At 60.7% G+C, this 57671-nt stretch carries 40 protein-coding genes, 4 pseudogenes and 1 other annotated feature (1 of these 45 running past the window's edge); of the genes and pseudogenes, 31 read left to right on the top strand and 13 right to left on the bottom strand.

The window, feature by feature from the left end:
• The 3 genes and pseudogenes from CIC12_RS28895 to CIC12_RS33710 all read left to right on the top strand — a co-directional run.
• Window positions 1–449 (top strand): annotated as a pseudogene (locus CIC12_RS28895) (transposase) (its annotated part extends 70 nt beyond the left edge of the window); the annotation flags it as partial.
• Window positions 210–326: a sequence feature (AL1L pseudoknot), on the top strand. Its footprint overlaps the pseudogene before it by 117 nt.
• 274 nt (window positions 450–723) lie before the next feature.
• A complete protein-coding gene (locus CIC12_RS33800; protein WP_168669335.1) occupies window positions 724–1146 on the top strand; it encodes a LysR substrate-binding domain-containing protein in 423 nt (140 codons plus the stop codon).
• Complete coding sequence (locus CIC12_RS33710) at window positions 1116–1457, top strand: LysR substrate-binding domain-containing protein (RefSeq protein ID WP_168669333.1); 342 nt, start codon at window positions 1116–1118, stop codon at window positions 1455–1457. The genes CIC12_RS33800 and CIC12_RS33710 overlap by 31 nt, the downstream gene beginning before the upstream one ends.
• A 117-nt stretch (window positions 1458–1574) precedes the next feature.
• Here the strand turns inward: CIC12_RS33710 and CIC12_RS33945 are convergent, their stop codons facing one another.
• On the bottom strand, window positions 1575–1874 hold the full coding sequence (locus CIC12_RS33945) for a helix-turn-helix domain-containing protein (protein WP_168669331.1): 300 nt from the start codon (window positions 1872–1874) through the stop codon (window positions 1575–1577).
• A gap of 170 nt (window positions 1875–2044) precedes the next feature.
• Entirely contained in the window at window positions 2045–2500 is a 456-nt protein-coding gene (locus CIC12_RS33940; RefSeq protein WP_446728049.1) for an AraC-like ligand-binding domain-containing protein, read from the bottom strand.
• Window positions 2501–3151: 651 nt separating this feature from the next.
• On the opposite strand from CIC12_RS33940, the gene CIC12_RS28870 reads away from it, so the two are divergent.
• The 12 genes and pseudogenes from CIC12_RS28870 (at window position 3152) to CIC12_RS28815 (ending at window position 18248) form a co-directional block, all read left to right on the top strand.
• Window positions 3152–4456, top strand: a complete 1305-nt coding sequence (locus CIC12_RS28870; protein ID WP_168669327.1) for an MFS transporter — start codon at window positions 3152–3154, stop codon at window positions 4454–4456.
• Between the two features lie 30 nt (window positions 4457–4486).
• Complete coding sequence (locus CIC12_RS28865; RefSeq protein WP_168669325.1) at window positions 4487–5383, top strand: LysR substrate-binding domain-containing protein; 897 nt, start codon at window positions 4487–4489, stop codon at window positions 5381–5383.
• Between the two features lie 64 nt (window positions 5384–5447).
• Complete coding sequence (locus tag CIC12_RS28860) at window positions 5448–6617, top strand: porin (RefSeq protein WP_168669323.1); 1170 nt, start codon at window positions 5448–5450, stop codon at window positions 6615–6617.
• A gap of 35 nt (window positions 6618–6652) precedes the next feature.
• Complete coding sequence (locus CIC12_RS28855) at window positions 6653–8086, top strand: M20 family metallopeptidase (protein ID WP_168669321.1); 1434 nt, start codon at window positions 6653–6655, stop codon at window positions 8084–8086.
• A 231-nt stretch (window positions 8087–8317) separates the two neighbouring features.
• A complete protein-coding gene (gene alaC / locus CIC12_RS28850; protein WP_168669319.1) occupies window positions 8318–9547 on the top strand; it encodes an alanine transaminase in 1230 nt (409 codons plus the stop codon).
• 587 nt (window positions 9548–10134) lie between these two features.
• Window positions 10135–10554, top strand: a pseudogene (locus CIC12_RS28845) (MerR family transcriptional regulator); the annotation flags it as partial.
• Window positions 10555–10731: 177 nt separating this feature from the next.
• On the top strand, window positions 10732–11631 hold the full coding sequence (locus tag CIC12_RS28840; RefSeq protein WP_168669317.1) for an acetoacetate decarboxylase family protein: 900 nt from the start codon (window positions 10732–10734) through the stop codon (window positions 11629–11631).
• Between the two features lie 86 nt (window positions 11632–11717).
• On the top strand, window positions 11718–12185 hold the full coding sequence (locus CIC12_RS28835) for a MerR family transcriptional regulator (RefSeq protein WP_168669315.1): 468 nt from the start codon (window positions 11718–11720) through the stop codon (window positions 12183–12185).
• Window positions 12186–12409: 224 nt separating this feature from the next.
• Window positions 12410–13099 carry a type 1 glutamine amidotransferase domain-containing protein gene (locus CIC12_RS28830; protein WP_168669313.1) on the top strand — a complete coding sequence of 230 codons (690 nt, stop codon included), beginning with the start codon at window positions 12410–12412 and terminating at the stop codon, window positions 13097–13099.
• A gap of 22 nt (window positions 13100–13121) precedes the next feature.
• Window positions 13122–14627 (top strand): coniferyl aldehyde dehydrogenase, encoded by a 1506-nt coding sequence (locus tag CIC12_RS28825; RefSeq protein WP_342030581.1) that lies wholly within the window; start codon window positions 13122–13124, stop codon window positions 14625–14627.
• A 1018-nt stretch (window positions 14628–15645) separates the two neighbouring features.
• Complete coding sequence (locus CIC12_RS33440; RefSeq protein WP_238812941.1) at window positions 15646–15858, top strand: phage integrase central domain-containing protein; 213 nt, start codon at window positions 15646–15648, stop codon at window positions 15856–15858.
• A gap of 245 nt (window positions 15859–16103) precedes the next feature.
• Window positions 16104–18248 (top strand): FAD-dependent oxidoreductase, encoded by a 2145-nt coding sequence (locus CIC12_RS28815; protein WP_168669311.1) that lies wholly within the window; start codon window positions 16104–16106, stop codon window positions 18246–18248.
• A gap of 213 nt (window positions 18249–18461) precedes the next feature.
• Here CIC12_RS28815 and CIC12_RS28810 read toward each other — a convergent pair.
• A pseudogene (locus CIC12_RS28810) lies at window positions 18462–19166 on the bottom strand (IS6 family transposase); the annotation flags it as partial.
• Window positions 19167–19847: 681 nt separating this feature from the next.
• Here CIC12_RS28810 and CIC12_RS33935 point away from each other — a divergent pair.
• Both CIC12_RS33935 and CIC12_RS28800 read left to right on the top strand, forming a co-directional pair.
• Window positions 19848–20154 (top strand): annotated as a pseudogene (locus CIC12_RS33935) (aldo/keto reductase); the annotation flags it as partial.
• 396 nt (window positions 20155–20550) lie between these two features.
• The gene (locus CIC12_RS28800; RefSeq protein WP_168669309.1) at window positions 20551–22968 is read left to right on the top strand and encodes a two-partner secretion domain-containing protein; all 2418 of its coding nucleotides are present in this window, start codon (window positions 20551–20553) and stop codon (window positions 22966–22968) included.
• Between the two features lie 109 nt (window positions 22969–23077).
• Here CIC12_RS28800 and CIC12_RS28795 read toward each other — a convergent pair whose 3' ends face one another.
• Window positions 23078–23974 (bottom strand): oxidoreductase, encoded by an 897-nt coding sequence (locus CIC12_RS28795; protein ID WP_168669461.1) that lies wholly within the window; start codon window positions 23972–23974, stop codon window positions 23078–23080.
• Window positions 23975–24519: 545 nt separating this feature from the next.
• On the opposite strand from CIC12_RS28795, the gene CIC12_RS28790 reads away from it, so the two are divergent.
• Complete coding sequence (locus CIC12_RS28790) at window positions 24520–25146, top strand: hypothetical protein (RefSeq protein ID WP_168669307.1); 627 nt, start codon at window positions 24520–24522, stop codon at window positions 25144–25146.
• An 857-nt stretch (window positions 25147–26003) separates the two neighbouring features.
• On the opposite strand, the gene CIC12_RS28785 is transcribed toward CIC12_RS28790, so the two are convergent.
• Together CIC12_RS28785 and CIC12_RS28780 are read right to left on the bottom strand one after the other, a co-directional pair.
• Window positions 26004–26348, bottom strand: a complete 345-nt coding sequence (locus CIC12_RS28785) for an NAD(P)-dependent oxidoreductase (protein WP_342030580.1) — start codon at window positions 26346–26348, stop codon at window positions 26004–26006.
• A gap of 89 nt (window positions 26349–26437) precedes the next feature.
• Window positions 26438–27355, bottom strand: a complete 918-nt coding sequence (locus CIC12_RS28780; RefSeq protein ID WP_168669305.1) for a LysR family transcriptional regulator — start codon at window positions 27353–27355, stop codon at window positions 26438–26440.
• Between the two features lie 116 nt (window positions 27356–27471).
• On the opposite strand from CIC12_RS28780, the gene CIC12_RS28775 reads away from it, so the two are divergent.
• Together CIC12_RS28775 and CIC12_RS28770 are read left to right on the top strand one after the other, a co-directional pair.
• The gene (locus tag CIC12_RS28775; RefSeq protein ID WP_168669303.1) at window positions 27472–28755 is read left to right on the top strand and encodes an MFS transporter; all 1284 of its coding nucleotides are present in this window, start codon (window positions 27472–27474) and stop codon (window positions 28753–28755) included.
• A gap of 51 nt (window positions 28756–28806) precedes the next feature.
• Entirely contained in the window at window positions 28807–30297 is a 1491-nt protein-coding gene (locus tag CIC12_RS28770) for a M81 family metallopeptidase (RefSeq protein WP_238812938.1), read from the top strand.
• Between the two features lie 127 nt (window positions 30298–30424).
• On the opposite strand, the gene CIC12_RS28765 is transcribed toward CIC12_RS28770, so the two are convergent.
• Window positions 30425–31333 (bottom strand): LysR substrate-binding domain-containing protein, encoded by a 909-nt coding sequence (locus tag CIC12_RS28765; protein WP_168669299.1) that lies wholly within the window; start codon window positions 31331–31333, stop codon window positions 30425–30427.
• Between the two features lie 113 nt (window positions 31334–31446).
• On the opposite strand from CIC12_RS28765, the gene CIC12_RS28760 reads away from it, so the two are divergent.
• From CIC12_RS28760 to CIC12_RS28745, 4 genes are all read left to right on the top strand, one after another.
• Window positions 31447–32580 (top strand): NAD(P)/FAD-dependent oxidoreductase, encoded by a 1134-nt coding sequence (locus CIC12_RS28760; protein WP_168669457.1) that lies wholly within the window; start codon window positions 31447–31449, stop codon window positions 32578–32580.
• Window positions 32573–32935, top strand: a complete 363-nt coding sequence (locus CIC12_RS28755; RefSeq protein ID WP_168669297.1) for a (2Fe-2S)-binding protein — start codon at window positions 32573–32575, stop codon at window positions 32933–32935. Before CIC12_RS28760 ends, CIC12_RS28755 begins: the two co-directional genes overlap by 8 nt.
• Window positions 32868–34352, top strand: a complete 1485-nt coding sequence (locus CIC12_RS28750; protein ID WP_168669295.1) for an FAD-dependent oxidoreductase — start codon at window positions 32868–32870, stop codon at window positions 34350–34352. The genes CIC12_RS28755 and CIC12_RS28750 overlap by 68 nt, the downstream gene beginning before the upstream one ends.
• Window positions 34353–34430: 78 nt before the next feature.
• On the top strand, window positions 34431–35213 hold the full coding sequence (locus CIC12_RS28745; RefSeq protein WP_168669293.1) for an ABC transporter substrate-binding protein: 783 nt from the start codon (window positions 34431–34433) through the stop codon (window positions 35211–35213).
• A 317-nt stretch (window positions 35214–35530) separates the two neighbouring features.
• On the opposite strand, the gene CIC12_RS33430 is transcribed toward CIC12_RS28745, so the two are convergent.
• On the bottom strand, window positions 35531–35902 hold the full coding sequence (locus tag CIC12_RS33430; RefSeq protein ID WP_238812937.1) for an HlyD family secretion protein: 372 nt from the start codon (window positions 35900–35902) through the stop codon (window positions 35531–35533).
• A gap of 833 nt (window positions 35903–36735) precedes the next feature.
• Here CIC12_RS33430 and CIC12_RS28735 point away from each other — a divergent pair.
• Window positions 36736–40359 carry an AAA family ATPase gene (locus CIC12_RS28735; protein WP_168669292.1) on the top strand — a complete coding sequence of 1208 codons (3624 nt, stop codon included), beginning with the start codon at window positions 36736–36738 and terminating at the stop codon, window positions 40357–40359.
• 29 nt (window positions 40360–40388) lie between these two features.
• On the top strand, window positions 40389–40673 hold the full coding sequence (locus tag CIC12_RS28730; RefSeq protein ID WP_238812936.1) for a DUF4242 domain-containing protein: 285 nt from the start codon (window positions 40389–40391) through the stop codon (window positions 40671–40673).
• A 259-nt stretch (window positions 40674–40932) separates the two neighbouring features.
• Here the strand turns inward: CIC12_RS28730 and CIC12_RS28725 are convergent, their stop codons facing one another.
• Window positions 40933–44214 (bottom strand): adenylate/guanylate cyclase domain-containing protein, encoded by a 3282-nt coding sequence (locus CIC12_RS28725; RefSeq protein WP_168669290.1) that lies wholly within the window; start codon window positions 44212–44214, stop codon window positions 40933–40935.
• Between the two features lie 476 nt (window positions 44215–44690).
• Between CIC12_RS28725 and CIC12_RS28720 the strand changes: the two genes are divergently transcribed.
• Window positions 44691–46925 carry a SulP family inorganic anion transporter gene (locus CIC12_RS28720; RefSeq protein ID WP_168669288.1) on the top strand — a complete coding sequence of 745 codons (2235 nt, stop codon included), beginning with the start codon at window positions 44691–44693 and terminating at the stop codon, window positions 46923–46925.
• 226 nt (window positions 46926–47151) lie between these two features.
• On the opposite strand, the gene CIC12_RS28715 is transcribed toward CIC12_RS28720, so the two are convergent.
• Complete coding sequence (locus CIC12_RS28715) at window positions 47152–48945, bottom strand: phospholipase D-like domain-containing protein (RefSeq protein WP_168669286.1); 1794 nt, start codon at window positions 48943–48945, stop codon at window positions 47152–47154.
• 202 nt (window positions 48946–49147) lie between these two features.
• Here CIC12_RS28715 and CIC12_RS28710 point away from each other — a divergent pair, with 202 nt between their 5' ends.
• Window positions 49148–49402 (top strand): hypothetical protein, encoded by a 255-nt coding sequence (locus CIC12_RS28710; RefSeq protein WP_168669453.1) that lies wholly within the window; start codon window positions 49148–49150, stop codon window positions 49400–49402.
• 28 nt (window positions 49403–49430) lie between these two features.
• Here CIC12_RS28710 and CIC12_RS28705 read toward each other — a convergent pair whose 3' ends face one another.
• From CIC12_RS28705 to CIC12_RS28695, 3 genes are all read right to left on the bottom strand, one after another.
• On the bottom strand, window positions 49431–49616 hold the full coding sequence (locus CIC12_RS28705; protein WP_168669284.1) for a hypothetical protein: 186 nt from the start codon (window positions 49614–49616) through the stop codon (window positions 49431–49433).
• 83 nt (window positions 49617–49699) lie between these two features.
• Entirely contained in the window at window positions 49700–50080 is a 381-nt protein-coding gene (locus CIC12_RS28700; protein WP_168669282.1) for an NUDIX hydrolase, read from the bottom strand.
• A 261-nt stretch (window positions 50081–50341) separates the two neighbouring features.
• Complete coding sequence (locus tag CIC12_RS28695; RefSeq protein ID WP_168669280.1) at window positions 50342–51898, bottom strand: alpha/beta fold hydrolase; 1557 nt, start codon at window positions 51896–51898, stop codon at window positions 50342–50344.
• A gap of 118 nt (window positions 51899–52016) precedes the next feature.
• On the opposite strand from CIC12_RS28695, the gene CIC12_RS28690 reads away from it, so the two are divergent.
• The 3 genes from CIC12_RS28690 to CIC12_RS28680 all read left to right on the top strand — a co-directional run.
• The gene (locus tag CIC12_RS28690) at window positions 52017–53399 is read left to right on the top strand and encodes a monooxygenase (RefSeq protein ID WP_168669451.1); all 1383 of its coding nucleotides are present in this window, start codon (window positions 52017–52019) and stop codon (window positions 53397–53399) included.
• Window positions 53400–53755: 356 nt separating this feature from the next.
• Window positions 53756–56092, top strand: a complete 2337-nt coding sequence (locus tag CIC12_RS28685; protein WP_168669278.1) for an alkaline phosphatase family protein — start codon at window positions 53756–53758, stop codon at window positions 56090–56092.
• Window positions 56093–56265: 173 nt separating this feature from the next.
• The coding region (locus CIC12_RS28680) for a cytochrome-c peroxidase (protein WP_168669276.1) at window positions 56266–57671 on the top strand (1406 nt) is incomplete at its 3' end.

Here is a 57671-nt window from a genome sequence, read left to right as displayed (position 1 = left end):
AGCGAACATCCGTCAATGTGGGCAGCGGTCGAGACGATTGCACCGATGATCGGCTGCACGCCGCGGACGCTGCACGATTGGGTCAAGCGCGATCAGGTTGATGCCGGAGAGCGCGATGGCGTGACCACAGACAAGCGCGAGCGCGTCAAGGCCCTGGAGCGCGAGGTCAAGGAGCTGCGTCGTGCCCACGAAATCCTCAAGGTCGCGAGCGCGTTTTTCGCCGAGGCGGAGCTCGACCGCCGTTTGAAATCCTGAAGGCCTTCGTTGACCAGCATCGCGATACCTTTGGGGGCGAGCCGATCTGCAAGGTCTTGCAGATTGCCCCGTCGGGTTACCGACGCCATGCGGCGCAGCTCCGAGATCCATCAACGCGCTGTGCCCGCGCGAAACGCGACGAAACTCTGGAACCGGAGATCCGGCGTGTCTGGCAGGCCAACATGCACTATGGCGACCTAACGTCCAGAGGTTTCCGTTGAGCCCGGAGTCCGTCGGCTATGATGCGGCTCCCGTCGGCATGAGCCCCTTGTGCGCAGATGAGCTAACGCCTAGAGCATCAGGCCATGCTCTGGCGAGCAACTCATCCCGGAAGGCGGCGGTGACGTCCGTAGAATTCTTGGGCGCGGACTTCAATGCTGCTCCTGAATTTCGGTCGGACACATCGCTTCATTGTAGACCGCGGTTACCTGCACCGATGGTACGCGGCCGGGGGCAACATAGAGAACAGTGAATGCCCAGAAGTGTCCTCCGGGCTCGCAGCACTTTTTTCATAAAGCGGTAGGCGCCGAGCGTTGCCTGAACAGCTTCGTCTGGACAGTTATCCCGGCACCCGATGACGAAGCTTGCACGGTGCGCTTATCAATTACATGTTGTTGTCCGGTCGGCCTGCCGGTAATCGCGGAGTTCTTGCGCACTTATCCAGACATCCGCGTGCGCGTCCAGCTAACGGATAGAAACGTCAGCCTGCTCGAGGAACACGTCGATATCGCGTTGCGAACCGGTGAGCTTCCAGACAGCAACATGGTCGGCCTGCGGGTCGGGCAGGTGCGCCAGGTGCTGTGCGCAAGCCCTGAGTATCTGGACAGCCGCAGCACGCCGGCCACGCCGCTGACCTCACCTTGCACCACTGCGTTGGATATGAAGGATTAAGCGCCGGCACTAGCTGGAACTTCCGCCATAACGGGGAAGTGCAAAGCATGGCGGTGCGATGGCGACTTATGGTCAACTCCATCGAGGCCGCCGTCGTGGCTGCCGAACACGGCGCCGGCATCGCGCGCGTGCTTTCGTATCAGATTGACCGCCAGCTGGAAGCGCGATCTCTCGTTACAGTGCTCGATCAATATGAGCCAGGAAACTCCCCGGTCACCCTCATCTATCCTGGGCAGCGTCAGGTGCCGGTTAAGTTGCGGGCGTTCCTTGAGTTCGCGGCGCCTAGATTGAAGGCGCGGCTCACAGGATAAGGGTGGCTGATGGGCGGCAGCGGGCGCGCAATGCAGCAAGGTTCCGCAGTCGGAACCGAGGAACATGGCAGATAAGACCGGCTCACGAGCCACTCACGCATAAGCCAACCATCGCGTTCAAAGGTGGCCGACTGCCGCGCGCCGATGCGACCGCGCTTCAGAGCGGGTTTTCCGGAATTCACGTGGGGTCTTGCCCAGCTTCGCCTTGAATGTTTGGCTGAAGTGAGGGAGGCTCCTAAAGCCCCACGAAAACGCGATGTCGCCAATTGCTCTTGCCGGCTGCCCGGGATCGCTCAGGTCGCGCGCGCACTTGTCGAGCCGCCTGCCCCAGCTGAATCGCTCCACGGACTCGCCTTGCCCAGCAAAGATGGCACTCAGACAGCGACGTGAGATGCCAAGTTGCTCTGCAACGCTCAATGGGGGTCAGCGATGGATCTCGAAGTCTCGCCTCGATGAACGCCCGTCCCCGGTTGGCCAACATCACCCTTCCGGCAGTGGGCTGCGTCGCAACCTCGACGTTGTCTAAGGAAGACAGGAACGCCATGGCGGCCATTTCGGTGGCTTGATCGGTCAGCCGTTGGGCCACGTCATCGGCTAGCATGCCAAGACTCCTGGACAATGAATTGCACAAAGTCCCACGTCAGTTTGCAAACCGTATTGCTCGTAGGGACGACCGTTCCGGCGAACCGCTCGACGGCGCCAACCTGTTTGCGCACAAGCGCTCGAGGCACTTGCAGGACAAGCTGCGACATCGGCTCGGGGAAATCTGCATGGAAGGTTCTCGAGGTGTCCAGCAGCGTCATGTCGCCCGGCTTCAGAAGCCCTTGCCGACCGTCCTGCTCGACCCGCGCCTCACCATCTGTCTGCAGGACGATGAAGACTCGCTCTTCTCCGGATTGCGCGAGACGAGTTCGCCCTCGCGCGATTGCATGCAAAGACGCCTTGATATGAACGAAACTGACTACATTGCTCGGCTGTACCACCACTGTGCCTGAGAAGGCGTCGCCCGCCGTGCTATAGCATTCGAGGTGAGTCAGGAGCATCCCTACCTGAGCTTTCCAGTACGCAAGCCTTTCGCCGGGTGGAACGGACTCTGTCGAAATGATCGTGGGACATGCATTCATCGGTTTTACCTCGTTTTGCGCAACCGCGGCGGACCCGCGCAACGCGGGGCTTGAGTCCGCATTCGCACGCGAGGAAGGCCGGCCTGCGTAGGCGCAGTGGCACAGGCACTGCAACGCTTACCGATTGACACTGTAGTCAGCTATTTGTGAAAAGTCGTTACCGAAAGAATGTCTTGCTCAACAAATTTAACGAAAAGAATCCGAGGCATCGCTGCTGCGCAGGAACAAAAAGTTGATGACGCTTCTGTTACTTTCGCCGCCAAGGTGATACCGGCAGTGCGGCTCAACCCGGGTCGGGTCCCGCGGAGCGGTACGACACGACGCATAAGCGCGGTTTGGCGGGCATCCCATCCTGACGACCAGAGCGTCGGCACCATTCGCCCGTTGCGCAGGAGGGTGACGCGTCCTGCCGGGGTCTGGCACATCCTCATCGGCCAGGGCGCGATAAGTATCGGTTATCACGATTAAAAAATACCATTTCGCGATTATTTATGGGGAGGAATACTGGCTTCACTGGAAAGCAGCATAGCGCAACGCAAACGAACCGACCAATTGAACGTGGAATGTGATATGGATAACGGAGTATTTACCCGCGCAGAAAGTCTTAACTCTGCACAAGAAGCGCGAAATAATGACATACGCACAATTGCTGCCTGTTCGATCGGCAACGCGCTTGAGGTCTACGATTTCACCGTATATAGCTTCTTTGCCGTACTGATCGGCAAGCTTTTCTTCCCTTCGTCGAACGCATATGGTTCGCTGATGCTAGCAGTTGCGACATTCGGGATCGGCTTCATCCTGCGGCCCCTAGGGGCTTTCGTCATCGGAAGTTATGCGGATCGCCGAGGCAGGAAACGCGCCATGACATTAACCATTAGCGTGATGGTCGCCGGTACGCTCTGTATCGCATGTGCGCCGACCTATGAGTCCGTGGGTATCGCTGGGCCGCTTATCGTCTTGGCAGGGCGAATGCTACAAGGCTTCTCGCTCGGAGGAGAAATTGGCCCGTCAACGTCGTTACTCATGGAAGCGGGCGAAGTGCAAAGCCGGGGTTTCCGTATAAGTTGGCAAGCAGCCAGCCAAGGGATGGCAGCGCTGCTCGGCGCATTGAGCGGCGCCGTGTTGTATGCCACGTTGTCACCTGACTCGATCGAAGCATGGGGCTGGCGCATCCCGTTCCTGCTTGGACTTTTGATCGCGCCCGTCGGGCTGTATATCAGGTCCCAGCTGGACGAAACCCATAACCCTGAGCGATACGACTTAAGTCCGATTCGCACGCTCTTCAGTCAGCATTTCGGAAGCTTGATAAAGGGCGTGCTCGCCATTACTGCAGGGACCGTCGGCACATACGTCGTCGTATTTTTCATGCCGACCTACATGATCCGCGTACTTCACATGCCACCGTCGCTTTCTCTTTTATCGGGCTGCGTTTCCGGAGCGACCATGCTGATTGTCTCGTTGATTGCCGGACGCCTCACGGACCGTCTGGTCCTAAGAAAACCGCTGATACAGACAGCGCTGGTCCTCACAGCGGCGGCAACGTATCCCGCGTACGAACTTGTAAATCACAGCCCCAGCTTGTTCCTTGTCCTTGCCATGACGTCATTATTGACGGCATTGCTCTACGTGGTAGCGATTCCGGTCCTCGTCCTTCTGACAGAGATCTTGCCGAGTTCCGTGAGGGCGTCCGGCTTGTCAATTATGTGCAGCATAGCGGTCATGGCGTTTGGAGGATCGGCCCAGTACGTGGTCACCTGGCTCCTGGCGAAAACGGGTAATCCAATGGCTCCCGCTTTCTATCTGATCGCTTCATGCGTGGTCGCTTTTATTGCAGTTTCCACTATTCGCGAAAGCAAGCATTACAGACCGGCGTGAAGTCAGTCAGCTTATGCAAGGTATCGAACCATGAAGCTCAATCAACTACGCGCTCTGGTTGCCATCTCGGAAACAGGAAGTTTTCACGAGGCCGCGCGCAACCTGCATCTTACGCAGCCTGCATTGAGCAAAACTATTAAAGAACTGGAAGCGTCGCTTGATGCCAAGCTGCTAGAACGATTCAGCACCGGCACCCGGCTCACCCCGTACGGCCAGCGGCTTGTCTCCCATGCGCGTTTCATCTTGCAGTGCGTAAAGAAAGCCGGTAACGACATCGCGCTGATGAAAGGCATGGGCGGCGGCCAGGTGACCGTCGGCATCACCCCTCTGGCAGGAGCGTTGTCGCCGATGATCGCCGCGATTGAACACTTTCAACACGATCACCCGGATGTTGAGCTCCGTCTTCTGGAAATGCGCCCGCTACCGCTAGTAGAGCAGCTTCGACAAGGCTTGATCGATTTCGCGGTCACTACGCAATGGAACTCGCAGGACAGGTTTTTTCATTCGACTGAGTTGTGCCGACGCTCGAGCGTGGTCGCAGCGCGCAAGGATCACATTTTACGAGGAGCAGGCTCGTTGAGGGCTTTACAGAGGGCAGAGTGGATGACTATCGATCCTTTAGGCGATCGAACGTCTCCTTTTCATCGGCTGTTTTCGGACAATGGTCTCGACATGCCGACACGGGTGACGGAATGCTCATCCGTTTTACTGGCGCTGGAACTCTGCTCAAGATCAGATCAACTGATCGTTCTGTCCAGTGAGTCACTGAGCAGCACATTGGTGACGGAGCGGCTAATTTTCGTGAACGTTAGCGAGGCTGTCCCGGATCAGTCGATTTGCCTGCTACAACATCGGCAGCAGATTCTAACCGGCGCGGCTCAGCAATTCCATAGCGAATTGCTGAGCAGATTTGGGGAAAACATTTAACTAAATGCGAAACCAACAAACTTTATAGTCGAAATTTATTTCGCGACATTGTACGGAGATCACGATGAAGTTGATAAAAATAGTACTACTAAGTGTTTGGGCGATGGTATCCGGTACCGTTGCCGGTGCGCAAGAGTCCCAGATGCAGGATGTTTTCGGCGCGATATCGCACGGTGCGGGCCCGGCAGCATTCGGTGTTGTTTCCGGGAGCAGCTTGATGTCAATCTATGGGACCGTCGATGCCGGCGTCAATTACACGCGCTCTGGCGGTCAGGGGACATTGCGCTTGCAAAGCGGCGATGACTTTACGTCTAAATTCGGTTTTTACGGACAGGAAGATCTCGGCGCGCGATGGACTTCGTTTTTTAGGTTGGAATCCGGATTCTATTCAAATAGCGGCGCGCTGCAGAGTTCGTCGACTCTTTTCAATCGCGCGGCAATCTTGGGACTGCAAAACCCGCAATATGGCCAGATAATGCTAGGGAGGCAATACACCTCGCTCGCGCTGGCTGCTCTTATGGCCGACCCTTTTCTAGGCGTTGCTCACGATTCTGTCTTTTCATACATGATCGGAGTTTCAGATCTGGGAACTGGCGCGAGCAACGATACAATGGCGCGGCTCAATAATACCATTCGCTATTCATCGCCCCGATTCGCAAAATACTTCGTTTTCGACGCTAGCTATTCACTTAAGTCGGATCAGACAGTCGGACCGGCGACTGAAGCGAGAACGGGAACGCTCAGCTACAACGACGGAGCAACTTTTGTTGAAGGTGCCTTCGGACAGAACTGGTGCGATCCCAGCGTGTCGGGAAGCTGTACCGGTTCCAGTGGTATTGCCCCGTCCAAACGTACTGACACGTACATGATCAATGTGATCCGGGATTTTGGTCCGTTCATCGGCAGTGCGGCATATATCCGGTTCGTTCCGCAAAACGATGGAACGGCCATTGCCAATCTCTACATGCTTTCGGTTCAGAAGATGCGAGGCAATGACCTATTCAGGGCGTTGATTGCTTATCGCAGGACAAGTGTGGACGGAGACTGGTCCTACGGGACCACACTAGGCATCAATCATTTTCTTTCAAAGAGAACATCCGTGTACGCGCGGGCCGGCTTCCTGCATAACGGCCCGCATTCTAGCTTGACTTACAACTATGACAATGGGGTACCGGTTGCGGCAGTCGGGGAAACCATCATGAGCGTAACGCTTGGCATGATTCACAACTTTTAGCGTGCGCAAGCACCATCTCTCAAGGAGATTATGATATGGATATCAATGTAGTAGATCGATTCATCGAAGCAAAGAGCGCGCTGTTCTCAAGTCTGGCCGACGAGATCTGGCAATTCGCAGAGACCGGCTATCAGGAACGTAATTCGGTACGCAAGCATATCGACCAGCTGAAGGCGGCAGGATTCAATGTACAGGAAGGTGTGGCCGGAATACCCACTGCTTTTATCGCTGAAGCGGGCAGTGGCGGTCCGGTGATTGGTATTCTCGGAGAATACGACGCACTATCGGGACTTAGCCAGAAAAGCATGTCGCTTCGATGCGAGCCCTCGGCCGAAATCGCGAACGGTAACGGGCACGGATGTGGACATCATCTTCTTGGGACTAGTGCACATCTTGCCGCTTTGGCCGTGAAATCTTTCCTCGAAGAACGCGAACTACAAGGCACCGTCCGATTCTACGGTTGTCCCGCCGAAGAGGGCGGATGGGGTAAGGCGTTCATGGCGCGTGCCGGTCTTTTTAATGACTTAAGCGCAGCTCTTACCTGGCACCCATGGATGGTTAATACGATATGGAATATGGAAACTCTTGCCGTCAAGCAAGTGTATTTCAGATTTTCCGGGATATCGGCTCATGCCGGCGATTCACCACACCTCGGCAGAAGTGCGCTGGATGCCTTGGAACTGTTGAATATCGGTATCAACTTTCTTCGGGAACATATGCTCCCGAGCGCTCGCATACACTATGCCATTACCAATGCAGGCGGAATTGCGCCCAATGTGGTGCAAGCTAACGCAGAGGGACTCTACATGATTCGTGCGCCAAAGAATCAGGATGTGGAATCTATCTATGCGCGGGTATGCGACATAGCACGTGGAGCAGCGCTTATGTCCGGATGCGGGCTAGAGATCAAAATCCACTCAGGCTGCTCGAACCTGGTTCTGAATAACGTTTTGAATCAGGTCATGCACGACAACTTGAGCCGTTTTGGGGCACCTTCGTATGACGAAGAAGAGCGAGGGTTCGCCGAGTCCATGCATCGAACCACTCGGCCGGAAGAGATCGAGATGGCGGGGAGAACGCTACAAGGTGCCTGGAAAGACCCAAAGCCGCTGTTCGACGGCATAGATGCACTGGACGTGAAGCGGCCTGGACAGCTTCACGGATCAACGGATGTCGGAGACGTAAGCTGGATTACTCCCACTGCCCAATGTTTCATCGCCTGCTATGCCTTTGGCACGTCGCCTCACTCCTGGCAGTGGGTCGCTCAAGGGAAGAGTTCGATTGCACACAAGGGCATGTTGTTGGCAGCCAAAACCATCGCTGCCTCTGCGCTCGAACTGTTCGTAAACCCGGGCCTGCTCGATCAGGCGAGGCAAGAATTGGACCAACGGCTTAGGGGTCATGCATACGTATGCCCGATTCCGGATGAAGTAAGCCCACCCATTCCGGAACAGGTGGTCGAAACGTAAGGTATCGACTAGAGATCGTGCCCTGCACAATTTGAGAGCGAGTGTCTGACCTAACTCACGGCTCTGACGCCGGTGGGCCGCTTTTCACAGCAGCTTCGCCCACTGACTCTCGCCAGCCCCGCTCGTTCGGAGTTCTGATGCGACACTTGGGGCCGTTGGGCCAGTGTCGTGTCTGTCATTATCCTACTTACGTCGCTCGGACGGTTCCGGGCGCTTACGTTCAGAGTCTCTATGACCAGTTTTGCTGAAACGCGGCGCTTCGCGCGCATTGATCGACTTCCGCCCTATGTTTTCAATACCACGGCCGAGCTGAAGATGGCGGCACGTCGACGTGGAGAAGACATCGTTGATATGAGCATGGGTAATCCGGGCGGCGCCACGCCACCACATATCGTCGCCAAGCTGAACGAAGCTGCTTCGCGTCCGGACACTCACGGATACTCGGTTTCGAAAGGGATACCGAGGCTACGTCGGGCAATCGCAAATTGGTACGCTGACCGCTACGACGTAGCGATCGATCCAGACGATGAAGCGATTGTAACGATCGGGTCCAAGGAAGGACTGGCGCATCTGATGCTAGCGGTACTGGACCGCGGCGACACCGTGCTGGTCCCTGACCCCAGCTATCCGATTCATATTTACGGTGCCGTCATAGCAGGCGCCGACATTCGGTCGATACCATTGATGGCGGAAAGCGATTTCCTTGAAGAAATTGAGAAAGCGATTCGCGGGAGCTACCCCAAGCCCAAAATGATTGTGCTGGGTTTTCCGTCAAACCCCACTGCTCAATGCGTTGAACTCGATTTCTTTGAACGTTTGGTGGCCCTCGCGCGCAAATATGAGATTTTCATCGTCCACGATCTCGCATACGCTGACATCGTGTTCGATGGCTGGAAAGCACCCTCTATCATGCAAGTCAAGGGCGCGAAAGACGTAGCAGTTGAGTTTTTCACGCTTTCAAAAAGCTACAACATGGCTGGCTGGCGAATTGGGTTTATGGTGGGGAATCGCGATCTTGTGTCAGCACTCGCGCGGATAAAAAGTTACCACGACTATGGTACGTTTACTCCCTTACAGATAGCCGCCATAACAGCTTTGGAGGGAGAGCAGCAGTGTGTTCGAGACATTGCCGCAGTCTATCAGCGACGTCGCGACGTCCTCGTAAATGGCTTGCTCGACGCCGGATGGCAGGTCGATCGCCCCAAGGCGTCGATGTACGTCTGGGCACGCATACCACAAGACTACCGACCTATGGGTTCGCTCGGCTTTAGCCGCTATCTCCTCGAGACAGCCAAAGTCTGTGTCTCTCCGGGCATTGGCTTCGGTGACCACGGTGACGAATATGTGCGTTTCGCGTTAATCGAGAACGAATCTCGGATCCGGCAGGCAATTCGTGGAATCAGGATCATGCTTCACGGCGACGCCCGGGGTGCGTCGCGAACCGGCTTACAACGTGGTTGAGGCACGCCGCGGAAGCCGGTGTGAAGTAAAGGCGGAAGCGCGTATGACGAGTAAAGTGGGGTATTCGGCGAAGTCGAAGACGGATTTTGGCAGTCCGAACGAGCTTGTCAGAGGCGCAGTCGTCAAAGGTAGCGGCGAGCGCATCATTAACCGGCCGATGAACCCCGGCGCCATTCGGATCGTTTCCACGGAATTCCCGGAAATCCGCTAGGTGTTGCTGGTTCTCGCGTTCGAGCCGTACGATGAGGTCGACTCGGTTGAGTTCTTCTTTGGGGACCGTAGAGCGAAGTAAAGTTGTCACTGGCGAGCGCCCGCCAGGACAGAGCATGCGCCTCGGGGTAACACATTTACTTCGTTTCGCAGCGACGTAAATTCGTCACTTCGCATCAGTGCGCATTAAATTTGCCACTTCGCGTTCGTCCTAAACGATGAATTCCTCACGCAGGTGGGCGAACATGGTCGACGTTTTGCGAAGCTTCGGGCCGCTAGCCTGCTGCGTCCTCGGGGCGCATCCCGTTACGACGTCTTTAGTCCGAAACTAGGGCGCCGCCTAACGTTATACCGGCGCAGCGCCTTCGAAGCATGGCGCGGAACTCAGCGGCCTGACCGCGTCCCGTATCCGTTTCTATGAAGCGAGCGGCGTGATCAAGGCGGTCGAGCGGACGGCGACCGGCTATCGCGACTACCCTGCGGAAGCGTTGACGATACTCGAGATCATCGCCAGTGCCCAGCGCGCGGGCTTCTCTCTTGAACAGATCCGGCATCTGCTGCCGACGGGTCAGGGCCCTTGGCAGCATGACGAACTGATCAAAGCCCTCAAGCATAAAGTGACCGAAATAGAAGAGATGCAGGAGCGCCTGAATCAGAACAGGGCGCAGCTACTCGTAGCCATTGAGAGCATCGAAAACAGACCAGCAAATCTGGATTGCTCAGACAGAAAGAAGTGGGTTCTGAGTCGTCTCCGCGAACACGGGGTTGTGCCGGAACGGAAGAAAGGCTCGCGCTGATCTACGGGCGTGACGTTCCACCGCCTGATGATGTCAGGCTTTCGCGAGCTCGGGATGAATTGGCTGCGCTGAGATGCTTGACCTTGAAGTTGAGTTGAATCTTAGAGTGTGTCCTGCAAGAGGCGATCCGTTTGTTACGAGCGCCTGCAGTTCAACCATCTAGAAAGGTCAACGGATATGGACAGGCGGTTCACACAGGTCGAGTTTGGATCACACAAGGTTGACGTTATCGAGGGCGGATACTACGACCGTTTCCGCATGAATCCGAACCTCGACGAGGTGGCGCGGGACCCCGCCGTCGGGAACATCGATTTTTTTCGCAGAATACCGAAGCATCAGGTCGAGTCACGGGTCGGTCCGATATGGGCGCCGAATTTTTACTATCGCACCAGCAGTGTTCAGGTTTTGATGCTAGCTCCGCTGGAGCGGTTGCGCTCTGCGCTGCCGGCGCCTCTTGAGCCGTTGCGTGCACTGCCTGGCTACGGGCTAGTGGCGCTGACTTTCTTTTCGTACGCCGTCTGCGATAACGATCCTTACGACGAGGTCTCGGTTGCAGTCGTTGTCCGCCGGCCGGGCGCGCGCGGGTCTCATCTGATCGAACTGCTCGACTCAATGCGGCGTCGAAGCTTTTTCGCGCACGTCCTTGCGCTCCCGGTCTCCACCGAAATAGCGAGAGTGCGTGGGGTGTATGGCTATCAGTTACCCAAATGGCTCGCGGAAATCAAGGTTGATCTCGGTGCGGCCGTCAAGGCCGGTATATCGTCCCTCGACGGAAAGCCGGATCTGGTGCTGAGTGCGCCGCTGCCCGTCCTGCGCAGCGCTGCGCCGCAATCTCACATGGGAACGTCGACAATGGTGCACGTTATCGACGGTGAATGGCATCAGACTTCGGTCCAGACCAACACGTTATCGTTCGCTCAACGCATTCTTCCGCGGAACGTAAAACTGGTGCGTAGCGGCGGCCCGTTGAGCCAGCTTCTCGAGGGACTGGGCGTCTCGACAATTGTGCGCTTCGACGTGGTCAAGGACGCGCAAGTGGTTCTGAATCTGCCCGCGCGTCTGAGGACCTTTGATTAAGCTGGAGGCAATATGCAGGGCTGTGGAGATCCGCAGCGAACGTCACGCAGGAGCGGATTCCGAAATGACGGTGGAGTATCGAGTCTATGAAGATCGGTGAACTCTCGGAGCGCACCGGACTGGCCCCGTCACGCATCCGCTTCTACGAGCGCATTGGGCTGCTGAAGACCGTCGAACGCGAGCCCAACGGGTATCGGACCTATCCAGCCGAGGCCCTGCTGGTGCTCGATCTGGTTGCGACTGCGCAGAAGGCCGGCTTCAGTCTCGATGAAATTGGCGTGCTGCTGCCGCCCGATCCGACGCAGTGGCAACACGGCAAGTTACTCGAAACGCTCCGCCTCAAGGTGCAGGACATCGAAGCGTTGGAAACACGACTGGCGCAGAGCAAAACGCATCTCGTCTCACTGATCGCGGAGATCGAGGCCAAGCCAGCAGAGATCGATTGCACGACTAACGCGACGAGAGTGCTGTCGCGAATGCGCCGGGGCGAAATGACAAGCCCCGCCCTTGCGTCCGGCGATGTCAAGGCACTCGGGAAGGCGAACCGCCGGTGACCGGTGAGGCCCCCGCCAGGTCAGCGTCGCCCCGACTCATCTTCCAGCATATTCTCCCGGCTGATGGTCGCTCACTAGACATCGAAAGGCCTTGACCTTGAACTTGACTTCAAGGTTATTGTTCAACTAATCGGGAGTGTCGTTGGCATGGGCATGTTTCTGACTGCAGCAACGCCGCAGCCCGTCTGCGATGTCCGCACGGGAACAATGACAGGATGTTCAACATGACAAAACGCATACTGCACATCGTCAGCAACGTCGCCAATTATGCCGACGAGACCGAGCCTACTGGTTTGTGGCTGTCGGAGCTGACGCATGCGTGGCACATCTTCGCCGAAAAGGGATACCAGCAGCAGCTCGTCAGCCCGAAGGGCGGCGTCTCGCCGCTCGAGCCGCGCTCCCTTAAGTGGCCCCTTGCCGATGGTTCAGTGAAGGAATGGCTTAACGACAGGAGCCGCCAGGCGATGCTTTCGGCAACCACCCGTGCCGACCAGATCGATGCGGCGGACTTCGATGCGATTTATTTCACAGGCGGTCACGCCGTCATGTGGGACTTTCCGGACGACGAGCCTCTGCAGCGAATCACGCGCGACATCTACGAGCGTGGCGGAATCGTCTCGTCCGTTTGTCACGGCTATTGCGGTCTGCTGAACACCAGGCTTTCGAACGGCGCGCTGCTGGTCGCCGGACGCCGGCTTACAGGCTATTCCTGGATCGAGGAAGTACTCGCAGGGGTTGCCAGCAAGGTGCCTTACAACGCTGAGCAGGAGATGGTCCGCCGCGGCGCATTGTACGAGAAGGCGTTGTTGCCGTTCGTCACAAAAGTGGTCACCGATGGCCGTCTGGTGACCGGTCAGAATCCGCAATCAGCCAAGGCGACGGCAAGCCAGGTTTCAGCACTTCTCGATAACTGAATCCTTCTCCCAGGAGTTGATAGTGTCCACTTTGAATGGCATCAGAAGTCATGACTTCGACCGCTATTTAGAACCCGTTCACGGCGCCGACGCGCAGGCGCTGCTGGACCTTCAGCGTGCCGCCTTTCTGAAGGAAGCGCGCCCGGACCATGACCAGCGCAAGGCGCGCCTTGCGCTGCTGCGTGCGGCCGTACTTGCCTACCGCAGTGAAGTGGAGGAAGCGATCAGCGCCGATTTCGGGCATCGCTCGCGACACGAGACGGGCATCATGGAACTCGTCGGCGTCATCCAGGCCATTGATTATCTGACGCGTAACCTGCGTCGCTTCATGAGACGCGAACGCCGGCATGTCGGTTTTATCTATCGCTCAGGTCGGGCGTATGTCGAGTACCAGCCCAAGGGCGTCGTCGGTGTGATGGCACCGTGGAATTACCCCTTTTCCCTGACGTTCATTCCGCTCGCTACCGCCCTTGCTGCGGGCAACCGCGTGATGCTGAAACCCTCGGAACTGACACCTCGCACCAGCGACCTGATCCGTCGCATGCTCGCCGATAGTTTTCCGCCTGAAGAAGTGGCGGTTGTGATCGGCGGCCCGGATGTCGGCGCGGCGTTCAGCGCTCTGGCCTTCGACCACCTGTTTTTCACTGGCAGCACCCAGGTTGGGCGTAAGGTCATGAAGGCGGCAAGCGAGAACCTCGTACCCGTAACCCTTGAACTCGGCGGCAAAAGCCCGGTGGTCGTGGCGCGCGGCCATGTCGACGATCGGACCATGAGCAGTATCGTCTTCGGAAAGCTCGCCAACGCTGGGCAGATGTGCGTCGCGCCTGATTACGCTTTGATCCATGAGCACGACAGAGAGGAATTTGTGACGCAGTACAAGGCAACGGTGGCTCGCTTCTATCCCGACGGGCCCGCCTCCGAGGACTACACGTCGATTGTCAGTGACAGACACTATGACCGCCTGACACTTCTTGTCGAAGATGCCCGGCACAAGGGTGCGAACGTGATCGCAGCCGGCCTCAAACCGGAGCGCGCCACAGGAAAGCCGCGCACGTTCCCTCCTACGCTGATTGTTGGAGCACGCGACGACATGATGGTGATGCGGGAGGAAATTTTCGGCCCGATATTGCCTGTGCGCACCTACCGAACCATGGACGAGGCTATCGATTATGTGAACAGGCGGCCGCGCCCGTTAGCGCTTTACTACTTTGGTGCCAGGGACGCAGAATGTGAAGGTCTGCTTGAGCGCACCACATCGGGCAATGTTGGTATTAACAACACTATCATGCATGTCGCGCAGGACGATCTGCCGTTCGGGGGCGTTGGGTCGAGCGGGATGGGGGCTTACCACGGCCTGGAGGGCTTTCGCGCAATGAGCCACGCGAAGGGGGTGTTCATCCAGGGACGATGGAGCTTCGCAAGACTGCTGCATGCACCGTTCGGTAGGCTGGCAAATCTGGCTCTTTCTGCGACGTTGGGGAAGGCGCATGCGCGCGCTACTGACTATTCGTCGAAGGCGAGCTTATGAGGATGGAAAGACCCAGCGGTCCGCAAGTGCACGTCACGCGCCGCTTCGCCGCAAACATAAGCTTTTGAAGCTAGGCCAAATGCAGTCCGCGCATCGGCGCGATGTCGTAAAGGCTGCGCTCGCAATGTTCTTCAAGTGAATGTCCGCTTGGCCTATCGCAAGGGTCGTTGGCGCTTCGCCGTCATGACAGTCTCCTCTGGGTCGAGTGGACCCGGTCGATGACAGCGTGAGCTGACATTCGTGGCCGCGCAACTGTGAATGGCCGAAGATAGACCTGAAGCTGCTTTAGGAACGGCGACACCTGACCGTCAGCTATGGCCGATATTGAGATGCTCGGCTTGGACGTTCTTGCCTGGTAGCGGTCACAGACGCTCGCGGGGCCAATCGCAACGATGGTTGACGACCTTTCGCGACGATGGAAGATTTATGGTTGAAACTTGTCGATCCCGGAAGTTATTTGAGTAACAGACCAAGCGCCTAGGCTCCGTTTTGACCTCGGAATACGGCCAAAACGGAAGTTATTTGGGTGAATTTCCGGAAGCCAATTGGGTTCTTCCACATCTTCCATAAGCGTCCACTAGATCGCTGATTTTAAAGCGGTTTATGGGTAACGACGTGCTTGCGGCTACCGGTGGTATCCCGCACATTTCCCCACGAAGTATGGGTAGCAATGTAGGTTTGTGGGTAGGGAGGGCAATATGGCTGAACGACAGTTGCATCGACGCAGCGCTTGGCGGGTCGCAAAAGAAGTGATGCCGGGTCATTAGGCGGATGGCGGTGGCCTCTACATGCAGATCGCGGACAAGCGGTGCGCGTTCATCGGTGTTCCGGTTCAACTGAACGGTCGCATGCGGAGATGGGACTCGGTCCCTTTCGCGAGTTTCGCTGGGCGAGGCGCGGAAACTGGCCGTCGGGTACCGCGATAGGGTGAGGGACCTGATCGATCCCATTCTCGCGCGGCGTGAGCAACAGCGAAGACAACTACTCGACATATCGCCCGATGCCAACGTGACGTTTCGTGAAGCAACTGAAGCGTTTATCCGCGCACGAACCCCAGCGGCGAAATCGCAAGCATGCCCAGCAGCGGGGGAACACGCTCAAAATGTACGCGTATCCGGTAATCGGGAACGTCCGGGTGCGCGACATTGACACCGCGATGATCGTGCGGATCCTTCAGCCGGTCTGGACGAAAAAGGCGGAGACCGCGCGCCGGGTACCGCCACCTCATTAGGTTGATAGGTTATTGGGATAAGCCTCTATGCTGCAATCAGACTGCAGTTCAAAGCGTTCTGGTGCAGTTCGAACTTGGTGCTCCGCCATTCGACTCCATCGCTGACGAAACCTCCCGGCCAGCGATAAAAGATTCTGCGGCTCACACCGAAGCTTTCAGTTGAGCTCGCTCCAGTTCTCCTCCATCTGTGTGCCCATCGCCCCAACACGGCGTGGAGCGACCCTACCTAATTAAGGACTACGAATATGATTCCAAGCTTTCATCCAGTGCGTCGTCATCGGGAAATCGCCGCAGGAGTCCGCGCAGAGCCACGACGTGTGGACTCCGCCTCCGGATTAGGAATCAAGACGCTCAGCGAATTGCTTGATTCATCCAAGAAGGTTCGCTATCCAGACGCGCCGTTTTTCAGTTATCCGGGTATGCTAGCTGGGGAGTTAGAGCATCCTGACGTCTCTCCTTTCACTGTCTCTGGAAAGCCTTTTTGGGCTGATGCCGGCACCGCGCCTCGTGTCGCAATCGTCGGTGGTGGCATGTCGGGTCTTTTGTGCGCATGGCAGCTCAAAAAGCTGGGCGCGTCCGTGGATATATACGAAGCCTCGGCTATGCCTAACGGTAACCCATCGGCGCCCCAAGGTGCTGGTCGTCTGCGGCCAGCGAACGTTCTTCCGAACAGTGCAAACACGCGCTCGGAGCTCGGCTGTATGCGTTTCCCCGACACCTCCTATTTGTTCTGGCATTACCTGCGATTGATGGTGTACAAAGGTTCCGGCTCCGATGGCTTAGCCAAAGAATTCACAGAGTTTCCGAATCCCGGCAAGATTCCGACATATCTTGCAGGAGAAAAAACCTTGTCTCCTCTCTGGGGCGCTGGTGGCATTGATGATCTCTACAATGGCGAGAGTAGTGGCGATCTAAACTATCACGATATCCAAAATCGGCACATCGAAGCTTTCCTGAACGTACGAGCGAGCAACAACCTCACGCTGAATGAAGTCATCGGGATTATGATCGGCGGCGTGAACGATCCGGTTCAACTAGGACGAGTCAGGGACTTCTGGAAGGAAATATCACTTAGGTACAATACCGTAAAGTATAGAGAATTCATCGAAGCTAACGGCCTCGGAGCCGATCTTGATGTGATCGGCTATCTAGGGGTAGGTACAGGGGGGTTCGCCCCCTTGTTCGAGACCTCCGTACTGGAGGTCATGCGACTCTTCGTCTGGAACTACGAATCCGAGTATGCGGTACCCGATCTTTACTTGTATCCATTCGAGCTGAAAAACAAACTTGAAAAGCTCGGTGTGAAGCTCTTTTACACGACGACGGTGCGGCATGTGTCCTACAACCCGAACCCGCTCGTGAAAAAGTACAGTATTGGAATTGGGAGTGCGGAAAGTTTTAGCTACGACTACGTCGTATGTGCCATGTCACACAAGGCCGCGTACAAGCTTCTCAGCGAGGGTAGACCGACCGAGCAAGGTGTCGTGATGCCGTATTCCAGAGTGCAGTATCCCACCGCCACCAGTCGCTTTCGTGACGACATCGAAAAGCAGCAGGGAATGTCATCGGTCAAGATCTTTCAGACCATGGGCGGCCCCGCGGCAGGAAGCACCTTTGGTCCCTTCAGTTCCGTCAACCCCACAAATGGCGTGGGCTATGGTCGAGGCATAAGGGTCGTTTTTGGCAAGTATGGTGATGCCCCTCTTGGAGTCACGTACATTTTGCCCTATATCAGCCAAGTGTTCCAAACCTCGCGGGCTGCCGTGGGTCTCCAGTACTCTTGGGGTAACGATTCCGTCAGGCTTATCAACGACGTGGCTGAGGCTGACGCCAATGTGAGGAGCGCACTGGATGAACATGGGGTTTTCGTCGCCCGCAGGCCCAATTCGGAATTCGTTAAACGCGTGGTGAGCGGAGTCTCGACTCGGGTTCAATCCAAGACACTGGTAAATAACGTAGACAATGGGAAAACGCATCCGGAATATTTTGCGCCGGACCGTGCGGGTGGAGCGAACCCCGGAGAGGAGGGCTACTTTGCCATCGTTAATTGGGACCAGGTGCCACAAGTGCACATGGGGTTTAAGCTGGATGCGCCGGGGATCGGTCGGGATAGCATTTATCACTTCCGGTTCACATCAGACGTACCTGCCGGCAGTTTGCTTCCTGGGGCATGGGATAATGAAAAAGGCGTGGATCGAAGCGTCAAAAATCTCTACTTCTGTGGCTGCTCGTTCAGCCAATACGGCGGCTGGGTCGAGGGTGCATTCCAGTCAGCCCTGAATGCTACAGCCGGCATTGTCTACGCTGCTGCCAAAGACCTGAACCGGCTGGGTGACCTGTCTTCCCACGCTAAGCAATTGATCACGGGCGAGCACACTTTGGTAGCTTAACTACGGCGCTTTATAATATGCTGTGAACCAGATTTAGTCTGGTTCACAGCGCTTTAACGAGCCTGTCAGATTGCGAAATATGGAAGAGATGATGGCTGAGTGCGGCATCGATGTCGGGGTAGTGACCACATAGCCGACAAAAGAGTTAATGTCGCGATAAGGAAGATGGGACGAGCAAACTCCCGCAATGAAGAGGACTAGGTATATTGCGGGGGAGTAGAATCGTTCAGCGGCACTCGCAGCGACGCCATCGTCACGCATCTGCCCCTTGCGAAGCATGTGCATGATATCTATGCCAGGCAGGATGATGCGGGCACAACGAAAATCCTTGAAGCCCCTCATCGGTTTGATGATGCGTTTGACGGCGCGGTGGTCCTGCTCAGCGATGTTGTCCAGGTACTTGACCTGCCGGATCGTGATGGGCGTTTCCCGTTCCGCGGTGATGGCGTGCAGGGCGGCCAGATTCGCGCCGCTCTTGTCCACGGTTATGGTCTGCGGCTCGCCGTTCTGATCGATCGGCTTCTCGAAGTAGCGACGCGCAGCCGCCTTGTCGCGATGGGCTCGCAGCAGGAAGTCAACCGTATTGCCTCCCTTGTCGACGGCGCAGTACAAATACTTCCATTGGCACTTGACCTTGACGTAGGTCTCATCGACGCGCCAGCTCCTGCCCACCGGACGTTTGCGTTTGCGAAATGCCTTTTCAAACATCGGCAGCAGTTTGATGACCCAGCGGTGCACGCTCGAATGATCCATCTCGACTCCCCGCTCCTGCATCATTTCCTCGAGATTTCGCAAGCTCAGCGAGTACGCCGCATACCAGCGCACGCATAGCAGGATCACGTCCAGCGGGTAGCGCAGCCGCTTCAGGACCTTGCCAATGCCAGCGGGCAGCGTGCGCGGCGTCTTTGTCTTTGCCATCATGCTCGTCATGCGTTTCGGCCTGGCATATTCTACTTGACCGCGTTAGGGCGACAGAGCCTTTGCCGGAGCGTTTGCGCCTGATGCGCTAGCAAGTGCTTTCCGTTTCGGTTCCAACACGACTCGAGCTATATCGAGGTACCCTCATAGTTTTGCCAGCCAGCAGCAGAAGATTCGGCGTACCGGACAATTCGCCCTACGACAATGCCGCGCCGAGCGGATGGTGTTCTCTCTCATCAGCGCATCCTGCTTGCCTTGCGTACATTAGAGAAAGAGAACTACATCGTTGCGCGGCCGGTCTTCGAAACCGCCTTGGTGTCAATACACGCACGCGAGCCAGCCCCGGTCTGTCGGGCAGACGGAACCTGAGAGCGATAGGTGAATGTTGGGATGGGTGGCGCTCGGAACGAGATGAGCTGATGCTCATGGGTCTCCGATTATTCTGGTTCTTTTTATAGATATTTCAGACTGAAAGGTCCAGTACTTCCGCCGTACGGCCTATCATCTCGGCTGATTTTCTCAGACTACCGTCCGAATCCTACTAGTCAATCGGAGCCCAGTAGACTCAACACGGTTCTCACACCGTTAAAGTGTTCGCCGGGTTGTCCAGGTACTTCTAAAATTGATCCTCGAAATGGAAAAATGCGCGCCCATAAATGCGCGCCCGTAAGCCCTTGTCCAAAATCCGTTGCTGGCGAGGCGCTCGAACCGTTCCGCGATCAGGTCGTGATCGCGACCAAATTCGGCTTCGAAGGCGGTGACGTTCAGAAGGGCGTCAATAAATAGCACGCGGGACAATATGCGCGCGGTCACCGAGGCCGCACTCAAGCGGCTGCGCACGGATTGCATTGATCTGCTCGATCAACATAGGATCGATCCTGATGTGCCGACGGAAGACGTCGCCGGCGCGGTCAAAGATCTGATTCAGCAGGGCAAGGTCAACCATTTCGGCATGTCCGAAGCGGGTGTCGAGTCGAGCCGCCGTGCGACCGTGGGCAGGACCGGCCGCGATCCCGGAAGATATTTGGTTTGAATTTCCGGAAGTTGATCGAGCTCCTCTACGCAAGTGCCTTCTTCCCCTCGGTCAGCTCCGCCAATGTCGTCGCGTGAAGGGGCAAGAGATGCGCCGGTCGTAGCCTTACGCCTCTATTAGGCATGCAACGATCAGCGCCACAGATAGTCGGTTATCTCTACATACCCGTCTGCACCGACATCAATCGCAACAAGAGAGCCTCATCTGGCGGAAAACGCAGCTGTGCTGACAGGTTGCCTTTGCGAAGCATCTGCTAAGCTGAATCGACAGACTTCGAAATGGTGGTTCAGGAACCATTTCTGCCATCGCACTCGACCGGTCGGTTCTCGAAGTCATCGCAATGAGGCATGTATGCCATTTCGATCAGGACAACCATCCAATATCGATGCCAAAAGCAAGTGCCGGTGCGCGCGTTGCAACTGGATTTTGGTCGGCGTGTCGGTGGTGGAATTTATCGCGTCGTCCACTTCAATGGCAGGCGGCGTGTTACCTCAGGGCGGAAGATACGTTAGCGGGCAGGGCTCGATCACAGCCAGCGGCAACGGCGTCGTCGTCACACAGCCTGGCTCGACGCGCGGCGTGATCGAATGGGACAGTTTTTCGATCGGCAAACGCGACACGGTCACTTTCGACAACGGTCGGGGCGGGACGCTCAACCGCGTATCGGGTGGCTCGCCGTCTGCGATTCTCGGCAAGCTGAGTGCGACCGGCGACGTGTTTCTGATCAATCCGCAAGGCATCGTAATAGGACGTTCCGGCGTGATCGCGACCGGCGGACGCTTCCTTGCTTCAACACTTAACCTCTGTGACGACGCCTTCATGAAGGGCGACGCGCTCACGCTATCGGGAAAATCGGATGCACGGGTGGTTAATCTCGGCGAAATAAATTCGAATGGAGGAGACGTATTCCTGATTGCGCGAAAGGCCGTTGTCAACCACGGTACGGTTACCGCGCCGAACGGCACTGTCGAATTGGCCGTTGGCGAGCAGGTGCTATTGCAATATGCAAACGGCGCCCGGCAGGTATTCGTGCAGACCGGCAGCAAGGGTACGATCTTCGACAAGGGCTCGCTGGAGGCGGCGCAGATCAGCCTTCAGGCCGCGGACGGCAACATCTACGCGCTAGCCGGTGGTGGCGCACGGCTGCGCGCCAACGGCACAGCCAACCGGGACGGACATGTATGGCTGGTGGCTGACGGCGGGCAGGTCGTACAACGTGGCGCGATCAAGGCGGCCAATGGCGACGGCAACGGTGGCACCGTCGACGTTCAGGCGGATCAGCTAACGTTCGGCAAAGATGCACAGGTGCGGGCCGGTCAGTGGAACATATCCACACCCGCCTGGACCATCGACGCTTCCGCAGCGAATTCATTGCGGCGCAGCCTGAACGCAGGCACTTCGGTAAACGTAACGACGACGGGTGCTAAAGGGACTACTGGCGATCTCGTCATCGGCTCCAGCCTGGGCTGGAATGGGTCCGCCGCACTCACCCTCGCGGCTTATCACAACCTCTCGATTGCTTCGGGCATTGCCCTCGGGAACAAGGGCACGGGCAATCTGACCCTGCGCGCAGATGCGACGAGCATCGATAACGGCGGCAGCGTGGCAAACCATGGCACGATCGACTGGTCCGCGAGCACGGGTCTCGTGAGTGCGTTGTACGACATGAATGGCAGCTACAGTCCGGGCACGATTCTTACCAACGCCGCCTGGACTGCCGCGCCGTACAGTGGTCTGCTCACGCAGGTGAGCGCCTACAGGCTAGTCAATTCACTGACTGATCTGCTCGACGTGCCGTTGGATCTCTCCGGTGTCTATGCACTTGGCAAGGACCTCAACCTGGGCGGCGCGAACCCGAATGTTTATAGTCCCGGCACGCCTGTTTCGATTGGAAGCGGCACGATTGCTTTTACCGGCCAGTTCGACGGCATGGGACATGTGATTAGCGGGGTGACACCGGGCGTCGTGATCTCCGAGTACGGCTACTCCACCGCCGGGCTGTTCGGCGTAATCGGAAAGCAGGGCGTAGTGCGCAATCTCGGCGTGACCAACGTCGAGGTCGACGACAGTGGTGATGGCGTCTTCGGCATTGTCGCCGGCGTGAATCACGGTTTGATCACCTACACCTATGCGAGTGGCAGCATTGGCGGCGGCGGCATAATCGCGAATCCTTCCATCGGTGGACTGGTCGGGGACAACGAGGGGACCGTCACGCGATCGTGGAGTACCGCGGCGGTCGGCAGCACTGGCGTCGCGGGAGGACTGGTCGGGTTGAACGGGGGGCTGATCAGCCAGTCTTACGCGACCGGCAGCACGGCCGGATCCGCGCATGGCGTCCCGGGAGGACTAGTGGGTGTCAACGATGGCGTGATCTCGCAGTCTTACGCCACCGGAGCCGTGTCTTCCTACCCAACGTCTTGTTCGTTCTGCATGATCGGCGGGGCGGGGTTGGTCAATGAGAACTACGGGCAGGGCATCATTGAGCAGTCGTTCGCAACCGGCCGGGTCACACAGTACAATTTTGGAACCGTTCCGATAGGCATCGCGTACTCTGCAGGCGGCACCATTAAGAACAATGTCTACTGGGACAAGGAAACCACCGGTGCGACGAAAGGCGGCGGCGCACTCCCGGCCAGCAATGGCCTCACCACCGCGCAGATGAGCAATCCGGCCAGCTTCGATACGTCCTGGGACTTCAGCGCAACCGGTGCGTGGGCAATGCCGGCCGGCGCGACACATCCGGTCTTGCGTTGGCAACTGACGCATTGAATGAATTGACGTGGGCGTGATCTTGAAGTTGGTCAGTAAGTCAGAAGCCGACCAATTCCGGCCACTCGACGTCGAGACTCGGACTGCTGCCAGACAGATGCTCGCAATGTTAGCCGGGGCCGTCGCTGGCGGCCGCCAAAAGCGGGACGACCAGATCGCTGATCGGCGTCGCGATGCCGCGAGATCGACCACATCGCTGCACGACGCCGTTCCGGCTTTCCCATTCGAGGGGACGGCCGGCCTGTCGGTCTGCGAGGATGGACGTACCCATGTCGGCTGGGGCGCCATGAAATCCATCGACTATCTCTTGCGGCACTTCATCGCCCAGTGTTGCGCCCTCCGCGCGGGCAACCTCAAGACATTCCCGAAGGTAGGCCAGAGACAGCGCGGTGATGTCGGTTCGGGAGAACATGCCGGCACGGCGACCTGCCAGAACCATTAAACCGGCGACCGCATTCTGTAGAAGCTTTCGCCAGGCGACGGACGTGAAGTCCGCCGCAACGTCGACCGAACACCGGCTGCCGCTCAAGGCCGTGAGCACCATGCTGGCGCCCGTTGTATCCGGCAGGGTGAGGCGCGCCTTGCCGCGTAGCCAAACCGAGGCGTCGGGCTCACGTTGAGCGGGAAACCACACCACCGAGGGCAGCACGGGTCCGCCCCCCAGGTACGGCGCGAAGAGCGCCTGCTGCTCGACGCCGTTTTGCAGCACGCAGACAACCGTCTTCGCATTGCACAATGCAGACAGCCACGGTGCCGCCGTCTCCACCTGTGTTGACTTGACCGCGACGAAAACCAGATCGAACGTGGTTTTGGTCTCAGTCGGATCCGTCCGCACCGGTCCCGGCACAACGACGCGACCGCCGTCGAAACGCAGTTCAAGTTGCTCCAACGCCGAGCGCCCGCAAATCGTCGGCGTGCGCCCGACCTCATGAAGCGCGGCCGCAATGGTCGTGCCGATCGCCCCCGGGCCAATGAGGGCGATGGTTGGGCTTTCAGACATTGTCATGATCATCCTGTTCTGATTGACATTTGCGGGCCTGACAACCGTGCGGCTCAGGTGAGCCGTCGTCATTGAATAAGCCCGCACAATAGGCGATTGATTGTAGGTTACCCAGTCCGGGTAGCAATCTGATCAATCGCCAATCTAACTCAGTAGTGTCGAATGAGGCGGTCAATTCCGCAAAGGTGGAGGGCCGCTTTTGATAACCTCGAATGACCGGAACGGGTCGTTCTGGTGCGCTCGCGCTGTTATCCCCGGCTTGGCTCTTTCGGACCATCGGGCGGCGTAACGCCAGCCAGCGCGGCCCTTGTCGGCCCCGCGACGCCCCCCAGAGCATCGGCGGTCCCGACGACGCATTATGGTGTGCGCGTGCCTCAAAGGCTTCGAACTCTTCGCGGCAAGCAACAGCCGATCAGCAAGCCACGACAGCGGTTCAGGCGCACGACTTAAGAATTCACCGCATTGACCGTTAAAGCGTTGGTGCCGATAAGTGTCCTTCGGCGGAGGATACAGGTCCCCCATAGAATTCGGATGTACCCGCATCACACAACATGGAGAAAAAATTGAGATGTTTGCAAAAGCGGCTGATGTCGCATTCCGTCTATGCTGCGCTACTACTGTTATGCACTTCGGTGTCGGCAGAACCACGCTCGATTGATGCTCGGCAACTCGATCTAGCTGGCGTCAAAAGCGGCATGGACTACAACGAGGCTCTAACTGCCGCCTCCAACTATCTGCACGCGCCGAAGGACAAGTTCAAGCCGGAGCAATTCCCAGCCGTCAACGTCGTGATCGGAAAAAAAGAGCCCGGCTGGTTTACTTACGACAGCAACGGGGCGAAGCTGACGGTCTACTTCGAAGGCCGAGTTCCGATTGACAAGGCGCGACCTCTGGTGGTCTGGCTTGTTCGGTACGAAGTGCCGTGGTCCCAAGACAACGCGGCAGCTATGGGGAAGGCGGCCATGCAAAAATATGGCACAGCGTCGAACGCCCCGAATACATTGCCGATGCAGTGGTGCGATAATCCGAGCCCAAACATTGGCTTGGGTTGCCCGAAAGATACAAGTCACGCGTATCTTGAACTGAACCAGACGGCTTTGGTGCTGACTGATCCGTCGTGGCAACAAGCGCGGTTCAGGTTCGTGGATGCCCAAAAAAAGGTTACGCCGGGTTTCTGACCTTGGCTTATTCGACCTTTCGCCGGTAGGGAGCACCGCTCGGTCAAGGTGCCCAATACAAAGTCCAATAAAGATATACGGCAGACCTTAGTACTGATGCGGGTTTGCTTTTCGGCCGGGACGATGGCGCCGCCCGCGTGCGGTGAGACGTTCGCGCGCGGTCTATCGCACGTCTGGGTCAGCTTGGCGTCGGGCGGCGTCGGGCGGCGTCGCGCGAGCCAGCGCGGCCTCGCCCGCCGCACAACGTGCTCCAGTATCCGGCGGCCAGCATCGTGCCGCGCCGTTCAGGCCATCCTGACAATCACGGTCAGCAATTCCGCCATGCGCTCTTCATCCGCGCCTCCAGCCGATGCTTTCCCTTGGCCACGGAGCGCGTAGACCATTCGGACGGGTCCAGACGCCACGCTTCAAGGGCGCATCGCGGCCGATACTGTTTGCAAGGACTTCCCCGGAGAGTCAAGATCGGGGGAAGTCCTTGCAAACAGAATTGACCACAAGCAGTCGTTCTTACCGAGCGATAGCGGCCTTCCGAACGTCTTTGTCCGCTCGAAAGCGGACCGACGCACTGCGTGCCGGGCGCTCGACGATCCCGCCGACCAGGAAGCAGTGATCAATCGGAAGATCCGCCGATAGCTCTGCAGCATCGCTAGTTCAATTCCGAGCCCAGCAAAATAGCTGCGGTCAGAAAAGATATGACGTCCTCGTCTCAGGACGCGTCAGGCGGCGAGTGAGCGGCCAACTGGGCGGTCGTTACGGAAAAGGGCGAATAGCCGCGCTTCATCCCTTCTGTTCTCATCGCCGGCCTGGATAAGCACACGAAGGCATCGTGTTGGTGCCGCTGATCGAAGAACCGAGCTTCAATACCCCTGCGCTCGATCGACACAAGGCGGGATCTGCCCGCTATCGCGATAGCGCCGGATATTGCTCCCGACCATTACCGACGCACTTTCGCGATCCGTCGGCGCGGAGATGTGAGGCAAGACGGTGACGCGCGGGTCCTCCCAATGCCAACTGTCGGTGGGCAAGGGTTCGGTCGCGAACACGTCGAGCACCGCATTGCAAAGCGCGCCGCTCGCGAGCGCGCTTTGCAATGCGGCGTCGCCGACGATTGATCCACGCGCGAAATTGAGATACCCACGCCGCCGCCCGCACCTGAAAAGGACGGCTCCGCACGGCGTCCGTGCGCCGAAAGACAATTCCACACAGACACAGCAACCTGGTGCGGTGCTGCTCAACGCCGCGATGCGACTTGGAGGACGGTTGATTCAGCAGCGACGCCGCTTCGCACGTATCACGTGCCGCGGGCGAACACCGTCATTCGTTCAACAATCCATTCCAGCAGTTGCTCCGCTGCAACCGAAAGCGGTCTGCGCGCTTTGACGAGCACACTAGCTTTGGCGGTCTCGAAGATCGGGTGTGAGATCGGCAACGCCACCAGTTCTCCCGCATCGATTTCCCGATAAACAGAAAACGCGCTGATCAGCGTTGCCCCATTGCCCCGCGTCACGAACTGGCGTAACACCTGAAGCGAGTTTGTCAAGAGAGTGGGACGGATGTCGAGGTTTTCCGCGTAGGCGAGCATGTCAACGATCTGACCCAGACCGAACGCCGGCGGCATCAATGCAAGCGGACAGGCAAGCATCTCGTCGACGGTGACCGGGCCGCCCCGGACCGCAAGTGGATGCCGCGCATTGACGAGCAGCACCACCGGCATTGGCGACGTCGCCCGGTATTCGACTTCGGGATGCGTTGGCGGGTTGTACGCAAGGCCGATATGCGCGCGGCTCTCGATGATTTCCTCGAGGACGTTGTTGACCGGCATTACGTCCACCACGACGTCGAGCTTCGGATACTGCGTACAGAATTCCTGCAGCACTTCTTCCATCAAGCCGTCGATATAGCCTTCGCTGATGGCGAGCCGGATATGCCCACGTTGCAACCCACGCAACGCCTGCAGGCGATCTTCCAGTTGCTCCTGCTGCGATTGGCATCCGCGCCAGTACTCCAGCACATGGGCCGCCGCTTCGGTTGGCCGCACGCCGCGCGCCCGCCGCTCGAAGAGTGTCGCGCCCACATCTTCTTCCAGGAGGCGGATCTGCCGCGTGATCACGGAAGCCGCCGTGTTCAGACTGTCGGCGGCGGCGCGTATCGAGCCGTGCGTAAGCACTTCGTGGAAATACCGCAGGCGTCGCTGATTGAGTTCTCGCATCGGTCAAATTTGATGAGTGTTGCCTGATCGGCAACGATAGCAAACTTCAGTTGCTCTTGCTCGCTGGTTTTTGGCTGTCGAACATTGATTCACCCCACGTACCACGGAGAAGACCCTTGTCCGCCATTTCTTCCACGCTCGTCGCCGAGCGGCATGCGAACCTCTATCGCAAGCTCAACTGGCGCCTGTTGCCGTTCCTGCTGCTGTGCTACACGTTCGCGTACCTGGACCGCGTCAATATCGGTTTTGCCAAACTGCAGATGCAAGCCGATCTGGGCTTCTCCGACGCCGTCTACGGCCTCGGCGCGGGCATCTTTTTCCTTGGCTACGTGCTGTTCGAGATACCGAGCAATCTGCTGCTGCCCCGGATCGGGGCGCGCAAGACCATCAGCCGCATCATGGTGCTGTGGGGCATCACGTCGGCGGCAATGCTGTTTGTGCGCAACGAGCCCATGTTCTATGTGATGCGCTTTCTGCTCGGCGTGTTCGAAGCCGGTTTCGCACCGGGCATGATTTTCTATCTCACGTACTGGTACGGCCGCGCGCGAATGGCGCAGGTGATGGCGATTGTCATGCTCGCCGGACCGATCGGCGGCATGTTCGGGGGCCCGCTCTCGAGCTGGGTTATGACTTCGTTTTCCGGGGCTCACGGTCTCGACGGCTGGCAGTGGATGTTTCTCATCGAAGGCCTACCGTGTGTGATTCTGGGTGTGCTCGCGCTGTTCGTCCTGGACGACCGTCCCGCCGACGCAAGCTGGCTTAGCGACGACGAAAAGCACCTGCTTGCCTCCGAACTCGACACATCGGGCTCGCATCATTCGTTTGCGCAGGTTGCGAAGGACCCGCGCGTCTATCTGATGGCGGTGCCTTACTTCTGCTTTATCTGCGGCATCTACGCGGTGAGCTTCTGGCTACCCTCCATCATCAAGGCGGCGGGCGTGAAGGACACGATGCAGATAGGTCTTTATTCCGCCATCCCCTATCTCGCCTCGGCCATTGCAATGACGCTGATAGGCCGCAGCTCGGACAGGCGTGGCGAGCGCCGCTATCACAGCGCGATCCCGGCGCTCATCGGCTCGGCGACACTCGCGCTTGCAACGTTCTTCGGCGATCAACTCTCCATTGCGCTCACTTGCATCACGATCGCCACGGCGATGATGTGGGTCGCCTACACAGTGTTCTGGGCGATGCCCTCCGAGTATCTCAAGGGTGATGCGGCATCGGGCGGCATCGCGCTCATTAACACGCTCGGGCTGATCGGTGGCTTTCTCAGTCCGACGATCATCGGCTGGGCGCAGACGGCGACCGGCAGCCTGCATGCCGGCTTATATGTGATGGTCGCGCTTCTCGCAATCGGCGCCTTCGTGCTCATCGCGATGCGTCCTGCGCGGGGCAGCTAACTCCCGATTCATGCGCGAGTCGCGTTCAAACCACGGAAAATGAGGTTTCACTTGTCCATCATTCTGATTGCAGGCTTCCAGCACGAAACCAATACGTTCGCGCCGTCGCAAGCCACCTATGAAAATTTCCAGCGCGGTGAAGGTTTTCCGCTCATGTCGCGCAGCAGCGACGTGCTCGCCCTGCGCGAGGTGAACATTCCTGCAGGCGGCTTTATCCGTGCGGCCGAAGCGCAAGGGCATGTTCTCGTGCCGGTCATCTGGGCGGGGGCGAGCCCCTCCGCGCACGTCACGCGCGACGCGTTCGAACGCATCGCCGGAGAGATCGTCGACGCGGCACGGTCGCACGTCTTCGACGCGGTGTATCTGGACCTTCACGGCGCGATGGTTGCCGAGCACGTCGACGACGGCGAGGGTGAATTGCTGGCACGCGTGCGCGAAGCCGTCGGCGCGGGCGTGCCCATCGTCGCTTCGCTCGATCTGCATGCGAACGTCACGGAAGGCATGCTGCGCGATGCAGATGCACTGGTCGCCTATCGCACCTATCCGCACGTCGATATGGCCGAAACGGGCGCGCGCGCCTTCGCGGTGCTCGAACGGCTGCTGGCAGGAGAGCGCCTGCAGCATGCGGCGCGGCGGCTGCCGTTCCTGATTCCGATCAACGGCATGTGCACGATGCTGGAGCCCTCGCGCGGCATGTACGCGAGCGTCGCGGCGCTCGAACGGGGCGATGTCGTATCGGTGTCGTTCGCACCCGGCTTTCCAGCAGCGGACTTTCCGGAATGTGGGCCGATGATCTGGGCCTACAGCAATGGACCGGAGGCCGCGCAAGCAGTGGTCGATCAGCTCTATCACCGCATGATCGACGACGAAGCCGCGTGGCGCGTGCCCTTTCTTTCCCCCGATGAGGCCGTGTGCGAAGCGATGCGGCTGTCCGCCGATGCACGCCGTCCGGTGGTCATCGCCGATACGCAGGACAACCCGGGCGCGGGCGGCGACGCCAACACGATGGAGATGCTGCACGCGCTTGTGCGCAATGGCGCGAAGGGCGCGGCCATCGGCCTGATCTACGATCCCGCCGTGGCGCTCGCCGCGCATCGCGCGGGGGTGGGCGCGCGGCTCGAATTGTCGTTGGGAGGGCAGTCGGGTGTGCCGGGCGACCGGCCATTCGACGGTGCTTTCGAGGTCGTTGCGTTGTCTGACGGACGGCTGCGCTATGACGGCCCGATGATGAACGGGATGCAGGCCGAACTCGGCCCCGTGGCATGTCTGCGCGTCGATGACGTGCTGATCGCGGTAAGTTCGAGCAAAGCGCAGATGCTCGACCGCAACCTGTATCGCGTGGCCGGCATCCAGCCGGAGGACATGAAGATTCTCGTCAACAAGAGTTCGGTGCATTTCCGTGCGGATTTCGAGCCGATTGCCGAGGCGATTCTCGTGGCAAAAGCGCCCGGCCCGATGACGGCGGATCCCGCCGATCTGCCGTGGACGCGGCTCGCGCCCGGGATCCGGATGAGCCCGGGTGGAAAAGCCTTTGCGGGTTAGCGAAGCGCGGGCACAACTACGCGTGTCGATGTTCGCTCGCCCATGCATTGCACGACGAACTGTCTCGGCGCACGCTCGCCGCCGGAACTGAGTGAGGTTTTATCAGGCTACCGCCCGGGGGGCCTCCCTAATGCTGATCAAGAAGCTGCGTCAATGCCTCGCGGGCGCGTGCACAGAAAAGCTCCACGATGCCCGAGGGCGACTGTGTCGCGGCATGCACGAGGTAGATCTGGTCGCGAATCTCCGGTTGAAAGGGCCGCACGGTGACGCGCGCTTTCGCATATGCAGCCGTGACCGGATCGATCAGCGCAACGCCAGCGCCATTGGCCACGAGCGCCACGATCGTCTGCGACAACTGCGCCTCGATGGTCATCTGACGCTGCACGCCATGCTCCACGAACAGGCGGTCGATCGCAGCGCGCGCATCGAACGAACGCGGAAAGGAAACGAAGGGCTCGCTCTGCAAATCGCTCGGCTTTAGCACGCGCTTTCTTGCAAGGCGGTGCGTGAGCGGCAAGATGCAGCGCATCGACGCATCCGTTAGCCGCTCGGAGCGCACGGCAGGATGCGGAATCGCTTCCGCGATAAAGCCTGCGTCGCATTGTCCCGACGCCACCATGTCGACGACCGTGTTCGCGCTATGCGTGAGCAACGTCACGTCGATGCCCGGATGCGACTGAACGAACTGCGCGACGACGGCAGGCAGCAGTTCGAGCGCAATGGCAGGCGACCCTGCCACGCGCAGCGAACCGCGACGCATCGCGCGTATTTGTTGCGCGGCGTGACCGATGCGATCCAGACCGACAAACGCGCGCTCCACTTCCTCGTATAACACGCGTGCTTCGGCAGTCGGCACAAGCCGTCCTTGCTGCCGCTCGAAGAGCGCGAATCCCACGCTGTCCTCGAAATCCGCGATCAACCGGCTCACGGCCGGCTGTGACACATGCAGCGACTGGGCGGCACGCGTCACCGTGTATCGCTGCATCAGCGCGCGGAACGCTTCCACTTGCCGGATCTTGAGATCGTTCGAGGCCATAATATTTGCTTATGGATAATAAAAGAAAAGGCATTTGACGCCGCATTTTGCCAGTTGGATGCTACGCCGGACAGCATTTTTCAGAGATTCACGCCGTGACTGATATCCATAACATGAGAGCGAACGCGTACGACGTCGTCGTTGCAGGCGGCGGTCTCGTCGGCATGGCGATCGCCTATGGGCTTGCGCGTCAGCGCCTGCGCGTGGCCGTGTGCGACGGCGACGACAACGCTTATCGGGCGGCGCGCGGCAATTTCGGCCTGGTGTGGGTGCAGGGTAAGGGCGGGCGCTGCTTGGCCTACGCGCAGTGGTCGCTGGGTTCGTCGGAGCGCTGGTCGGCGTTCGCGGCGCAACTGTTGCGTGAGACGGGCGTCGACGTTGGTTTCGAGCGGCCCGGCGGCATCGAGCTGTGCGAGACGCACGGTGAACTCGACAAGGGGCGGACCTTGCTCGAATCGTTGCGCCAGCAGGACGCAGGGCTCGACTACGAAGTGCTCGATCCGGCCGCATTGCGCAAGCGCATCCCGGCGGCATCGCCGGAACTGGCGGGCGCGCTCTATTCACGCAACGACGGCCACGCCAGTCCGTTGTACACGCTGCGCGCATTGCAGCGGGCATTCGTGGCGCTCGGCGGCGCATATCGGCCGAATGAGGAAGTGCGCGAGGTGCTGCCGCGCGCGGGCCGCTTCGATGTGATCACGGCGGCGGGCACGCTCGCGGCCGGGCGCGTCGTGCTCGCGGCGGGACTTGGCAATGCGCGGCTTGCACCGATGGTCGGCCTTGACGCGCCAATCTCGCCGTTGCGCGGACAGATCATGGTGACCGAGCGCCTTGCACCGTTTATTGCCTATCCGACGCTGGTCGTGCGGCAGACGCGCGAAGGCTCGGTGATGCTGGGAGATTCCGCCGAAGACGTCGGTTTCGACGACGGGACCACGCGCGGAGTGATGGCTGATATCGCGCGGCGCGCGCAGACCGCTTTTCCGCTGCTCGCGCATGCCCGCATCGTGCGGGCGTGGGGCGCGCTGCGCATCATGACGCCGGATGGTCTGCCCGTCTACGAGGAATCCGCATCGTGTCCGGGCGCCTTCATCGCGATCTGTCATAGCGGCGTGACGCTCGCCGCCGCGCATGCCGATACCCTCGCACCGTGGATCGCGGGCGGCGCGCGTCCGGGCATCGTCGAGCCGTTCGTGACGGCGCGCTTTCAACCTGCATCCATTGCGGTGAGGACGAGTCATGTTTGAATGCTTGCCGCTGACGTCCGACGCGACCGTCGGCATCGATATCGACGGTAACGCCTTGCGAGTGCCCGCCCACTTCACGGTTGCTGCGGCCTTGCTCGCGAGCGGGAAGGTGATGTGCCGTTCGTCGGCAGTCAGCGGTGCGCCGCGCGGGCCGTTTTGCATGATGGGCGTGTGTTTCGAGTGTCTCGTCGAGGTCGACGGCGTACCGAACGTGCAGGCCTGCATGACGCGCGTCGCCGAGGGCATGCGCGTGCGCGCGATGCAAGGCAAGGCAAGGCGAGGATCGCATGACGGAGATGCGATGCGATCTACTGATCGTGGGCGCGGGCCCGGCGGGGATGACGGCGGCCTGTGAAGCGCGCGAGCGCGGCCTTTCGGTGATCGTCGCCGATGATGGTCATGCGCTGGGCGGACAGATCTACCGCGATGCGGCGAGCTCGCCGCTCAGAAGCACTGTGGCGCTCGGCAAGGACTATGCGGCGGGACGTCCGCTCATCGAGCGCTTTCGCAGGTGTGGCGCACAGTATCTGCCGCAGACCCTGGTCTGGCAGATCGCGCACGAGCCGCAGGCGGGCAGCACTGAAGTGGTCGCGATGCTGACGCGCGGCAATCCGGTGGACACGGTCAAAGCGCGCGGCGCGTCCGGCGACGCCGGGACGCTGGCCGTTCATGCGCGCGCCGTGCTGATGGCGACAGGCGCCCAGGAACGACCGTGGCCGGTTCGCGGCTGGACGCTGCCGGGCGTGATGGGCGTGGGCGCGGCGCAGTCCGTATTGAAGTCAGCGGGTCTCGTACCGCCCGAAGAGACTGTGCTGGTCGGCAGCGGGCCGCTCTTGTGGCTGTTCGCTTCGCAACTGCTGGACGTGGGCCGGCGCATCGAGGCCATCGTCGATACGACGCCGTCGCGCGCGTACGTCGACGCGTTGCGCCATGTGCCGCGCGCGCTGCGGGCGGCCGATTATCTGCTCAAAGGGTGGCGCATGCTGCGCGCCGTGCGCCGCGCGGGCATCGCCATTCATCGGCATGCGCGGGACGTGGAAATCGTCGGCGATATGGAGGCGCGCGCCGTCCGCTTCGTCGACGGTGCAGGCAACGCGCAGCGCATCGACGCGTCGCTCGTGCTGCTGCATCAGGGCGTGATTCCTTCGTCGAACCTGGCGCGCGCGACCGGTTGCGCACACGAATGGGATACGGGCGCGGCTTGCTGGCGGCCGTGCACGGACGCATGGGGACGCAGCAGCGTCGCGCAGGTGTGGATCGCCGGCGATGGCGCGGCCATCGCCGGCGCGCAGGCGGCGGCCTCGGCGTCCACGCTCGCCGCGCTCGATATCGCCGCGCAACTCGGCGCGCTCGATGCGCGAGCGCGAGACCGCGCAAGCCGCGCACCGCGTGCCGCATTGAACCGGCATCTGGCCGTGCGCCCGCTGCTGGACGCGCTCTATACACCTGCGCCCGCGTTCCGTCTGCCCGCCGACGAGGTCATCGTGTGCCGCTGCGAGGAAGTGACCGCGGGCGAAATCCGCCGCATTGCCGCGCAAGGCTGCATGGGGCCGAACCAGATGAAGGCGTTCTCGCGTTGCGGCATGGGGCCGTGCCAGGGCCGCTGGTGCGGCACGACGGTGGGCGAGGTGATCGCGAGCACCCAGGCGAGAGACATCGCCGACGTCGGGTATTACCGCATACGCGCGCCCGTCAAACCGGTGACGCTCGCGCAACTGGCGCAGGCGCTGCCCGCCGGCGACGATGTCGCGCGAGGCGAGTTTCCAAGTTGAAGCGCGCTGTTTTCCGGCCATGCGTACGCGCTGTTTTCCGTTGACCTCAACCCTTGAACCCCTGGTTAGGAGTGGCTTATGAAACGTAGCTTGAAAGTGGCGGTGGCAGCCGTGTCGATGGCGCTTGCGTGCGCAGCATCGGCGAAAGAATGGCAGACGATACGCGTGGGCATCGATCCGACCTATCCTCCGTTCGAATCGCTGTCGACGAGCGGCGCCGTGGTCGGCTTCGACGTCGATCTCGGCAACGCGTTGTGCGCGAAGCTGAAGGCGAAATGCGTGTGGGTGCAAAGCAGCTTCGATGGTCTGATTCCGGGCCTTCAGGCACGCAAATTCGATGTGATCCTGTCGTCCATGGCCGCGACGCCGAAACGCCGCGAGCAGATCGATTTCACCAATCGCCTGTATCGCAACCAGACGCGCCTGATCGCGCGCGAAGGTTCGGGCCTGCTGCCCGATGCCGCGAAGCTCGCGCACAAGCGTGTCGCCGTTCAGCAGGGCACGGTGCAGGAAACGTATGCACGCGAGAAGTGGGCGGCGGCAGGCGTCGAGGTGGTGCCGTACCAGAACTACGATCAGGCCTACGCGGACCTTGGCGCGGGCCGCGTCGACGCGGTGCTCATGGACGCGGTGCAAGGCAAGCTCGGTTTTCTCGATACGCCGAGCGGCAAGGGATTCGCTTTCGCGGGGGACGTCGTCTACGACCCGAAGATCATGGGCGACGGCGATGCCGCCGGCATGCGCAAATCCGACAGCGATTTGCGCGACGCACTGAATGTGGCCATCGCGGAAATGTTGCGCGACGGCACGTACCGGAAGATCGAGCGGAAGTACTTTCCATTCGATATGTACGGCAAATAAGCTCCGAACCGGGACGCGGGTAGAACCCGCACCGATGCCAGCGACGCGGCGCCATCATTGCGTCGATTCATGGCAACCCGGTGTTTCGCGGCGAAGATGAAAATCGTTTAGCGGGCCTCCCTTCGTTGCCGAAAGGGACGACATAGATAAAGTCAGTCTGCCGGCTGCGTGGCGAGGATCGGAAGGTGAAAGCCGCAGCAGCCAGTGCGATCCGGCATTGAACAATTGGCCGCGCTGCGCGCTATCGAAGTCACGAGAGCCCAAGCTATTTGCTCTGCCCGATCAACTTTCGCGCAATCGCCTCCGCGCGCGTTATGTCATTCGTCAGGCGACGGTGCCGCGCTCGCACTTGCCTGCGCGGTGGCGCTGGTACCCGGCGATCCGTCGCGTTGATGCGTATCGACCGACACTGTCATTGATAGGCCGACCCGCAACGGATGCGCGACCAGCTCCTCGGGATCCAGAAAAATGATGACCGGCACGCGCTGAACGACCTTGATCCAGTTGCCGGCCGCGTTCTGCGGCGGCAACATGGAAAATGCGCTGCCCGTTCCCGGCGACAGTCCGCCAACCCGGCCGTGAAATACCACGTTCGATCCATAGAGATCGGCGACCGCGGAAACCGGCTGACCGATACGCAGGTTGCGGACTTGTCCTTCCTTGAAGTTGGCCTCGATCCACAACTGCATGACCGGCACGATCGTCATCAGCTGTGCGCCGGCCGCAAACCGGCTGGCGGATCTGCACAGAACGCTGCGCAACGGCGCCTTCGACCGGCGCGACTAACGTCGTTCGCGCGGTCCTGACATAGGCAAGCTTCAGTTGCTGTACCGCCTGCATCACGGCCGGATCGTCTTCGATGTGGCGCGAGCCGCTCGCAAGCTGATTGCGGGCCGATGCAAGATTGGCCCGAGCAACTTTCCCCGATTTCTGGGCCCGCGCACACTCTTCCGCGGAGACCACCTCCACCGTTGCGCCCGAGCGCGCTTTCAACGCCTGTTCAGCCAGCGCGAGCTCCGCGACGCGCGAGTCGACGGCAGCCCGGTACATCGCGTTGGAGAATCTGGCGCTGCGCGCCTGCCTCACCGCGCGGATCAACTGTCCCTCCGCCTCTTGCAGCGCAATGCGCGGCTCGGTGTCATCGAGCCGGACGAGCGGTTGACCGGCCTTGACGTATTGCGTATTGATACTCCAATCGAGATTAGTGGGGTGCACTGAAGATCGCAGCACCGGCCAGCGCTATGCGAAAGACACGTCGGTGCAGCTGACCGGCTTGCGGGGGAGGGCCATCGGGACGGCGTCCGAACGTCGGCTCGCGCCGATCGTGCGAGACGCCCGGCATCGACAATCGCAAGGGCGACAGGCGGCGCAATGTTCGTCGCTCTTACTTAAGCGATGCCACCGCACGCGCCTGACATTCCGTCGCCTGATCAGGCAACCGTTGGAATGGGCGTGAACGTGCATGGACAATTGACGCTACCACGCCGATCATAGTCCTTGACGGCAAAGCAGAGTTCTAACGATGACGGACGATCTGACGACATGGCTGGTGCAGATTGGCCTCGGTGGTCACGCCACGAAGTTTGCATCGCAAGGGATCGACTGGGATGTGCTCGGCGACCTGTCCGAGGGCGATTTAAAGGAGCTCGGCCTGACGCTCGGCGACCGCAAGCGGCTCGCGAAAGGGCTTGCGGCACTGACTGAATCCCACGCGCCATCGCTCGACCGCGCGAAGGAACGAGCAGACCTGCCCTCGCCGCCTGCGTTCGGAGCCGTCGAGGCCGAGAGGCGGCAACTCACTGTGATGTTCGTCGACCTAATCGATTCGACAGCTCTCGCGGAGCGATTCGATCCCGAGGACATGCGACGCCTGCTAGGCATCTATCATCAAGTCTGTGCAAGCGCGATCGAAGCTCATGAAGGTCACATCGCGCTTTACATCGGTGACGGACTGCTCGTTTACTTCGGCTACCCGACTGCGCACGAAGACGATGCCGTGCGCGCGGTACTCTCCGCTCTCGCTGTCGTTTCGGCGCTTCGAGAGGCCAACAATCGCATCGAAGTCGAGCACGGCGTCCGCCTGCAGATGCGAATCGGGATCGAGACGGGACTTGTCGTCGCCGGCGCGATTGGCGCTGGATCGACGCGCGACCAGCAGGCGATCGTCGGAGAGGCGCCAATCGTCGCCGCAAGGCTGCAGTCGGTCGCTCCGCCCGATGCGATCGTCGTGGGCCCGGCCACCCAGCGGCTGATCGAAGGATCGTTCCGGCTCGAAGACCTCGGTTGGCAAGAACTGAAAGGGATCGCTGGTCCGGTTCGAGTCCAACGCGTGCTGGCGCAAACGGATGCGATCAACCGCTTCGAAATCAGGACGGTCGACGGCATCACGCCGCTCATCGGACGAGCCGCGGAACTCGACATGATCCGGCAACGCTGGAGGCAGAGCGTCGACGGCGAAATGCGCTGCGTCGTGCTGACCGGCGAGCCGGGTATCGGAAAATCCCGCGTGCTGCGGGCATTCGGCGACGGCATCAGTGGTGACAACCATGCGGTCATTTCGCTCCACTGTTCCCCGTACTATTGCAACAGCCCTTTCTGGCCAGTCTTGCGCTGGCTGCGGCGCGCCTTTGGCCTCGGTCCCGACGGGCCCGATTCGTCGGATCTGGAACGGCTGGAGGCCGGAATTGCATTACTCCGACTAAATGCCGAGGAGACGCTTCTCGTGCTGACGACTTTGCTCGGAATTCCGGCGGGCGGGCGCCATCCGGCAATCGATGCCTCGTCCCCGTCCTTTAAACGGCGGACGCTCGACGTGCTCGTTGCCATCATCGAGCAGTCGACGCGAGTTCAGCCGGTGCTCGTCATCGTCGAGGACGCGCACTGGATCGATCCGTCATCCCTCGAGTTCGTTCGGCTGGTGCTCGAGCGGCTCGTGGCCGCTTCACTGCTGCTATTGCTCACGGCGCGGCCCGAGTTCGAACCGGGATGGAGTTATCCTCATCTCGTACAGGTCAACCTCGATCGGCTCTCGCGCCGCGATTGCATCGCGATGATCGACAGGCTGACCAATGGAAAGCAGCTGCCGCCTTTCGTACTCGATCAGATCGTCTCCAAAACGGACGGCGTGCCGCTCTTCGTCGAGGAGCTGACGAAGACCGTTCTGCAAGGCGAATTGTTGCAGGATGCCGGCACGAGCTACGAGTTGAAAGGGATGCCGCAGACGATTGCGATCCCCGACACGCTACAGGGCTCGCTACTATCGCGGCTCGACCGGCTCGAGCCAGCCGTGAAGGAAACCGCCCAGATCGCGGCCACGGTGGGACGGGAGTTCGGCCGGAAGCTGCTTGGCCTGATTGCGTCCAGGTCGGAGAACGATCTGCAGGAAACGCTAGACCGCCTGATCGCAGCCGAAATCATCCTTCCCGCTTCGGGTAGACCGGCGGACGGAGACGTATATCTGTTCCGGCACGCGCTGATCCAGGAGATCGCCTACCAATCCCTGCTGCTTTCGCGCCGCCGCCAATACCACGCGCTGATCGCGACTGCTCTGGAGGGCCATTATCCGGAAATCGTCAGTCGGCAACCCGAATTGATCGCTCAGAACTTCGCTGCGGCGGACCTGCCGGATCGCGCAATCGGCTACTGGCAGCGTGCCGGGGAACAGGCGCTTGCGGGCGCAGCCTACGACGAGGCTATCGCTCACGCGCAGCGCGGGATTGAATTGATACGCCGATGTTCCTACAGTGATCAGGATCGGGCAGCCCACCTGGTGCCTCTGCTGCTGACAAGAGGCGGAGCGGAGCTCCGGTTGGCCCGCCGCGAGGCGATAGCGACCTTCCGGCAGGCCGCGCAAATCGCCAGGGAGCAGAACTTGCCGTCGTTTCTCGTGCAGGCGGCGTTGGGGTTCGACACCGCCGAGACGTTCCTCGAAGGCTCCGGCAAAGCATCGCTTTCCTTGCTGCAAGAGGCGCTCGGCTTGATCGGCACCGAGGAGTCCGTCGAGCGCTGCCGCCTGTTGAGCCGGCTGGTCCGCACCGTTCACATGACCGGTGCAGTCGAACAAGCCGACGAACTGGTTCTGGAGGCTGTCGCTCTGGCCCGACGCCTCAACGATCTGCCGAGCCTGTTCGATGCATTGGCGTGCGACATGATGCATATCGGGGCTCGCCCTTTGCGGGCGGACAAGTTCCCGGAACGTGCAAACGCGTTACAGGAGTTGAGCCAGATTGCGGAAGATCTCGGTGATACACACACCATAGGTCACGCATGCGCTCGATGTCTCGCCGGCTACCTGGAGATCGGCGCGGTGGAACGCTTCGAGAGCAGCCTGGAAAGATATCGGCAGATTGCCACCAGTGGGCAGCATTTCGTCGACAAATGGTGTCTGACAGGTGCGCAGGCGATGCAGGCCATACTCGTTGGGGACTTCGTCGAGGCGGAACACAAGGCACGCGCGTCGTTGCAAATGGCGCAGAGCGTCGACGCGAAACTCGCAACGGGCGTCTACGGCATGCAGATGTTTTCGATACGTCGCGAACAAGGCCGGCTCGCCGAGGTAGCGCCGCTCTTCAAGCGGTTCGTCGACGAGCATTCAGAAGACGCTGCCTGGCGTCCCGGGCTCATGTTGATCTGTAGCGATCTCGGCTTCGAAGCTCAGGCGCGCGACAATCTCGATCGGCTTGCGGAATCGGGATCCAGCATCCCTGTAGACAGCAAGCGGCTCGTCACGTTGACGTATCTGGCGGAAGTCGCTGCGCGGCTCGGGGACGTCGGGCACGCGGAACAGATTTATGCCCTTCTCCTGCCGTTCCGGGACCAGGTGGTCACCGTTCCTGTTTTTACGCTGTGCTGCGGATCGGCGGCGCGGCATCTCGGCATGCTCGCGGGCGCTCTTGGCGATTGGTCCGCTGCCGAAGAGCACTTTGAGTACGCGCTGTGCATGGATGAGCACTTGCGAGCGTGGCCCTGGCTGGCGCATAGCCGGCACGAATTCGCGCTGATGCTGGCAGCGCGCAGTCGGATCGAGGATAGAACACGGGCGCAAGACCTGCTCGCCGCGGCGGCCACCGCGGCAAGCGAACTAAAGATGTATGCCCTCGTTGAGCGCATCCGTGGCGCTCGGACAAGCACAGGGCTCAGAAACTAGTACACGGCTGCAGATTGCGAGGCGCAGCGATGCAGCCACTACTCAAGGAGGATCCGATGCCACGTTTTATAATTGAACGAAATTTTGCGGAACAGCTGGAGGTCACCGGCGCAAGTGCGGCTGCCGTGAAACTGATCAACGACGAGGAGGGCGTCGAGTGGCTCATTTCGTTTCTCAGTGCGGACAAGAAGAAGACTTATTGCCTGTATGAGGCGCCCAACGCTGAAGCCATCCGCGCTGCGGCACGCCGCGCGAACCTGCCCGCCGACGTGATCATCGAGGTGAGCGACTTGCGGCCAGAAATGTTCAATTAGGGGAGGGGCCCGAACGGCACCGTTGTATCGCGAGGACGATGCAACGACACGAGCGCCCTCGCGTTATCGCGCAACGGGAACACCGCTGGACCGAATGACTCGGGCCATAACGAGACAGTCGGGACAATTTGCCTTAAGGCCCGATACCGCCAGGACGGCGGGGTTGTTCGCTGAATGCGCACACCATGAGCGGGGCTTTGCTCCTGTCATTCGCAGTTGAGCGAACCGCGGCGATGGAATGCACCGGGCAACGCCGCCGCTACCAGGCAAGCGCGGCGTCTACCGCAGGCAGATAGCTGTTGGATCCCGCTTGCACGAGGTCGGCGCGTACACGCTCGAGCTCGCGCCGTGTTCCTTCGCCCGAATGGTCGTGCTTCGCACGAGCGAGGGCGCGCCCGCGCCTCACAAACAGTTCCGCCCAAGGCAGCGGCTCGACGCGGGTATAGTCCTCGAGGGCAGTGGCGTAGTGCAGTACGCCGGCAGCGTCGCCAGCGGACAACATCGCTTCGATCGCATCGCGGTAGAACCACAGATGATTGTGCCCGACCGCGCCGCGCCGCAACATGTCCGCACCGTCGGCGAGCAGACGTGTGCGCTCATCGTCGTCCTCGACCGCACGGCTTAGTGCGCTCACGGCCTTGGGGGCGCTGAACTGCGTTCCCACCTCGCAGCAAATTGCCAGCGCTTCGCGCAGCAATTCGGCGGCCTCTCGGCGATGCCCACTGTCTAACAGTCCGCGCGCTCGCATTTCCATGTTCTGTGCTTCGAAGCGGCGAGCGCCTAGTTGACGGATGATCTGCATCTCGCGCTCGAGATGAGCGAGAGTAGCCGGCACGTCACCCATTTCGTAGCAGGTAAACACGCCCAACGTTTCGCACAGCATCTGCGCACGCGGCTGGCTGACCAGCGCCGCCGCGCGTGCGGCGGCGCTTACGTCCTCGCGCGCCGCGCGTGCCTCGTTGAGGAAGATCCGGCTGAAGCCGGTCATCGAACGATTGGCGACCTCGATGCGGCCGAAACCGTGTTCACGGCTCAACGCGACGCACAGGCTAAAGTGCTCGAAGGCGGTGCGCATGCGCCCTTGCGCGTAGGCAGCATCGGCGAGGCCGCCGAGTGCGCGCGCCTCCGCTTCGGGTAGGCCGAGCCGCCGTGCGTAGGCGAGCCCGCGCTCGTGCTCGGTGCGGCAATCCTCGATCCTGCCAAGCGGAAAGAGGATGTTGCCGCGCAAGTGATGCAGGCGTGCGAGTTCGGGCACCGTGCCCAGACGCTCCGCCACTTGCTGAGCGGCGTCCAGCAGGGGGAGGGCTTCGGCGAGGCCTTCGCTGACCCGCAGACCTTCGGCGAGCCCAAGTTGGGACTGACAGAGCTCCGCTTCATTCGGCGCGGTGGCCACGGCCGCACGGTACGTCGCGATCGACCCGGCGATGTCGCCGAGGTCTCGTTGGAGTTCGCCTTTGAAGCAGGTCAGCGCGTAGCGATCCGTTTCCCTTTGTGCGATTTGCAGACCTCGCTCGACTAGCCGGAATGCCGCCTCGGTGAAGTAGGCCGCGCGTTGCGTGTGCGCGGCGTCGAGGTAGGCGAGCGGCGCGCGCTCGTCCTCGGCGCGATCGAGATGCTGGGCGCGCAACACCGGGTCGGTCGCTGCAAACCAGTCGGCCGCGAGGCGGTGCAACTCGCGTCGGCGTGCCCGCAGCAGCGTCGAGTAGGCGCTCTCCTGAATGAGCGCGTGGGCAAACAGGAAATCTTCGCCTTCCGGCAAGACGAGCGCGTTTCGGACGAGCCCGTGACACACGTAGTCCGGTGTATCGATCAGCCGCCGCAGCAAGGCGAGGCCAAAGCGCTGTCCGATGACTGCGGCGGCCTGGAACGCCTCGCGATCGCGCGTAGTCAGCCGGTCCATGCGCGCCAGCACGAGGCTCTGGATGGTGGCGGGGACCGCTTCCTCGCTGCCTTCCTCGGCGTTATGCAGGAGTTGTTCGAGGAACAGCGGATTGCCGCCGGCTCTCTCGACGCAGGCCCGCGCGACCCGCTCGCTTGCATCGATGAAGCTGCCGGCAAGGTTCAGCGCCTCGTCGTTGCGCAGCGGGCCAAGGTCGATCGTGGCAAAGGGCGTGCCGCGGCAACTGGCTCGCCATGCCGCGTCGAGCGGATCGCCGTCCACGCGCGAAGTCATCACGAGCAGGCCCGGACCGTTCGCGATCGCCGAAGCGAAGGCGGCCAGGTAACCGAGCACCTGCGGGTCGGCCCAATGCAGGTCTTCCACGGCAATCAGGGTGGGCCCTTGCCGGCAGGCATCCTCTGTGATCGCTGCCGCGACCGTGCACTTGCCGCGCATGCGCGCAGCATTGTCCATCGCATCATAAAGCGTGCGCCATTCACCGGTTTGCGCGAGATCGAGGATGTCGTGGAGAAACATAAGCTGCTCGGGGCCGACGGCCCCGGACGCAGCAACCCGTTCGGCGGTGGCGCGCCGCTCATCGACGCGGGCCGCCGGCGCGAGGCCCACCAGGCTGCCGACAATGGTGCGGATCGGATCCTGGCCTTTCCCCACGCCGAAATCGAGCACGAGGCCGCGGTGGGCAGCAAAGCCGAGCGTTTCGACGAAGCGGCGCATTTCGTCGACGAGCCGCGTCTTGCCGATGCCCGCCTCGCCGCGGACATAGACGACGTGGCCGGCCCGCTGCTCGAGGCACGCGCGGGCGAGGCCCTTGAACTGCTCGAGTTCAGCCTTGCGGCCGACAAAAACACTTCGGCTTGCGATGACGCTTTCACCGGTAAGACAGCGCAGACGCCACACCTGCACTGGCGAATCGATTCCTTTGAAGCGCATCGCGCCGCCGGCGTCGCTTGTCACGCATTGACCGAGTGCGCGATGCGCGCCATCGGAGAGCAGTGTTTCTCCGGGGCCTGCGGCGGCAACTAGCCGGGCCGCCAGGTTCACGGACTCGCCGAGCACGGTGTAGTCCTGAACGTCCGCGCGCTCGAACGGACCCGCGACTACCTCGCCGCTGGCAATGCCCACATGCGCCTTCAGCGGAAGCGACACTTGCTCGGCCAGTCCGTTAAGCGCCTCATGAATTTCCAACGCGGCACGGGCCGCGCGAAGCGGATCGGTGTCGTGCGCGCGCGGTGCGCCGAAGATGGCCATCACGGCATCGCCGATGTGCTTGTCGATCGTACCCCCGTAGCCGAGCACGATCCCATCGACGAGCGCGGTGTAACGACCGGTCAACTCGCGCAACTCTTCAGGATCGAGTGTTTGCGACAGCGCGGTGAAACCACACAGATCGGCGAAGAGAATGGTGACTTGCCGACGCTCGCTCGCGGGCGCATTCACGGCGGGCGGCGCTGCGCACCTGGCGTCTCGCCGATCGGCAATTGCCGCGAGCAGGCGTTTGCGGTGGCCGAGCGAGAGGACGCCGAGTTCTTTGAGGTCCGCGTCGTCGAGTTGTTCCAGCATGGTGAGATCGATATCGTTCCCGGCAAACGCGGGTGCGTATTGTTCAAGTCCCAATGCATGCAGCCACTGATCGATATCCATCGCCGCCGCCAATTCGATGCGTTTGAATTTACTTCGCGCCGCTCATTGCGCCGCTCATTGCCGCGCAGGTTAGCGAACCTTATGCCCGGACGAGGCCGTGTTGGACCCACGAAACATACGAATCGACGCACCGTCCGTTGCCGGCCTGCGACGGGTGCAACAGTCACATACTCGTGTTGAAAGTACTCCCGATCAGAACACAGTGTACGTCCAGCGCGAAGGAGACGGATACCGTGCATGAGCGAGGCGGAGGGTGCAGATTCCGCCCTGCGTTTGACACTGGTTGAGGCCACGACGGATACTGCACGACGAGTCGGGCACGTTGTCGCGCGAAGAGGCGAACACAACATGCGGTCCTTCGTCATGCGAAACGATAGGTGACGTTCGAACACGGCACAGCCGCGGCGCGCCGCGCGAACCGCACAGTCCAGGCGAGACTGGATCCGCTCTAACGGGGAAATACTGTGAAGCCAGCTATGTCAGGTTCCTCACCCGGTTCCCGCTTCGGGCTACGCATCCGGGCCTTGGCCGGAGATCTGGCGGCGGGCACGGTGTCGATGCTGGTCATGCTCTGCTATGCAATGAGTCTCGGCACCATGATCTTTAGCGCGGATCTCGCCCGTTACGCCGGGCTTGGGGTGCCCACCGCCCTCATCAGTTGCGTGGTGACCGCACTCGTGATCGCCTTGATGAGTTCGATGCGCATGAACATCGCCGGACCCGACGGCAACGCGACAGCGTTTCTTGCCGGTGTGGCGGCCGGCGTCGCGAGCAGCGTGCGGGCTGACGGCGGAACACCGCAAACAATCCTGCTGACGGTGCTGATCGCCATCGCGTTGTGTTCGGTGGTGACGGGCATCATTCTGTATGCGCTCGGGTCGTCCAGGCGCGGCCGTTCGCTGCAATTCCTGCCTTACCCCGTCGTAGGCGGCTTCCTTGCCGGGACTGGCTACCTCCTGCTGGCCGGCGCGTGTCGGGTAGTGACCGGTGAGCCCTTGAACTGGCACTCCTTGGCGCTGGTGATGCACCTGAGCTGGCTGGTCTGGACACCGGCTTTACTCGTGTGCGCGTCAGCCACGCTTCTGTCGCGCACCTGGAAGCACGCTGCGGCACTGCCCATCACGCTTGCACTCGGCGTCGCCCTGTTTTACGTGCTCCTCTTTGCCGCCGGCCTGTCGATCGACGACGCGCGCGACACGCAATTGCTGCTTCCGCGCGTGGCGCCGGACGCCATGCGAATTCCCGAGTTGCATTTGCCGGCATCGCTCGTGCACGGCGGGGTCGACTGGCCGGCAATCGGTGCGCACTTGCCGGAGACCCTCGCCGTGACGTCGATCTCGGCGATCTCGATCCTGATGAATTCGACTGCGATAGGCGCAGCCACGGGTGAAGATATCGATCTGAACCGCGAGATGCGTGCGGCCGGCATCGCCAACATCGCGAGCGGGATGTTAGGCGGAATGGTCGGCTACCAGTCGTTCAATCGATCAATGCTCAATGCACGCGCTGGCGCGACAAGTCGTCTGGCCGGCGTCTTCGCTGCCCTTGCCTGCCTGTTCGTGCTGGTCGTCTCACCGGACCTGGTGGCGCTATTTCCCGTACCGGTGCTGGTCGGGCTGCAGCTATTCATGGGAGTGCGTCTGTTGATCCAGTGGCTAGTCAGCGCTTTTCGCAAGCTCAACTGGCATGAGTACCTGCTTATACCGCTGATTCTGGGCGCGATTGCGTTCTATGGCGTCGTCACTGGGGTGGTGGCCGGAGTAATCGCCGCATGTGTGATGTTCGCGTTGCTGTACGGCCGCGTCAGCTGCGTTCGTATGGAGTTCGACGGCAGCACGCGCACATCGACTGTCGAACGCAGTATCGAGGCCACCGAACGGCTTTACGAACTCGGTGCACAGGTCTGCGGAACGTGTCTGCAGGGATTTCTTTTCTTTGGTACGGCCAATTCGATCTTGCAGCGCGTGCGGGAACGGTTGGTCACGCGCGGGCCGGGGTCCGTTCGCTTCGTCGTGCTCGACTTCGCGTCGACTAACGGCATGGACGCATCGGTATCGGTTAGCTTCGTCAAGCTCTGGCAGTTGTGCGCAACGACTGATGCGGACCTGGTGCTGACGGGGTTGCCGATACGCTCGCGTGAACTACTCATGAAGACCGGTACGCTGAATCTCCGGATCCACGAGTTCCCTACGCTGGATGCGGGATTGGAATGGATCGAAGATACGCTTCTCGCCTCGGATTCGCGCGCGTTGCCTCGCGCCGAAGAGGATTTCCACATGATGCTCGCGCCGCATTTCACGTCACCCGCGCTCGCAAGGCTGCTGACCCTCCTGGAAGCGCGTGAGCTTGGCGCGGGCCAGCCGGTTTTCCGTCGCGGCGAGCCGGGGGACGCCATGTACTTTGTCGAGAGCGGCCGTGTCACCGTCTCACTGCCGCTTGCCGATGGGCGCAGTCTCAGGTTGCGCTCGTTCGGGCCGGGTACGATCGTCGGCGAGATGGCGGTGTACACGCAGCAGGCGCGCAGCGCGGATGTGCTCGCAGAGGGTCCCGCACGCGTCCTGCGTTTGACGCTCGAGTCGTTGCAGGCGCTCGAACGCGACGACCCTGTGACCCTGCAGCAAATTAATCGCTTTGTCGTCAAGGTGATGGCGTCCCGTCTGGCTGTCGCAGACGAGGCCTTGCGCGCCGCTCACTCCGTCCCCAGCGGGTAGGGTACGGGGCGCCATGAAAAATCGGGCCCGGTACGTCACGAAAATCTGGTGGCGTCGCCGAGTGGCCAGGTGCTTCGAAGTGTCAGAATAACTAAAAACAAAGTAGCCGCGATCGATCAGAGGTCTTCAGTCGGATTTCACGACCACGCGCAGGGCGAGCGCCACCTGCAGGCAAGCGAGCAGATCGTGACGTGCATCTAATCGCCCACCAGACTTACCGAATGAGTCAGCCCGCCGGTTCCGCCGCAAGCGCAATCCGCGCCTTCGATTCGGGACTGCCGTCCACATAATATTTATCCGCCCAATGCCGGTCCGGCTCAAGCGCGAGCGTTACCTTGGGAGTCTTTTTCACGGCCGCCTTGATCGCCAGGGCGCGGGCACGGTAATGCTCGTACAGCCGCAGGAACTCGGCCAGATAAATTGCCGCAACGCGACGGTCCCTGATTTCAAGCAGGTTCTCGTCGTTCTTATGCTCGGAGTTGTTGCTCATGTTGGCTGAACCGGTGTACACGATCGGGTTCTCTCCTTCCGCGTCGATCACCAGAAACTTGTGGTGAATGATGACCGGCGGATACGGCGGACGCTTTTCGCCCGGAAAGAGTTGCATCTCGACGTCGAAGCCTTCCGGCACCGTCGCGGTGGAAAAGTACTCGCCGTCCACCACATCCCGGTTGTGCTGGTTGCGGTGATAGAGCGCGATGCTGGTCAATTCGGTCGCATTCAGTTGCTCGCCGTTCTCTTCCTTTTCTTCGGCGGTGGTCGCCGCGTGCGCCGAGATCGCGTTGACGAGGCCGAACATCATCAGGCCCTTGTCGCCTGCTGCAAAACAGGCGTCGCGCAAGGGCGCGTCGGTCGGCGAGAACAGACAGAAAAGTACCGAATGCTCGGCCTTGCCGATTGCCTCGACGATAGTGTCGATCTGCGTGCGCTGCGCCGCGGGCTCAGGCGAAAACGAGGCCCGCACCGATGCGCTGCCCACTTTGACCGTGTCGCTCCAGCCATGCGAGAGTTGCGCGGTCGCGGCGAGCGTCGGGTCCGACGAAATCGCAGCGGCACGGTCGCTGTACAACTGCGCAAGTTCAGGCGAATCGAGTACATGCAGAAGGTTGGCCTGCTCCGTCAGACCTTCGGTGGTGAAATTGGCCGAACCGGTGAGCAGACGGGTGGGTTTGCCTTTATCGGCTGACTTCGCATTTGGCGCGTCAGTAACGATGAACTTGTCGTGCATGATGTTCGTCGCCTTGCGCGGATGAAAATCGACGATCCCGCCGAGTTCGTCGACCGCTGGCTGGTTCGGCGACGGCGTTGCCGGATGACTTCGGGTGGCCGCGCCGGTGTGGGCGTCGTACACCACCGCTGTCGCGTGCGGCGCTTGAGCCTGCGCGAATTTCTTCAACGCGGGGATCACCCACAGCGTATCGGTGAGATGGTAGACCGCCGACACGGCGCGCGTCGCACCGTCGAACACCGCGGCAAAACTGCTCTCCAGATCGTTCGCCAACCAGCGGCGCAGTTCAAGCGCTTTCGCGGCGGGCGGCGCTTGCGCCGGATCGAGACCCATCGCCTTCACCTTGCGCGAGAACGCCTGAGAACTGACCACCGCCCGGTTGAACCATGTGCCGATACCGTCCTCGATATGCTGGGGCAGGGTGATCTTTGTCTGCGCCTGTTGCGCGTCCAGCAAATCCGGCGCCTTCGTGCTGCCCACCACCGGATACGCCGTGTAGGTGAACGTCTGCCCGCGGTCCGCCTCGTCGATGCGGGCATCCCACCACATAAATTTCTGAATCGGCGCGGCGTTCGACGGCGCATCCGGCTGACCAGCCTGGACCGGGCCATCGAAAGTCAGGCGATTGGGCAGCCAGCTTTCCGGCGCGCGGGTTTTGCCATCCGCCGACCAGAAACCCGGTTCTCGCTTTATCGCGAAACCCAGAAAGTCCGCACGGGTTTTTCCTTCGTCCCAATTGAAAGCCAACAAAACCAGCGTCGGCGATAGATACGCACGAATTTCGATAGCCATCGTTGCCCCTTTAATTTCACATGATGGCCATGCTATGGGGCTTTTGTGACAGAAGGCGAGTCATCCGCGATGTTGTGAAGCAAGTGATCCGCGCATCGCGGGAAGGCATTATTGGCTAACTAAATTGCATCAAAAAGTATATTGAATTGACCGACGTTAATTGAACGGCTAAGTTTTCATTTTATGAATTGGCTTGATTGACGTGGCTGTAGCTCTATACGAAGAAAAACGACCGCTCACGGTCGAGCTCGACGGCAATTTTTATAACGGTTCGTACCGCGTGCTGGACGGCACGGTCATCGTGTACTTCGGCCTGGACATCCGTACGGCGCATTGCGGCATGGACCGCCCCGAAACCGTCGCCCGATGGTTGCTGCTCGACGTCTGCAGAAAAGCGGAAGCTAAAAAGCGCAAGGCCGCCAGCACACTACGGCGACCAGGTCTCGCATCACGATAACGCGCATAGCGCCCGCCTCGGCATTTGCTCACGGGCCACCCGTCAGGAAGAGCCGCGTCGTCGCACGTTGCACCAGCAGGGCCACATTGCCATGCGGCTCGCAAATCGGCCCAGCCATCTGCGCGAGCTTCGTCATGGGCTTGCGGTTGACCGCCAGCACGATATCGCCAGGCTTCAACCGGTACTTCTCGATGAATGATGGATACGTTGGCAACACAAGGCACGTTAGCCGCAAAGATCGGCTTGACCGCCGAGAAAATTTTGCGAAGCCTGAATTCTCAGGGGATTGCGATCGCCTCACTTGCGCCGGGAACCGTTGCGTTTTTCACCGAGGACCTTGACGATGACTTTCGTCGGAGCGCTAGTCGGAAGCAGTGGAATGTCGTCAAGATGAACCCAGCGGCATCTGGAGATTTCATTGTTCGCCCGGGCAGTGGCTCGCTTTGAGACGTCACAGAAAAAGACGTGATGGTGCTTCTGTGCGCCGCGATACTGAAAGAGATATTTGGCTGATTTGCCAGAGAGACGCGTCTCCTCCTTGAGCTCTCGAAGCGCGGCGTCTGACAGGTGTTCGCCGTGCTTGAGAATCCCGCCCGGCAAGGCCCATTTCGATTGATTTCGTGCGACGAGGAGAATTCGCTTACCTCGGCGGCAGATCACGGTGGCGCGCTTCTTCAAACCGGACTCCCACTACTGTTCGTGGTATTTCGGGGCGCGGTCGATGCGCCAGCGTTTAGGGCAAGTGCTTCAGATAACGAAATCCTAATGCAGAACAGCCGTGGTGCGGAGATGTTGTGCCGACGAGGAGTGCGTGGGGCGATTTTTCAGCGCGCTTCATCAAAACGTCACACAGTTCAGGGTGCATCGCGGACACTGTGCCATGGTCTGGACGGGGGCATTTTCTGTCTGACCCAAGCCGAGTTGTGCAGCATCTCCCGGTCACAGTTGCTCCGCGAGACCGCCGACAAATTGTTTGATCCCGTCCAGAACGGGTTGCTGATCGCCCGCGAAGGGCCAGTGATCGGCGCCGTCGAGTTCGACGAATCGCGCTTGCGCGATGTGACTGGCGAGATGCCGGCCGGCGCCGATGCGAACGGCGCGGTCGGCGTGACGATGCAGCACCAGGGTCGGCATGGAAATTCGGCCGAGGAGATGTCGCACATCCATGTCGCGCAACGCCTCGAGCACTCCCTTGATGGCTCCCGGGCTCGACGCGGCGCGAAGCAAGCCTGCCCACCAGGCTCTCGCCTGAGGATCGCCGGACAGGCTCGGTGCGAACGTCTCAATGCCTGCAGGGCCGCCCCACACCGCGACGAGCTGCTGCAGCCACATGTCATACTGACTCGCCTGGAGGGCGTGGAGATAGTCGTGCGTTGCGCTTCCCTTCGCCAGCGAGGCGAACAGAATGAGACCGGCAACGCGATTGGGGTGATCAACGGCAAACCTGATGCATGCCGGGCCGCCCTCTGATGCGCCGAACAACACGACCTGACGGCTGCCAGCGGCGTCTAGCACGGTGCCGATGTCCCGCGCGGTCGCGTCGACGTTGGGATGGAAGCCGACCCGGTCGGAAAGCCCGACGCCGCGACGATCGAGCAGGATGAGACGGCCCATCCCGGCGAGGGAAGACAGGAACGCCCGGCACCGGGGCTCCTCCCACACCCGTTCGACGTGCGACACGAAACCGGGCAGCACCAGAATATCAATGCGGCCGGCACCATAGGTCTGAAATGCGAGATGGACGCCGCCACTGCTGACATAACGCGTCGACGGCGGGTCCTCGATGCGCAACGTTGCGCGGGCATCGAGCAGCGCGGCGGTTTCCGGTTCGGGGGCCACGTTCAGCTCGTCACGAAGGCGCTGCGTCAGAGCCTCAAGGTGCCGCTGGGCCGTGGCCCGGTCTCCGGCGAGCAGAAGGTTGCGGATGAGGTGCCGGCCGTACACTTCGCTGAGCGGGTCGAGCTCAACAAGACGGCCGGCGTGCGCGGCCGCGGCCGCGTAGTCCCCCGCTACGTTCTTGTCTTGCACCACCCGCTCGAGCGCTTGAATCATCCGGCCGCGCAAAGCCTCCCGGCGAAAAAAAGCCCACTCGTCAAACTGCGGGCAGTCGCCCGGCGCAAAACCATCGAGAAAGTCGCCGGGATAATGGTGGCACGCCCGCTCGAACTCGCCGCGGTCGCAGGCTTGCTCAAACAGTTGGGAATCCACCTGCAGCGTGATCGCTGCAGACCATCTAACCGTAGACCGATCTATGGTGAGCGTGTCGTCGCCGAGCGCGTGCTGGAGGCGATGCAACAGACGCCGCAGCCGCGCCCGAACAACCTCTTCACAGCCTTCCGGCCACAACATGGCGGCAAGGACGTCGCGCCCGACTGACCCCCCCGCTTCGGCCAAATAGACCAACAGAGCCAGCCCTTTGCGCAAGGGCAGCTGGCACAGCCGGTGATCCCGGCGGATCTCCGGAAATCCAAGCGTCCGCACGCTGAATAGAGCCATGGCGAGGCGACCCTCAATGACGGCGTCGAGGGGACGCTCAGGGGACGAGCCAATCCTACCATTCCCTGCAAACGAGGGTCGCTGGAGCCGTTGCGACGGATTGAACCGGAGGATTGACATGAAGAAACTGGGTGAACATGCAATCGTGATCGGCGCCGGCATGAGCGGACTGCTGGCTGCCCGCGTGCTGTCGGATTTCTACACCATCGTCACCGTGCTCGAACGCGATGCGTTTCCGGCCGCAGACACGCCGCGCAAGGGTGTGCCACAGGGCCGTCATACGCATGGGCTCCTTGCGCGCGGCAGCGCGGTGCTCGAGGAATTCTTCCCCGGATATAACAGTGAGGTCATTGCGCAAAGCGGCGGCTTGATCGGTGACGTCGCCAACGATGTGGTCTGGATAGGCCGCAACGTCAGGCTTGCTAACGGCGCGAGCGACCTGATCGGTTTGCTTGCAAGCCGTCCCGTGCTCGAAGGTCATCTGCGCCGACGGCTCATGAGGTTGCCGAACGTGCGCGCCATCGACAATTGCACCGTGCGGGGTCTTGCGACCGACCCCGTTCGCAGGCGCGTGACCGGTGTGCGCACGTATATCGAGGGCAAGCCAGAAGAGACCGTCAACGCGGACCTTGTCGTCGATGCGACTGGTCGTGGCGCTTCGAGTGCGGCGTGGCTGGAAGAGTTGGGCTACCCACCTCCCGCCAACGAGAAGGTCGAGATCGGCATCAGCTACATGACTCGTACCTATCGACGCCGGCCGACGGATCTCGATGGCAAGCAAGGTATCGTTATCGCCGGTAGTGCGCCGCATTGGCGCAACGGCGTGATGCTCGCGCAGGAAAGCGACAGCTGGATCGTCAGTGCCGGCGGTTATCTTGGCGACGATGCGCCCGATGATGACGAAGGATTTCTCGCATATCTGGCGACGTTGCCGACCATGGAGATTCACGACGTCGTCGCAAGCGCGGAGCCTCTAAGCGATTACAGGCGCTACCGCTACGCCTCCAACCTGCGTCGGCGGTACGAGAAGCTTGCACGTTTCCCTGAGAATTACCTCGTTTTCGGTGATGCCATCTGCAGCTTCAATCCTGTCTACGGGCAGGGCATGACGGTTGCGGCAGAGGAAGCACTGGCGCTGCAGCGGTGCCTGCAGCCGGGTTCGAACGATCTTGCGCGTCGATTCTTCCGGGCGGCCGCGAAGATCGTCGATATTCCCTGGGACATTGCGGTCGGCAACGACCTCCGCCATCCGCTAGTCGAGGGCGCCCGCCCGCTCATGCTGCGTTTCATCAACTGGTACATTGGCAAGCTTCACCTTGCCGCGACACGCGACAGCACGCTGGCGACGTCGTTTCTGAAGGTTGTCAACCTGATGATGCCACCGTCGTCGCTGCTCAGCCCCGCGGTCGCCATGCGCGTCTGGCAGGGCAACCGGAGGCGTGTACTATCGGTTCCCTCGCCGGCAATCGAAGCAGCGAGGCGCAATGGCGCATCGTCATGACCGGGCGTGACGGTGTTGGCCGGCGCAGTGGTCGGCGGGTTTGCTCTCCGTATACGAACTACGTCCCATCGAATCATTCTGCCCGCCGCATCGCCAAGGCCATGTTGATCTGCGCCGTGAGATTTGTCCGGGTCATGTTCCCAATCAGAGTCGACAGCAGTTTTCCGCTCATAGCCAGATTTCAGTTTGATGAAAAACGTCGATCTGCTTCCGAGATAAATATTCTATGAAAGTAAATGTAATGAAAGTTTCCCTTCACTGAAGATAAATACGCCGATCCGATAATCCCCTGTCGCCTGCATAGATGGAAGGCGCAAAAAAGAAGCAGTACATGCAACCTACAGGGGCACCCCACAATGTCGGCCAATCCAATAAAACGTACTACTCCTCTTCTCACGTCGATCGCGGCAGCCTGCGTACTGGCGGCCTGCGGCGGCAATAGCGACAACTCGCCTACCGCCAGCAACCCGCCGCCGGCTACGACGCCGACGGTCTCCGGTGTCGTTGCAGCCGCTGGCTTCGTGCCGGGCAACACGAGCGGCAATCCGACCATCAAGGCAGGCTACTACGCCGGCGCCACGGTTTGCGTCGACGCAAACGGCAATGGCAAGTGCGATGCTTCCGAAGTTACCGCGACGACGGACAGCAACGGTCACTTCTCGCTGCAAACCAGCGCCACCGGCCAGTTGATCGCCGACGTGAGCACCAAGGCCACTAACACGGCGACCGGCGCAGCAGTCCCGAGCCACCTGATCCTGCGCGCCTCGGCGGCGCAGATCACCGACCAGGGCGCGACGAGCGTCGTGATCAGTCCGATGTCGAGCGAAGTGCAGCGTCTCGTCGAAGCGAACGGCACGACCTACGCGGCCGAGAAGGCCAACCTGGCCGCGCGCATGAGCACGCCGGCGCTCGGCGCGTCGTCGGTGACGGTGTCTGCAGCCGACGTGCTCGGCGACGTCAACAAGCTCTCGGGCGCAGAGCAGCAGTCCGTGCTGTTCGAAGAGAACCAGCTCGCGAACCGCTACACGTACGCGACGACCAAGCTCGATCGCGGCGACCTGTTCCCCGACAACCTCGCCGTGCCGGGTGGCGATCCGTCGCTGGTCAGCGCAACAGGCGTGAGCGCCGCAACCGTCGTGAAGCCGACCGTGCAGCAGGCGCCCGTTACGTTCGCGCAGGCACAGCAGGCCGCGTTCAACGTCGAAGGCATTCCGCGTTACGACAATGTGTTCGTGATCATGCTCGAGAACCACAGCGTGGGCCCGACGCCGGGTACGCCGGGGATTCTCGATTCGACGAACGCTCCGTTCATCAACCAGTTCCTGACCGCCAACAACCAGTTCACGACCTACTACTCGACCGGCAACCCGAGCGAGCCGAACTACACGGCACTCGGCGGCGCGGACGACTGGGGTATCGTGGACGACAACTGGTGGGGCTGCGGCGCAGGCACGAGCGGCACCAACGCGCCGACGGACAAGCCGTTTGCCGGCGGCACGGCTTCGGACGGCCAGCCGCTCGTCGCGGTCGGCGCACTGCCCCCGCAGGACACGGCTCACCTCACGGCCGTGACGAGCGCGGCCTGTATGACGCCTGGCGCGATCGCCAACCACAACGTTTCGGCTCCGAGCCTCTTCACGCTGCTTTCGCAAGCCGGCATGACGTGGCGCAGCTACAGCGAATCGATGAACCCGGGCCAGGACCCGCGCTCGGACAGTATTGCCGACGCTGCCATCTCGGACACCTTCAAGGGCCCGGGCGGCAACGGGACGGCCTTCACGGTGCCGGGCGCGCTGTACAAGACCAAGCACCACCCTGGCATGGCCTATCAGCAGACGCGCAATCTGCCTGAGTTCTACGCCGACAACCGCACCATCTTCGGCACGCAGTACACCGCCGCCGACTGGGCGAAGACGACGGCCTACAAGGTCCCGACCGGTTTCAACTTCGACCAGTTCAGCACCGACCTCGCGCTCGGCGACGTGGGCAACGTGAACTTCATCATGCCGGACCAGTGCGATGACATGCACGGCACGGGCAGCGATCCGTCCTGCTCTGGTGGCAGCACGCAGATCGTTCAGCGTGGTGACGACTACGTGCGTCAGGTGGTTGCCAAGATCCAGGCGTCCCCGCTGTGGACCAACAAGCAACGCAAGGTGGCGATCGTCGTGATGTTCGACGAAGGTGAAGGTAGCTCCACCTCGTGCTGCGGCTGGAACCCGGTGACGTCGAACGTGAACCAGGCACCGCTGACGTTCGCCAACGGCAAGTTCACGCCGACGACGACGACGCTGTACAACGCCGGCAATCACGGTCACGGCAACTCGGTCTTCGGTGTGGCGACGAACCAGGCTAACGCGAACGTTGTCGACAGCGACGAGTACAGCCACTTCTCGCTGGTGCGCACGTTGCAGGACATGTTCCAGATCGCCGACCCGGTTCAGCCGCAAACGTACCTCGCTCGCGCGAAGTACACGGAGTCGTTCATCGCGAGCAACATCCTGAACCTGCCGGAACTCGCGGGCAGCGCCGATACGCACCTCGACTCCGTGCGTCCGATGAACCATGCCTACATCACGCCTGCAACCTACACGCAGAAGCTGAACCCGGTTGACGTGACGAGCACGTCGCTGGCTTCGCGTAAAGCGGGTCCGGACGCAACCCAGGCCAACGTGTGGGCCCTCGCCAAGTAAGTGCGCAGCTCGGAGGCAATGGATCGCCTCCCGCATCGGCAAGTGCGTAATTGCTCCCTGCCGGGCCGCGTTTTTCGCGGCCCGGCAGTTTCCGTTCTGTCCGTCCCATTGCCAGGGGGCCCTTCGGCCCTGCCAGGACCGCCCGGCAATCGGATTCAGGCAAAAAAACTAATATGCGAAAAATCTCCGTGGGCGTGATCTGCGCGCTCTCCTTCATATTGACCGCCTGCGGCGGCGGTGGCAGCGACAGCAGCAGTAGTACCACTAGCAGCAGCGGCTCGAACCCGCCGGCTTCGGGCGGCAGCGTGGCGCCCCCCGCCACGGTCAAGCTCAGCGCGGCGGCGCAGGTCGGGCAGCAGTTGTTCTTCGACCAGAATCTGTCCGGCGGCAAGAACATGTCCTGCGCGAGCTGCCACAGCCCTCAATATGCGTATGGGCCGCCCAACAGCCTGTCTGTGCAGCTCGGCTCCGATCCATCGCTGGAAGGCCAGCGCGCGGTGCCTTCGCTGCGCTACAAATCGATGACGCCGCCCTACAACGACGTCGCCGACAACCCCGATGGCATCACGCAGAACGCACCAGGCGGCGGCTTCATGCTGGACGGTCGCGCGACGACGCTCGCCACGCAGACGGCCCTGCCGCTGCTCAATCCGCTCGAGATGAACAACGCGTCACCGGCCGCCGTCGTGCAGACCGTGAAGGGCGCGTCGTACGCGGCGCTGTTCCAGCAGGCGTTCGGCGCGAACGTGTTCTCCGACGCGAATGCCACCTTCAACGACGTCGGTCTCGCGTTGCAGGCGTACCAGCAGGAAGATCCGAGCTTCCAGCCCTACGCGAGCAAGTTCGACCTGTATCTGTCCAACAAGGTGGGCGGTACGCTGACGGCCGCGGAAATGCGCGGCCTGCAGCTGTTCAACGACACCGATCACGGTGCGGGATGCGTCGCGTGCCACTATGCCGGCGCGAACTTCAACGGCTCGGTCGGGCTCATGACCGACTTCACGTATCAGGCGATCGGCGCGCCGCGCAACGACAAGCAGATCTGGGACAACCCCGATCCGATCCCGAGCAACAACGACGCGTCGTATTACGACATGGGCTTGTGCGGCCCGCTGAACAACATCCACACACCCGGCACGGCTAGCAGCGGCTCGGGCCCGGATTCGTTCACCGGCGTCACTGTCCCCGATCCGTATTGCGGCCGTTTCAAGGTGCCGACGCTGCGCAACGTCGCGACACGCAGCGTGTTCTTCCACAACGGTGTGTTCCACTCGCTCGTGCAGGTGCTGAATTTCTACAACACGCGCGACACGAATCCGGAGTACTGGTATCCGAGCACCGGCGGCGACGCCAGCCAGGTGACGCAGAACCCGTCGTTCGCGCTGTTCCCGACGGCTGCGTCGGGCGCGACCGCCCAGGCCTTCAACGATCTGCCCGCGGCCTACCAGGGCAACATCGACGAAGAATTGCCGATGGGTCAGGGGCAGACCGACGCCGGCGGCACGACCGCGGCCGACGGTGCCAAGCCGCGCGCGGTTCACTCGACGCCGCAGTTGACACAGCAGAACATCGCGGACCT

The organism is Paraburkholderia sp. SG-MS1 (genome assembly GCF_012275575.1).
Lineage (GTDB): Bacteria > Pseudomonadota > Gammaproteobacteria > Burkholderiales > Burkholderiaceae > Paraburkholderia.
Note: the sequence above shows the minus strand (reverse complement) of the source record. Positions and strands in the feature narration are given on the sequence as shown.

What these genes read in the sequence shown, in the direction of transcription:
- CIC12_RS28840 (WP_168669317.1), top strand. Translation starts at nt 10,732, where the DNA reads ATGGACAGGCGGTTCACACAGGTCGAGTTTGGATCACACAAGGTTGAC.
- CIC12_RS28745 (WP_168669293.1), top strand. Translation starts at nt 34,431, where the DNA reads ATGAAACGTAGCTTGAAAGTGGCGGTGGCAGCCGTGTCGATGGCGCTT.
- CIC12_RS28800 (WP_168669309.1), top strand. Translation starts at nt 20,551, where the DNA reads ATGCCATTTCGATCAGGACAACCATCCAATATCGATGCCAAAAGCAAG.
- CIC12_RS33430 (WP_238812937.1), bottom strand. Translation starts at nt 35,902, where the DNA reads ATGCAGTTGTGGATCGAGGCCAACTTCAAGGAAGGACAAGTCCGCAAC.
- CIC12_RS28790 (WP_168669307.1), top strand. Translation starts at nt 24,520, where the DNA reads ATGGAGAAAAAATTGAGATGTTTGCAAAAGCGGCTGATGTCGCATTCC.
- CIC12_RS28870 (WP_168669327.1), top strand. Translation starts at nt 3,152, where the DNA reads ATGGATAACGGAGTATTTACCCGCGCAGAAAGTCTTAACTCTGCACAA.
- CIC12_RS28685 (WP_168669278.1), top strand. Translation starts at nt 53,756, where the DNA reads ATGTCGGCCAATCCAATAAAACGTACTACTCCTCTTCTCACGTCGATC.
- CIC12_RS28695 (WP_168669280.1), bottom strand. Translation starts at nt 51,898, where the DNA reads ATGGCTCTATTCAGCGTGCGGACGCTTGGATTTCCGGAGATCCGCCGG.
- CIC12_RS28715 (WP_168669286.1), bottom strand. Translation starts at nt 48,945, where the DNA reads ATGGCTATCGAAATTCGTGCGTATCTATCGCCGACGCTGGTTTTGTTG.
- CIC12_RS28735 (WP_168669292.1), top strand. Translation starts at nt 36,736, where the DNA reads ATGACGGACGATCTGACGACATGGCTGGTGCAGATTGGCCTCGGTGGT.
- CIC12_RS28765 (WP_168669299.1), bottom strand. Translation starts at nt 31,333, where the DNA reads ATGGCCTCGAACGATCTCAAGATCCGGCAAGTGGAAGCGTTCCGCGCG.
- CIC12_RS28755 (WP_168669297.1), top strand. Translation starts at nt 32,573, where the DNA reads ATGTTTGAATGCTTGCCGCTGACGTCCGACGCGACCGTCGGCATCGAT.
- CIC12_RS28830 (WP_168669313.1), top strand. Translation starts at nt 12,410, where the DNA reads ATGACAAAACGCATACTGCACATCGTCAGCAACGTCGCCAATTATGCC.
- CIC12_RS28865 (WP_168669325.1), top strand. Translation starts at nt 4,487, where the DNA reads ATGAAGCTCAATCAACTACGCGCTCTGGTTGCCATCTCGGAAACAGGA.
- CIC12_RS28730 (WP_238812936.1), top strand. Translation starts at nt 40,389, where the DNA reads ATGCAGCCACTACTCAAGGAGGATCCGATGCCACGTTTTATAATTGAA.
- CIC12_RS28860 (WP_168669323.1), top strand. Translation starts at nt 5,448, where the DNA reads ATGAAGTTGATAAAAATAGTACTACTAAGTGTTTGGGCGATGGTATCC.
- alaC (WP_168669319.1), top strand. Translation starts at nt 8,318, where the DNA reads ATGACCAGTTTTGCTGAAACGCGGCGCTTCGCGCGCATTGATCGACTT.
- CIC12_RS28760 (WP_168669457.1), top strand. Translation starts at nt 31,447, where the DNA reads ATGAGAGCGAACGCGTACGACGTCGTCGTTGCAGGCGGCGGTCTCGTC.
- CIC12_RS28780 (WP_168669305.1), bottom strand. Translation starts at nt 27,355, where the DNA reads ATGCGAGAACTCAATCAGCGACGCCTGCGGTATTTCCACGAAGTGCTT.
- CIC12_RS28690 (WP_168669451.1), top strand. Translation starts at nt 52,017, where the DNA reads ATGAAGAAACTGGGTGAACATGCAATCGTGATCGGCGCCGGCATGAGC.
- CIC12_RS28725 (WP_168669290.1), bottom strand. Translation starts at nt 44,214, where the DNA reads ATGGATATCGATCAGTGGCTGCATGCATTGGGACTTGAACAATACGCA.
- CIC12_RS28815 (WP_168669311.1), top strand. Translation starts at nt 16,104, where the DNA reads ATGATTCCAAGCTTTCATCCAGTGCGTCGTCATCGGGAAATCGCCGCA.
- CIC12_RS33940 (WP_446728049.1), bottom strand. Translation starts at nt 2,500, where the DNA reads ATGCTCCTGACTCACCTCGAATGCTATAGCACGGCGGGCGACGCCTTC.
- CIC12_RS28855 (WP_168669321.1), top strand. Translation starts at nt 6,653, where the DNA reads ATGGATATCAATGTAGTAGATCGATTCATCGAAGCAAAGAGCGCGCTG.
- CIC12_RS28835 (WP_168669315.1), top strand. Translation starts at nt 11,718, where the DNA reads ATGAAGATCGGTGAACTCTCGGAGCGCACCGGACTGGCCCCGTCACGC.
- CIC12_RS28795 (WP_168669461.1), bottom strand. Translation starts at nt 23,974, where the DNA reads ATGACAATGTCTGAAAGCCCAACCATCGCCCTCATTGGCCCGGGGGCG.
- CIC12_RS28750 (WP_168669295.1), top strand. Translation starts at nt 32,868, where the DNA reads ATGACGGAGATGCGATGCGATCTACTGATCGTGGGCGCGGGCCCGGCG.
- CIC12_RS28720 (WP_168669288.1), top strand. Translation starts at nt 44,691, where the DNA reads ATGTCAGGTTCCTCACCCGGTTCCCGCTTCGGGCTACGCATCCGGGCC.